Below are 57,285 nucleotides of genomic sequence, written 5' to 3'. Positions count from 1 at the left end.
GATGCGCGCTCCGACATAGCTGTCTATTGCATTCGCTGTCTTGACATTCATCGTCTGTTTTCAGCCTCGATCGCTTTTTTCAATCGGTGCAGCTGTAGTATCCCCTGCATGGCTTTTCCATGGTTGTTTTCACATAGCATACTGGATATGCGATGATCGCGACTGACTGTGATATGAATGCCCGTCTGGAAAGACGCTAAGCTAGGCAGAAATCACTTGTTCGGAGAGCAAATCGAACAAAAGCCGTACCAATACGGATAAAACTGGGCTGTAATTGCGTCCCCGCTTACGCTAAATGCAGTTCAGCGACCGCCGCACGAGAGTCTTCCCAGCCCCGATCGCCCGAAAATCCATCGAATAAAATCGACGTGGCACGGCACCGGCCGTGCCTGTGCAGGAGAAGCATTGATGGCAACCGTTGCCGAGAGCGCGCCCCGTTTCGAAAAAACAACGATGTCCATCCTCATGGCGGTCAGCTTCTGCCACATGCTGAACGACATCATGCAGTCACTGCTCGCCTCGCTCTATCCGCTGTTCAAGGCGAACTACGATCTCGATTTCGTGCAGATCGGCCTCCTTACCATGACCTTCCAGGTCACGGCTTCGCTGCTGCAACCGCTGGTCGGCATCGTCACCGACCGCTGGCCGATGCCCTATTCGCTGCCCGTCGGCATGGCGAGTACCTTTTGCGGCCTCATTCTGCTCGGCAATGCCGGCAGCTTCGAACTACTGCTGGTTGCCGCAAGCCTGATCGGCTTCGGCTCGGCGGTCTTCCACCCGGAATCGTCGCGCGTTGCCCGTCTTGCCTCTGGCGGCCGCCACGGTTTCGCGCAATCCTTCTTCCAGGTCGGTGGCAATGCCGGCCAGGCGATCGGTCCGCTGCTTGCCGCCTTCATCGTGCTGCCGCTCGGTCAGCACAGCGTCTCCTGGTTCGCCGCCATCGCCATGGTCGGCATGGTCGTGCTGAGCTGGGTCGGCAACTGGTACATCAGCCACAGGCGCCAGAATGCCAGCAAGCCGGCGGTAAGCCGGACCCTTCCGCTGCCGCAGAACAGGGTCGTCTGGGCGCTGCTCATCCTCGTGCTGCTGACGGCAACGAAGAATGTCTACATGGCCAGCGTATCGAGCTACTTCACCTTCTATGTCATCGACAAGTTCGAGCTCAGCGTGCAGCAGGCACAGCTGATGCTCTTCCTGTTCCTCGGCTCCGTCGCCGTTGGCACTTTCCTCGGCGGGCCGATCGGTGACCGCTTCGGTGCCCGTTTTGTCATCTGGTTCTCGATCCTCGGCGTCATTCCCTTCGCGCTCCTGCTTCCCTATGCCAACCTTTTCTGGACGGGTGTGCTCAGCGTCGTCATCGGCCTGATCTTCGCTTCGGCCTTCTCTGCAATCGTCGTCTTCGCGCAGGAACTGGTGCCCGGGCGCGTCGGGCTGATTGCCGGGGTCTTCTTCGGCTTCGCATTCGGGGCAGGGGGGCTTGGTGCAGCCCTGCTCGGCAGTTTCGCCGACACCCATGGAATCGATTTCGTCTACCGCATCTGCTCCTACCTGCCGCTGCTCGGTCTCCTCACGGTCTTCCTGCCGCGTATTCCCAAGCAGAAACCAGTCTGAGGCGACATCGCTTACGGACAATCGATCGAGCCGGAATGTCACCGACACTCCGGCTCGATTTCGCACGTCGCCTTCGCCCATAGGCCCGAACGTATTTTTCTCCTGCTATGGGGAAGAGGGATCACCATTCCTTTAATCCACTATTTTTATAGATAATATTCGTCCAATAATGACGTCGGTCTCGGCACGATATTGGAAGGAAATGGCATGTCTGCTCACAAATTGGTCGGCCTTGCGGGTAGCTTCAACCGCCCCTCGAAGACCTTTGCGCTTGTCGAAAACGTTGCCGGTCTCGCCGGTGAGAAATACGGCTTCGACAACACTATCTACGATCTGACCGATGTCGGCCCCTCGCTTGGCCAGGCGCTGCGCCGTGACGATCTCGATAGTCGCGCCAGGGAAGTCATCGACGACATCGTCAATGCCGATGTGCTGGTCATCGGAGCACCGACCTACAAGGGCAGCTATCCTGGTCTCTTCAAGCATCTGATCGACCTGATCGACCCGCATGAGCTGCGCGCCAAGCCGATCATCATCACTGCGACCGGCGGCGGTGACCGCCATGCGCTGATGGTCGAGCACCAGCTCCGCCCGCTCTTCGGTTTTTTCATGTCGCACACGCTGCCGACCGCGGTTTACGCGTCCGACCGCGACTTCACCGATTACCGCGTCTCATCCGATCCGCTGTCCAAGCGGATCAGCGAGGTCATCGGCGAGCTCGAGGCGTTCTTTCCCAGCCGGAATCAGGCGCTGATCGCTGCCGAGTAAAGAGCGTCGGGATAAGCTTGAAACGGCGCCACGAGGGCGCCGTTTTCATTTTTGGAGCATGCTCTCAAGCCGCAATTAATCCATAAATTTGGTGGAAATTTATCCTGCCGATATCGATGGCAGGGCAAGAGTTTTTCTGGGCTTTGCTCCACATCAGACATTCGTGCTTCGCCCGCGATCTGCGCATTTGCCATGATCGGCCTGCTCGGGGCGTTCGGCCTCATTCAGTCAGACGGGATATACAATGACCAAGAACAAAAATCTTCACGGCTTCCACCTTTCGCGCCGGGCGGCTCTTGCCGCCGTCGCCATTTCTGCTGCCGCAGTCTTTTCCTTTGCCGCACCCGCGCCTTCCTTTGCCGAGGACAAGTCGATCAAGGTCGGCATCATGGCCGGCGAGGAGGAGGATATTTGGCGCGTGGTCGCAAGCGAGGCGGGCAAGAAGGGTCTCAAGATCGAGACCGTCATCTTCAACGACTACACCCAGCCGAATGAAGCGCTGGAACGCGGCGAAGTCGATGCCAACGCCTTCCAGCACCAGCCCTATCTCGACAACCAGATCAAGCAGCACGGCTATCACATCGTTCGCGTCGGTTATACCGGGGTCTGGCCGATCGGCCTTTACACCAAGAAATACAAGTCCGTCGCAGAGATCCCGGAAGGTGCCGTCATCGGCGTGCCGAACGACCCCTCGAACGAAGGCCGTGCGCTGCGCGTTCTCCAGAGCGAAGGCCTGATCAAACTGAAGGAGGGCACCGGTATTCTCGCGACCGTCGCCGACGTCACCGACAATCCGAAGAAGATCGAGATCAAGGAACTCGACGCCGGCATCGTCGGCCGTTCGATCGACGATCTGGATGCCGGTATCGTCAACACCGACTGGGCGCTGAAAAGCGGTCTTTCGCCGGCCGAACGCATTGCCCAGGAGCCGATCGCTGATAATCCATACCGCAACTTCATCGCCGTCAAGGACGACAGCAAGGATGCCGAATGGGTCAAGACGCTTGTGTCTTCTTATCAGAACGACACCGTCAAGGCCGAATTCGAGAAGGTCTATAAGGGCACCGGTCTCAGCGCCTATTGATCAGAGGCTGGGCTGGGGTTAAGGCCTGCCGAGAGGCGGTCCGGGCGTTCTTTGCCCGGGCCGCCTTCAGCATTTGCAAGGAAAACCACATGAATTCCTTTGTTTCCACCACGGCGATCGAGGCAGAGCCGCAAACGGCGACCGAAGAGGTGGTGAGGCTTACCGGTGTGAAGCGGCGGTTCGGAACCACTGCCGCACTCGACGGCATTTCGCTGACGGTGAAGAGAGGCGAGATCCTTGGCATCATCGGCCGCAGCGGCGCCGGCAAATCGACGCTGATCCGCTGCCTGAACGGCCTGGAACGCGCCGATAGCGGCGAGATCCTCATCGAAGGCCGAGATATCACCGGACTTTCGGAACAGGAATTACAGCCGCTGCGGCGCCGCATCGGCATGATCTTCCAGCATTTCAATCTGCTTTCTGCCAAAACCGTCGAAGAAAACGTCGCGCTGCCTCTGAAGATCGAGGGTCTTGCAAAGAGCGAGCGCCTGAAACGGGCGCACGAGCTGCTCGAACTCGTCGGCCTTGCCGACAAGGCGAAGGCTTATCCCGTATCGCTATCCGGCGGCCAGAAACAACGCGTCGGCATTGCCCGGGCGCTGGCGGCACGCCCGGCACTGCTGTTGTCCGACGAGGCGACATCGGCGCTCGATCCGGAAACGACCCGGTCGATCCTGGCATTGCTGAAAGACATCAACCGTAAGCTTGGACTGACCATTCTGCTCATCACCCACGAGATGGAAGTGGTACGCGGCATTGCCGATCGCGTCGCGGTCATCGATGCCGGGCGGATCGTCGAGGAAGGGCAGGTCTGGTCGGTCTTTGCCAATCCGCAGGCTGAAATCACCGGGAGCCTGCTTGGCGGTATCCGCCCGCAGCTTCCTGAGCATATCGCCGGCCGGCTGTCGGCGACGGCGGGCAGCGAAGCGATCCTCAGCGTCGATCTCGCCGGGCCACAGGCGCAGGGCGCGCTATTTGCCGAACTCTCGGCAGCATTGCCGCATTCCTTCCGCCTCGTCCATGGCGGCATCGACCATATCCAGAACCAGCCGGTGGCGCGGTTCTTCATCGCCGTTCCCGCGCGCGACCCCGCGCTTGCCGGAAAAGTCGAACAATTCCTGACGGCCCGGTCCGCCCGGGTGGAGGTGCTTGGTTATGACACCGATCATGCTTGAACTGCTTATTCGCTCCCTTTGGGAGACGGTCCTGATGACCCTCGCCTCGGGATTGATCTCGCTCGTCGCCGGCCTGCCGCTCGGCCTTGCTCTGGTCGCGACAGCGCGCGGCGGCATCGCCGAAAACCTCTGGATCAATCGCATGCTCGGGTCAGTCATCAACGGTTTCCGCTCGGTGCCTTTCATCATCCTGCTGGTGGCGCTGATCCCGCTGACGCGGCTGATCGTCGGCACCGCGCTCGGCACCTGGGCGGCCATCGTGCCGCTCGCCATCGCTGCAACGCCCTACTACGCCCGTATCGCCGAAGTATCGCTGCGCGAGGTCGACCGCGGGCTGATCGACGCCGTGCGCGCCATGGGCGGCAACCGCTGGACGATCATCCGCGAGGTGCTGGTGCCTGAAGCGCTGCCGGGCATCGTCGCCGGTTTCACCGTCACGCTGGTAACGCTGATCGGCGCCTCGGCCATGGCGGGCGCGATCGGCGCCGGCGGCCTCGGCGATCTCGCCATCCGCTATGGCTATCAACGTTTTGAAACCAGCGTGATGATCGCGGTGGTGGCCGTCCTCATCGTGCTCGTCTGCGGAATCCAGTGGCTTGGCGACCGGCTGGTCGCCAGGTTGGACCACCGATAGGTCAGCGCCGGAACTGGGCGGCGGGATGAGCGGCGGGCAACCTGCCGTTCCCGCCGCCGAAAAGCTTCTGCCGCAAGGGTCCTGCAGCATAGTCCGCCTTGAAGACGCCGCGCTCCTGCAGCACCGGGACGACCAAGTCGACAAAATCGCGCAGGCTTTCCGGCGCCACTGTCCGCGCCAGATTGAAGCCGTCGATGCCACCCTCGTCGATCCATGTTGCGAGATGATCGGCGATCTGTTCCGGCGAACCCACTATCGGCTTCATCCGGCTGCCGAGCACCATCTGGTCGATGATGTTACGCAGCGTCACGGGCTTTGGCGCCTGTTTCGTGATGGCCGCAAGCGCCGACTGATTGGCGTTGGTCGAGCTCTGGTCGATGACGTCGTCCAATCCATACTTCGAAAAGTCGATGCCTGTCGAAGCGGAGTAATGCGCAAGCGAAGCCTCAACGCTCGCATGGCGGCGATAGTCCTCCAGTCTGTCCCGTGCTTCCTTCTCCGTCCGCCCGACGACGACGGTGATCAGGCTCAGGATCTTCAATGCGTCGGCGCCGCGGCCGAATTCCTTCGCCTTCGCCCGCAGCGCATCGATGGTCGGCTTGGCCGCCTTGGGATTTGGCCCGGCAATGAAGACGCATTCGGCGTGACGTGCGGCGAAATCCTGCCCGCGTGCCGAGGCGCCGGCCTGGAAGAGCAGGGGCGTGCGCTGCGGCGAGGGCTCGGAAAGATGGATGCCTTCCATCCGGTAATATTTGCCGTCGTGACGGACAGAGCGCACTTTGGAGGGGTCGGCATAGACACCGCCTACCTTGTCGCGCACCACCGCATCGTCGTCCCAGCTCCCTTCCCAGAGCTTGTAGAGTATTTCGAGATATTCCTCGGCCGCATCGTAGCGCGCATCATGTTCCGGCAGCTTGTCGAAACCCATGCTGCGGGCGGCACTGTCGAGATAACCGGTGACGATGTTCCAGCCGATCCGTCCCTTGGTCAGATGATCGAGCGTCGACATGCGCCGCGCCAGCAGGAAGGGTGGCTCATAGGTGGTGTTGACGGTGACGCCGAAACCCAGATGTTTCGTGACATAGGCCATCGCCGAAATCGGGATTATCGGATCATTGACCGGGATCTGCGCGCCCGTCTCGATCACCGGCGCCGGGCTACCCTTGTAGACGTCATAGACACCGACGATATCGGCCAGGAAGATGCCGTCCAGCTTGCCGCGTTCGGCGGTCTTGGCAAACTCTGTCCAGTAGTCCAGATCGGTATAATGCGCTGAGCGGTCGCGCGGATGCGTCCACAGGCCGTGGTTGATATGCCCGACGCAGTTCATGTCAAAGGCATAGATCTGCATGGTCTTCATGAGGCGGGTCCCAAAGCCGGCAATAGAAATCAAGGATTTGCCGCATTAATAATCCTAGAGCATGATGCCGAAAAGTGTGAGCGGTTTTCGGACGACATCATGCTCTAACTATATAATATAGAACAGGATTCAGATTTTGGGCCGGCTCGGCCTAAAATCATCCTGTTCGGGCTCTATCGCACGAGGAGCCGGTGAAATGGTAGGGTGGGAATGAAAAAAGCCGGAGGAACCGCATGACGAAGAAGACGCTGTCGGATTGGGCGGAGCTTGCGCAAAAGGAACTGCGCACCTCGCCCGAGAAGCTGACCTGGCAGACGCCGGAAGGCATTGCCGTCAAGCCGCTCTATACGGCCGAGGATCTTGACGGCGCCGGGCATCTTGGTTCGCTTCCCGGCTTCTCGCCTTTCACCCGCGGCCCGCGGGCGACGATGTATGCCGGCCGGCCCTGGACGATCCGCCAATATGCCGGCTTCTCGACGGCAGAGGAATCGAATGCCTTTTATCGCCGCAATCTGGCGGCCGGCCAGAAGGGCCTGTCGGTCGCCTTCGATCTTGCCACCCACCGCGGGTATGACAGCGATCATCCGCGCGTCGAGGGTGATGTCGGCAAGGCGGGTGTGGCAATCGACAGCGTCGAGGACATGAAAATCCTGTTCGACGGCATTCCGCTGGCTGAAATGTCGGTGTCGATGACGATGAACGGCGCCGTCATCCCGATCCTTGCCTCCTTCATCGTGGCCGGCGAGGAGCAGGGTGTTTCGCGAGCCGACCTTTCTGGCACCATTCAGAACGACATCCTGAAGGAGTTCATGGTCCGCAACACCTATATCTATCCGCCCGAATCATCGATGCGGATCGTTGCCGACATCATCGACTATACCGCCCGCGAGATGCCGAAGTTCAACTCCATCTCGATCTCCGGCTACCACATGCAGGAAGCCGGCGCGACACTGGTGCAGGAACTGGCCTTCACGCTGGCCGACGGCCGCGAATATGTCCGCGCCGCCATCGCCAAAGGCCTGAGCGTCGACGAGTTCGCCGGCAGGCTGTCCTTCTTCTTCGCCATCGGCATGAACTTCTTCATGGAAGCGGCCAAGCTGCGCGCCGCCCGCCTGCTCTGGACGCGGATCATGGAAGGGTTTCATCCGAAGAAACAGTCCTCGCTGATGCTGCGCACCCATTGCCAGACCTCCGGCGTCTCCTTGCAGGAGCAGGACCCTTATAACAACATCATCCGCACCGCTTTCGAGGCGATGTCGGCCGTGCTCGGCGGCACGCAGTCGTTGCATACGAATTCCTTCGACGAAGCGATTGCGCTGCCGACTGAGTTCTCCTCTCGTATCGCCCGCAACACCCAGCTCATCCTGCAGCACGAGACCGGCGTCACCAAGGTCGTCGATCCGCTCGCCGGCTCCTACTATGTCGAAAGCCTGACGGCCGAACTGGCAGACAAGGCCTGGGCGTTGATGGAGGAAGTCGAGGCACTCGGCGGCATGACCAAGGCGGTGGCAGACGGCCTGCCGAAACGGCTGATCGAGGAAGCGGCCGCACGCCGCCAGGCGGCCGTCGACAAGGGCGAGGAGGTCATCGTCGGCGTCAACCGCTATCGGCTCGACAACGAGCAGCCGATCGACATTCTGGAGATCGACAACAGCGCAGTACGCAAAGCGCAGATCAGACGTATCGAGGAAACCAAGCGGCGGCGCGATGGCAAAGCCGTGCGCGAGGCCTTGGCGGCCCTGGCCGAGATCGCACAGAGCGGCAAGGGCAACCTGCTTGAAGCCGCCATCGAGGCGGCGCGGGCCCGCGCCACGGTCGGCGAGATATCGGATGCGATGCGCGATACCTTCGGCGATCATGCCGCCACGCCAGTGGTGATTAAGGGCGTCTATGGCCAAGCGTATGAAAACGAGCCGGAACTCGCCGTGCTCAAGACTCGCATGACGGAGGTTACGGAAGCCATGGGGCGCCGGCCGAAGATTATGGTCGCCAAGCTCGGTCAGGACGGACACGACCGAGGCGCAAAGGTGATCGCCTCGGCCTTCGGCGATATCGGCTTCGACGTGCTCGCCGGTCCCCTGTTCCAGACACCGGAGGAAGCCGCCGGTGTCGCACTCAGCGAAAAGGTCAACGTCGTCGGCGTCTCGTCCCTGGCGGCCGGTCACAGGACGCTGCTGCCACAGCTGATCGACAGGCTGAGGGAACAGGGCGGTGGTGATATCATCGTCGTCTGCGGTGGTGTTATCCCGCGGCAGGACTATGAATTCCTGCATGAACACGGCGTTGCAGCCGTGTTCGGCCCGGGAACGAACGTTCTTGAGGCGGCAAACTCCGTTCTCGACCTGCTGCAGGGTAGGCGGAGAAACCAGTAATTCAGCATCTCAAGAAAACGCGAAGCGGTTTTCTGCCCGGAAATGCACAAAAATCAGCACGTCAAAGCAGGCCGCGCTTTGCCAGATTGCTCATCAGCGCCGAAATGCCGAAGGTCCAGGGCGGGCATTCGGTGGAGAGGCGCACGGTGTTGATGAGCGCGCCGAGGCCTGCCGAGGAAATCTCGACGACATCGCCGATCTTGTGGGTAAAGCCTTGCTTCGGCGCGTCGCGGTCCTGAGTCGGCGCAAACAGCGTGCCGAGGAAAAGCATGAAACCGTCGGGATATTGATGATGGGCGCCGACCGTCTGCTTGACGAGATCGGTCGGATCGCGACTGATCTGCGACATCGAACTCTTGCCGTGCATCACGAAGCCATCCTGGCCTGACACCTTCAGGTCGAGTTCGGCCTTGCGTACATCATCGAGGCTGTAGCCGGCATCGAACAGGCGGATGAAAGGACCGATCGAGCAGGAGGCATTGTTATCCTTGGCCTTGCCGAGCAGCAGCGCCGAGCGGCCCTCGACGTCGCGCAGGTTGACGTCGTTGCCGAGAGTCGCGCCCGTGATTTCGCCGCGGCTGTTGACCGCGAGCACGATTTCCGGCTCGGGATTGTTCCAGGTCGAGATCGGATGCAGGCCGACATCCGCACCCCAGCCGACGGAGGAGAGCACCGGCGACTTGGTGAAGACTTCGGCGTCCGGCCCGATACCGACCTCGAGATATTGCGACCACATGCCTTCGTCGATCAGTGCCTGCTTGACCTTGGCAGCCTCCGGCGAACCGGCCTTCAGATTGGTGAGACTGCCACCGATCAGCGTGCTGACGCGCTCGCGGATCGAGGCGGCACGCTCCGGACTGCCGGCCGCCTTCTCCTCGATGACGCGCTCGATCATCGACTGCGCAAAGGTGACGCCGCAGGCTTTCACTGCCTGAAGGTCGACGGGCGCCAGGAGATAGGGACGCGCTTCATCCGGCGTGCCGGTGCTGTTGGCGGCGATATCCTGCAACGAGCCGATCGCCTTGCCGCTTGCAGCGCGCACGAAACCAGCAGCGTCCTGCTGCTCGAGCAGCGCGCTCAGTGTCGGCGCCTCGCGCGAGGTGATGTCGACCAGCTCCCCCTCTCGAAGCGCCACGATGCTCGGCCCGGCAACCTGGGGATTCCAGGCGCGGCCGACAAAAAGACCATCCGAAGCGGCGATATCGAGCAGAGGTTGAGACATGGTGGATCTTCCGTCACAGGCGAGCGGGGAGCGCTCTTCAAAACATTGCGGGGTGTTGCCGCCCTCCAGCCCGGCGGCAGCCGAAATCGATCACATTCACGGAGATGGGGCAAGATGCGCCGGGGAAAAAGACTTCGCCCGATCGGTTCAAGCCGTGGCCCTTTGTCGAAAGACCAAGCGTAAAAACCTGCAAAATAACTATTTAGATACAAATTAATCGTTATATTTCATATGTTTAATTTGCAACCCGGTCGATTTCCCCCTTCATCTCGCCTTGACAGGCGGCGGCTTTCGTTATCTGTTTTGCGCGACATGGAGGAGGCTGGCGTCAGGCGGCCACACGAAAATCCCAGGAGGATATTGCAGCGATGTTGAGATTTGCCGTCGTCGGAATCGACCATGGGCACACGTTCGATCACGTGAAGGGATTGCTGGCCGCAGGCGGCGAGTTCGTCGGCTATTGCCCGCAGACCTCGGTGCCGGCGTTGCGCGAGGCCTTCGAGAAGACCTATCCTGACGCGCCGCAGATCGACAGGCAAAAGCTGTTCGACGATCCGTCGATCGATGTCATCTGCATTTCCGCGATTCCGCGTGATCGTGCCGGGCTTGCCATCCGCGCAATGAGGTCGGGCAAGGACGTGATGACCGACAAGCCGGGCGTGACCACCTTCGCCCAACTCGAGGACGTCAGGCGTACCGTTGCCGAGACCGGCAAGATCTTCTCGATCTGCTTTTCCGAGCGCCACTGCGTCCGCTCCGCCGTCAAGGCCGGCAAGCTCGTCGCCGAAGGCGCGATCGGCAAGGTGATCCAGACGCTCGGTGTCGGTCCACACCGGCTGCAACTGCCGACCCGGCCGGACTGGTTCTTCGATCCCGAAGCCTTCGGCGGCATCATCGTCGATATCGCTTCGCACCAGGTCGACCAGTTCCTGTTCTATACCGGCTCGACCACAGGCGAGGTCATCGCAAGCTCGATCGGCAATTTCGGCATGCCCGACAAGCCCGCCTTCGAGGATTTCGGCGAGGTGCTTCTGCGCTCCGACAAGGCGGCGGGCTATGTCCGTGTCGACTGGTTCACGCCGGAGGCGCTGCCGACCTGGGGTGATGGGCGCCTGACCATCCTCGGCACCGAAGGTTACATCGAACTGCGCAAATATATCGATATCGCCGGCCGGCCGGGCAAGGATCACCTCTTCCTGGTCAACGGCAAGGAAATGACCCATATCGATTGCAGCGGTGAAAAACTCGATTATTTCGACGCTTTCACCGCCGACGTTGGCAACCGCACGCAGACGGCGATGACCCAGGATCACGTTTTTGAAGTCTGCCGTCTTTCGCTCGAAGCCCAGGCGAAAGCCGCGCGCATCGGCGCTCGCTGAGGAGGAAATCATGACCAGAAAATTGCGCGTCGGCGTCATCGGCGCAGGCATCGCTGCGCGGCATCTGGCCGGCTTCGGCTGGAACAAGGAGCTTTTCGAAGTCCCCGTGCTCTGCTCGCTCGATGAGGAGCGCGGCAGAGCGTTGTGCGAGGAGTTCGGCATTGCCGAATACACGCAGGATGCGGATTCGCTGTTTGCCCGAGACGATCTCGACGTCATCGACATTTCGACGCCGCCGAGCTCGCATTTCGAACTCTGCCGCAAGGGTATCGAGTCCGGCAAGCACGTGATCTGCGAGAAGCCGCTCTTCGGCTCGATCGCCGAGGTCGACGAGATGGCGCGCATCCTCGATCGTCACCCCGGCAGGAAGCTGATGCCGATCTTCCAGTACCGCTATGGTTCCGGCCTGCAGAAGCTGAAGCTGCTGATCGAACGCGGCCTGGCCGGCAAGCCGTTCCTGACGACGATCGAAACCCATTGGTGGCGCGGACCGGATTATTATGCCGTGCCGTGGCGCGGCAAGTGGGCGAGCGAACTCGGCGGTGGCCTTCTCGGCCACGCCATCCACGCCCATGACATGCTGAACTATGTGCATGGCCCTTGCGCCGAGGTGTTTTCCTATGGGGCGACGCTGGTCAATCCGATCGAGGTCGAGGATACGGCAGCCCTTTCGGTGAAGATGCAGAATGGCTCGCTGGCGACGCTGTCGATGACGCTGGGCTCGCGCAAGGAGATCTCGCGGCTGCGCTTCTGCTTCAACGACCTCGTCGCCGAAAGCATCATCGAACCCTATACGATGGGCCGTGATCCGTGGACATTCGTCGCCGGGGCAGAGGAACATCAGGCGCGGATCGACGAAGTGCTCGCCGCCTATGTGCCTGGCGAGGATGGCTACACCCGTCAGTTCGAGCTCTTCCATAAGGCGATCGTCGAAGACACCGACCCACCGGTGACGCTGCAGGATGCCCGCAATTCGCTGGAACTGGTAACGGCCGCTTACTTCTCGCAGCGAACCGGACAACCGACGCCGATGCCGATCGCCGCCGATCATCCGCTCTATCGCTCCTGGCTTCCAGCAGGGGAATGGCGGGCTGCGGCCACCGTCTGAACCGGGAAGGGCTCTCCGATGATGAAATCCTTCGAGCATGTCGGCATGACGGTCGGCGACATGGACCACACTGTCGATTTCTACTGTGGCCTGCTCGGCCTCAGCCTCGTGCTGCGCAAGACGATGGCGAATGGCATGCAGGTCGCGTTCCTCGATGCAGGCGGCGGCATGCTGGAGGTCTTTGCGCCGCCCGGCGGCGCGTCGAGAGCGGTCGACGTGCCTGAACATACGGCCGGCGTCCGCCACCTCACCTTTCATTTCGACAATGTCGACGAGACCTTCGCCCGCCTCGAAAAGGCGGGCGTCGAGATCAAGGAGCGGCCGCGCTTCGCTGTCCACTCCGAGATGCTGAACAAGATCGCCTTCGTTCGCGATCCCGACGGCATTATCGTCGAACTTGCCGAACGCTCTCAGAACCGCCAGGGCTGACACAGGTGCTGCCGATCGCTTCGCTTCGGGCGGTCAGACCGTCCCGCAGCAGATCGATCAGGCGCCAGACGAGTCTTGCCGCCATGGAAGGCTCTCCTCAGCTCGCCAGCTTGGCACTGATATAGTTGCGCCAGCCGCCAAGTGCGGTGATTTCCTCGGCACCCTTCACCGCATGCGCCTCGCAGACGAAGCCGGAGACGCTGGAACCGTCTTCGAGCGTCAGCTTACCGATGCCGAGGGGTGCCGGAATCTTCTGGACGAACCTGCCGAAAGCATCGGCCGGCAGTGCCCAGACCTCGACCTCCAGCCCGTTGCCCTTGTGGCCGGGCTCGCGCAGCAGCCCCGGTTTCGGCGGCGTGGTATTGGGTAAGACGAAGAGGCGATAATCGCCGGCCGTGCGGCAGGTCTTGACCAGACGCCCGCCTGCGCCTGCCAGTTCGTGATTGAGCGGCATGCCGGTCAGATGCGCACCGACGACCACAATTTCGATAAAACCGTCATCGCCGGGCACAACACGGCTTGCTTCGGGGATCGCAGCCTGCCGGTCGATGCCCATGCCGGAGCTTGCTGCGCGGTGCAGCGCATCGGCAAGTGGTGCCAGCGCATCGTCGGTGAAGGCAGGTGCGATGACGGTAACGCCGCTCGGCAACCCACCTTTTCCGAAGCCGGCCGGAACGGCAATCGCTGCGCAATCGAGCAGGTTGACGAAATTGGTGTAGCGGCCGAGGCGACCGTTGAGCACGACGGGATTGGCCAGCATATCCGCAACGGTGTAAGTGGTCGGTGCGGTCGGCAGCAGAAGCACGTCGGCCTTTTCCCATTCGGCCTCGGTCTTGCGACGCAATTCTTCCAGCCGGTATCGGCCGTTGAAAGCCTCGACCGCGGTTTTGCCCTTGGCGCCTTCGATAATCCCTCTGACCGTCGGGTCGAAATCAGCCGCGTTCGTGGCGAGGAAATCTTCGACCGCCGCCAGACGTTCGGCGACCCAAGGCCCATCATAGAGAAGGGCGGCGGCCTCGCGGAATGGCGCGTAATCGAAAGGCACGATCGTCGCGCCGAGCGCTCTGGCCCGCTCGATCGCCTGGTCGTAGAGCGCCTCAACCTCCTTGTCGCCGAAGAACTCCCGCTCGGCGTCGGTCAGGACGCCGATGCGCAAGCCCGACACAGGCAGGTTCGCCGGCTTGGCGTGACGCGAGAAAGCATCGGCGGCATCGAAGCCTTCGGCGACCTTGCGGATCGCAACACCGTCGCCGACGGTCGCGGCAAAAATCGTTATGCAGTCGACGCTCTTGCAGGCGGGCACGGCGCCGGTATTCGGCAGAAGGCCCGGCGTTGGCTTGATGCCGACCAGATTGTTGAAGGCAGCCGGCACCCGGCCCGAGCCCGCCGTATCGGTACCGAGTGCGAAGGCCGCGAGGCCGGAAGCAACCGTGACTGATGATCCGGAGCTCGATCCGCCGGAGATATAGGCCGCATCGAAGACCGAACGCGGCGCGCCATAGGGCGAGCGCGTGCCGTTGAGGCCGGTCGCGAACTGGTCGAGATTGGTCTTGCCGATGATGATGGCGCCGGCTGCCTTCAGCCGCGCAACGACGGTAGCGTCCGCTTCCGGCCGATATTCGTATGCCGGGCAGGCGGCCGTCGTCGGCAGGCCGGCGGCATCGATATTGTCCTTGACCGCGAAGGGCACGCCCCAGAGCGGCAGGCTGTTTGCCTCAGGCGCCCGCGCCATCAAGGCTTTGGCGGCGGCCCGCAGCTCCTCGTCGGGCACCGCCGTGATGAAGATCGCCGGATCTTTCGAGGCGGCACGCCGCGCAATCACCTCTTCGATGGCGTCGAGCGGCGTCAGGCCGGATTGATAGGCGGCGCGAAGGCTTGAGAGATCGAGGATGGTCGGCAGCATGTCAGCATTCCTCCAGAACGACGATAATATCGCCGGCTTTGACGTTTCTTCCCGGCCCGGCGCGCAGGTCGCGGACGCGGCCTGCCGCATGGGCGGTGACGTTGATTTCCATCTTCATCGATTCGATGATGGCGAGTGTATCGCCGGCCGCAACCGAGGCACCCGGCTCGACCAGCAATTTCCAGATATTGCCGGGTACGGCGCTGGCAACACCGAAGCAGCCGTCGGGAATATCCCCATCCGGACTTTCGCCTGTGCCTTCATCGGTGACGAAGCTGTCGAGCCCGGCTTCCTTCCAGCGTTGGCGCTCAGTATCGAAGGCGGCCTGCTGGGTTGCCTTGAAACGGCCGATCGACGCCGAATTCGCCTGCAATTCCTTCTCATAGGCAGCATAGGAGAATTCCGTCTCCTCGATCCGAATCGGATAGCCGCCATGCGGGAAGGCGGCGCGCGCCTCCGTCAATTCCTGATTGCTAACAGGGAAGAACCGGATCTGATCGAAGAAGTTCAGCAGCCAGGGCTTGCCCCTGGCGAAGGCCGGTGTCTCCCGCCATGTGTTCCAGACCTGGATGGTGCGGCCGAAGAGCTGGTAGCCGCCCGGTCCTTCCATGCCGTAAATGCACATATAGGCGCCGCCGATGCCGACGGCATTTTCCGGCGTCCAGGTGCGGGCGGGATTATACTTCGTCGTCACGAGGCGGTGGCGCGGATCGGTCGGGGTCGCAACCGGCGCACCGAGATAGACGTCGCCGAGACCGAGCACCAGGTAGCTGGCATCAAAGACGATATCGCGGACGGCCTGTTCGTCGGGAAGGCCGTTGATACGGCGGATGAACTCGATATTCGACGGGCACCAGGGTGCGTTCGGGCGCACGAGTTCCTGATATTTGCGCATCGCAAGCTCCGCATCCGGATCGTTCCAGGAAAGCGGCAGATGCACGATGCGGCTCGGCACCGTGACCTCCTGCGCTGCCGGAAGCGTCGCCTCAATCTCGGAGAGCAGCCCCAGCAGACGCCGACGCGTCAGCTGCGTGCCGTCATAATGGATCTGCAGCGAGCGGATGCCGGGGGTGAGGTCAACGACGCCGGGAAGGTGGGCCTCGATGACCGCCTGCATCAGCAGGTGCACCCGTAGCCGCAGCGCGATATCGAGCGTCATCGGCCCATATTCGACGAGCAGATTGTCGTCGCCCTGGCGGCGATAGACGACAGAAACCGGGCCATCCTCGCTGATGCCGAGGATCGGCGAACCTGCTTCTTCCGAGGGCCGCCGCGCCGCCGGGCCAGCGATCGGGTCTTCCGGCCGTACTACTGCATGAAAACGGATGCGGTCGCCGGGCTTGAACTGGCCCATCTTCCACTGCTCATCGCGGGTAATCACCGCCGGGCAAACGAAGCCGCCAAGGCTCGGACCGTCGGGGCCGAGAATGATCGGCATATCGCCGGTGAAATCGATCGCCCCGATCGCATAGGCATTATCGTGCAGGTTGGAGGGGTGCAGTCCCGCCTCACCGCCGTCGCTACGTGCCCAAACCGGGGCGGGACCGATGAGGCGAACGCCGGTGCGGGCGCTGTTGAAATGCACCTCGTAGGCCGTCGAGAACAGCGTCTCGATATCGCTGTGCTGAAAGAAATCGGGCGCCCCGTGCGGGCCATAGACGACGCCGACATCCCATTCGCGCGTCAAGACGGCCGGCTCCGTGGCTGGTCTCGCCGGTTCGGCCGGCACCTGCCGGGCAAAATGCAGCACATGCCCTGTCTTCAGGGTGCCGGTGGCGTTGCCGCCGAATTGGCCAAGGCCGAAGGTCGCGCGCGAGCCGAGTACAACGGGTGCGGCAAAACCACCGGCGACGGCGAGATAGGCGCGTTGTCCCGGCCCTTCGATCGTACCGATCGACAGAACCTGGCCGGCCCGGATCAATACCGGCGTGTCATGCGGCAATCTTGCGCCGTCGCATGTCATAGGCATCCGCGCGCCGGCAAGCGCGATCGTCTGGTCGGCATAAAACCGCAATGTCGGACCGGAAACGGTCAACTCCAGCGCAGCCGTCACATCGGCATTGCCAACCAGCCGGTTGGCATGGCGGAAGGAGCGCTCGTCCATCGGCCCGCTCGGCGGTACACCGACATGCCAGAGGCCGAGCCGGCCTGGCAGTTCCTGGATACTTGACTGCGCGCCGGGCGCGAGAACCTCGACGACATCCGGAACGAAGGCGAAGTCGCGTAGCGCCGTCGTCTTAACCTTGGCGCTGGCAAGCAATTCGGAAGCGGCGATCGTCCTCAGATAAGCGAGATTGGTCTCGATGCCTGATATCGACGTTTCGGCGAGTGCTGCCTTCAGCTTCTCGATCGCCGCCGGCCGGTCTTCCGCCGCCACGATCAGCTTGGCAAGCATCGGGTCATAGAAGGGCGTGACCTCGGTTCCCGTCTCGATCCAGCCGTCGACACGGGCACTTTCCGGAAAAATGACCTCGGTCAAAAGGCCGGCGCTCGGTCGGAAATCGGCATGCGGCATCTCGGCATAGATACGCATCTCGATCGCCGCACCCTTCGGCGTCAGGGCCTTAGCACCCGAGAGCACGTCCTCGCCGGCCGCCTGCCGGATCATCCATTCGACGAGGTCGATGCCGAAGACGGCTTCCGTGACAGGATGCTCGACCTGAAGGCGGGTATTGACCTCAAGGAAATAGAATTCCTCGCGCTGGGGATCATAGATGAATTCGACGGTGCCAGCCGATTCATAGGAGACCGAGCTTCCCAAATCGACCGCCGCCTTGTGCAGCCGCGCCCGTATCTCCGCGGAAAGGCCAGGCGCAGGCGTCTCCTCCACGACCTTCTGGTTCCGCCGCTGCAGCGAGCAGTCGCGTTCGCCGAGCGCGATCACGCGGCCCTTGCCGTCGCCGAAGATCTGCACCTCGACATGGCGCGCTTCGGCAACGAATCGCTCGATGTAGACGCGCGCATCCCCGAAGCTGGCGCGCGCGGTCCGCTGCACGCTTTCGAAGGAAGCCTTGAGGCCGGCGGCATCGGCGCAGAGCTGCATGCCGATGCCGCCGCCGCCCGCTGTGCTTTTCAGCATGACGGGATAACCGACGGTCTCGGCAGCCGAAAGCGCCTCGTCGATACTCTGCAAGAGATCGGTTCCGGGCAGCAGCGGCACGCCGCTCGCCTTTGCCAGTTCGCGCGCCGTGTGCTTCAGGCCGAAGGCTGACAGATGTTCCGGCCGCGGGCCGATGAAGGCGATGCCGTCGGCGGCGAGCCGCTCGGCAAAACCGATATTCTCCGAGAGGAAGCCGTAGCCTGGATGCACGGCATCAGCGCCCGTCGCCTTGCAGGCAGCAATGACGGCATCGACGTCAAGATAACTTTCGGAAGCAGGTGCCGGGCCGAGGCGGACGGCCTCATCAGCGGTCAGCGCCGGCTTCGAGAACCGGTCGGCATCGGAATAGACGGCAACTGAGGCGATGCCCATCCTCTTCAATGTGCGGATGACGCGGACGGCGATTTCGCCGCGATTGGCGATAAGAACCTTGGTGAACATCGATCAGTCCTCGCCATCCCAGATCAGCACCCGGATCGGCGTCGGATCGAAACCGTTGCAGGGATTGTTGATCTGCGGACAATTGGAGATGACGCAGAGCACGTCCATCTCCGCCACCAGCTCGACATAGTCGCCAGGCGCGGAAATGCCGTCGACGATGGTCATCTCGCCGTTCGGCTTGATCGGCACGTTCATGAAGAAATTGATGTTCGGCACGATGTCGCGCTTGCCCATGCCGTGCTTTGTCACCTCGAGCACGAAATTGTCGCGGCAGGCATGCAGGTATTTGGTGCCGTGGCCAAAGCGCACCGTGTTGCTCTCGCAGGAGCAGGCGCCGGCGGATGTATCGTGGCGGCCGCAGCTGTCGGCCGTCATGACAAGCATGACGTTGCCCTCGTTCGAGATGATCTTCGTGCCGGTGCCGATATAGGCGCCACCTTGCGCCCGCATCGTATCCTGGTTGGAATAACGCTCGGCAAAATCATCGGCGCGATAAAACAGCGTATCGATTGCCTGTTGGCCGTAGCTGTCCTCGATGCGGATGGTCTGACCCTTGCGTACGATGCCGGACCACGGCGCTTCGGCCGGGATGAAATGGTCCTGCACGGCATTTTCCAGGCTGCGCGAAGCTGAAGTCTTGATGAAATCGGTCATCGTCATCCTCCCTCAGGCCAGCATCGAGGCGTTGTTTTCGAAGCCGCGAAGGGCTTCGGCGGTCGCCGTGCGCGAGAGGTCGTCGAACGCGGGGGCGGGGGCGCGAAAGCGCGTGACGATCACCGGCTTCGGCGCATAAACAGGATCGGGATCGAGCGGATGCGGGCAATTGGAGAAGCCGACGATCATGTCCATTTCGGCGCGCAGTTCGGCATAGTCGCCGCTGTTGGAGAGTTTGCCGCGCCAGTGGAAGCCACCGTCATCGTCGACGCGGACGGAAGCGAAGAGATTGAGAATTGCGGGAATATCGCGCCTGGTGAGACCAAGCTTGCCGGCGACGAGCACGAGATTGTCGCGGGTGTTGCGGGTCTTGACGCCGGGATATTTGGCAGCGTTCGAAGCTGCCGTCGAGCCGCCCATCAGGCAGTCGTGGGCGCCGGAGCTATCCTCGATCAGCGAAAACATCACCCGGCCCATGTCTGAGAAGATAACGCGGCCCTTGCCGAGGGCGGTCGTCCACTGCACCTTGACCGTATCGACGAGATTGAGCCGTTCGCTCGTGTCAGCGGCGTTCCAGGCGACGAGCGCCACGGTCGATCCGCCTTCGCCCTGATCAATGCGGAGAGCCTCGCCGCGCTTCAGCGCGCTCGACCAGTGCCAGCCGCCGGGGATAGTTTCCTGATGGATGATTGCAGCCGCATCGATTGCGGAGGCGGGAAGGGGGCTCGGGGCCGGCAAGACCTTCGGCGCAAATTCCAGCCCCTTTTTCTGATGTTCCTCGTAACGCTGCCGGTTGGCAGCGATCTCCTCGGACGAACGTCTGACATGCATCATGGTTTTTCTCCTGACGGACTGGAAGCAGGGTCGTCCCGGCGAAGGCCCAGAGAAATGACCGGGCCGTCCCGGTCGGGGCTGAAGATGGAGGGCGCGCCGGCGAGCCTCGGCGGCCAGATCGAAATATCCTTGGTGATCGTCGCGCCGTAGCGCTCCTTTTCCTCCGGGCGGTCACGCTTGCGCTCGAAGGCGACGACCCGCGTCGCCAGCGTGAAGGCCTCGCGCATGTCGTGCGTCACCATGACCACGGTCATCTGCGTTTCGTGCCAGAGCCGCTTCATCAATGTGTGGATTTCGGCACGGATGCCGGGGTCGAGCGCGCCGAAGGGCTCATCGAGCAGCAGCACCTTCGGTTTCATGATCAGCGCCTGCGCCAGCGCCAGGCGCTGCTGCATGCCGCCTGATAGTTGGGCTGGATATTTGTCCTCGGCGCCGGAAAGGCCGACCTCGGCAATCAGTCGCCGGGCTTCGTCAATGGCGTTGCGACGGGCTGCGCCGAAAAGCTTGGCTTTATAGCGGGACGCCGAGAGTTCCCGCCCGAGCAGCACGTTTCCGAGCACGGTCAGATGCGGGAAGACGGAGTAGCGCTGGAAGACGACGCCGCGATCCGGCCCCGGCTCCTGCGGCAGGGTTTCGCCGTCGAGCAGGATGGTCCCTCGCGTCGGCCGCTCCTGGCCGAGCAGCATGCGCAGGAACGTCGACTTGCCGCAGCCGGACGGGCCGACAAGGGCGACGAAGGCGCGCGAAGCGACGGTCAGCGACACGTCCTCAAGCACGATCTGGTCGCCATACTCTTTCCAGACCTTTTCGATCACCAGTTCGCTCATGCCTGCTTCTCCAGCTCAGACCAGGGGAAGACGGCGATGCGGATGCGATCGAGGATATAATTCATGACCACGGCGAGCAGCGTGATCCAGACGACATAGGGAAAGATGATGTCCATCGAGAGATAGCGGCGGACGAGGAAGATGCGGTAGCCGAGACCGGAATCCGACGAAATCGCCTCGGCAGCGATCAGGAACAGCCAGGCGGGGCCAAGCTGAAGCCTGAGGCAGGTGATCAGCCGCGGCAGGATCTGCGGCAGCACGACACGAAGGCCGATCTGCCAGGAGGAACCACCGAGCGTTTCAGCCTTGACGATCTGTTCGCGCGGCAGCTCCAGCGCCTTCAGCGCAAGATCACGGATCATCGTCGGCGCGACGCCGATGACGATGAGCGCGATCTTGGAAGCTTCGCCGAGACCCATGGCAATGAAGAGGATCGGCAGCAGCGCCAGCGGCGGCACCATCGAGATAACGGCGACGAAGGGCGAGAGCAGGGCTCGGAGATACGGCAGCATGCCAATCAGCATGCCGATGACGAGCGCCGTGACTGTGGAGATGCCGAGGCCGGCAAGCAGGCGGATCAGGCTCGCCCCCGTATCGGACCAGAGCAGGTATTGGCCGGTGCGCGGATCGGCGATGAAGGCGAGGCGGTCGATCGCATCGGCAAAACCGGCAAGTCCGGGCAGCAGCTTGTCGTTGGCGTTTTCCGCCAGCCGTGCTGCCGAGCCGAAGGTATAGGCAACAATCAGCAGCACGAAGGGCAGCAGCGTCAAGGCAAGCTGCGCGCCCCGGCTCGGCCTCGTGTTGATCCAGCGCATAGGGAAAGCTCCGCTGATGAAGGGTGGGCGGTGCGGTCAACGCCGCACCGCTGCTTTGACATGGCTCAGAGCGAACCGTCGGCGGCGGCCTTCATGTACGTCTCGGTGAAGCGCAGCTTGACGTTGCCGCTGTCGCCGAGGATCTTGCCATCAGGCATTTCGATGCCGATGACGTCGGCCGATGGCGCGCCATTGCCGAGCAGGCCTTTTTCGAACAGGAAGTTGCGCACGAGATCCATTGTTTTCGGCAGGCTGCCCGACGAAGTGAAGGCAACGGCATCGGCCGGCTTGGCAAACAGCTTGGTGGCGGCAAGCTGGGATTCGAAGCCCTTGAGATCGGTGCCCGATGCCTGCCCCATCGCCTCGCGTGCAGCCTTGCCGTCGGCACTGTCGGCAGTCAGCAATGCTGCGGTTTCATACCAGATGCCGGCGAGCGCCTTGCCGAAATTCGGATTGTCCTTCAGCACGCCTGAATTGGCGACCATCAGGTCGATGATTTCGCCCGGCACTTGCGAGCTGTCGAAGACCTTCTTGGCCGTGGGATCCTCGAGAATGGTCGAGACCAGCGGGTTCCAGGTTACGACCGCAGTCACGTCAGCCGTCTTGTAGGCGGCGACCATATCGGCGTCGGAGGTGTTGACCACTTTCACGTCGCGCTCGGTCAGCTTGATGCTTTCGAGCGCGCGGGCGAGCAGGTAGTGCGAGACGGAAAATTCGACGAGATTGACGTTCTGTCCCTTGATGTCGGCCAGGCTCGCCTTGTCCTTGAGGATTACGGCATCATTGCCGTTCGAAAAGTCGCCAACAATCACGGCCGTGGTATCGACGCCGCCGGCAGCCGGGATCGACAGACCGTCCATATTGGTCAGCGTCACGGCGTCGAAGGCGCCTGCGGTATACTGGTTCATCGATTCGACGTAGTCGTTGAACTGGGTGACCTCGATCTTGATGCCGTATTTGTCGGCCCATTTCTTGACGATGCCGTGATCAGCGGCATAACCCCAGGGCATCCAGCCGACATAGATCGACCAGGCGACCTTGAAATCGGTCTTCTGTTCGGCCCTGGCGATGGAGCCCAGTCCCAGCGCCAGGGACGCCGTCAGCGCGGTGATCGATAGAATTTTCGAAAAAGTCTGCATTGAAATTCCCCTTTTGCTTTTCTTCAAAAGGGATCGGCAATGACCATCGTGCCGCCAATCCCTTGGCTTACGAGGTCTCCCGGGCTTTTGTCCCGCCGTGCACCCGGCGGGATGTCTCCCCTGCCGGTGGCAGCTCTCGGACCAGCCACGCCTTGCGACGCCGGAACCCTAGCCACCAACTCTGCAACTATCGAAGCAAACTGTGTGCCAAATTATAAAGCATTGATTTTATTGAGAGTGCGATGGCATCAATTCCCTAACAAATGCAATAGTGCATGCACTTGCACAAAAACTGTGCGCATTCTGCCGCCGCCTTAGGCGCTGGCTCTTTTTTGCCCAGCGAGAACTATCGCAGGCAGATGCATAGAACGCCGAAGTGCGGCTGGCCCCGAGCTAGTTTCGAAATGCGCCGGCCGGGATCGTCGTCACCAGCCGGATATCGCGGCGGAAGTCCGACGGCGACATGCCAGCGATGTGGCGGAAGGATTTGTTGAAGGCGCTGATCGAGCCGAAGCCGCTGTCCATCGCCACCTGCAGCACGTTGGCGCCCTCGCTCATCAGCATCGCCTGGGCGCGCGACAGCCGCAGCAGTGTCACGTATTTGCTGAGCGTCATGCCGGTCGATCGCTTGAACAGGTTCATCGCATATTTCGGATGCAGGTCGGCGGCGCGGGCGATATCGACCGAATCGATGTCGTGCAGGAAGTTGGCGGCGATGAAATCACACATGCGCGCGACGCTGCGCGAAGAATGCGGGTGCGGGTGATCGCCTTCGAGACTGATGACGGCCTGCGACGTCATCGAATAAGGTTCGAGCGCGATCCGCTCGATGCGCAGCAGCAGCTCGTCGACAGCATGCTGGGCCTTGGCGGCATCGCCTGAATTGGCATAGCGGAACCAGCGGGTGAAGTTTTCGTTGTCGGCGGCATCCGTTGCCGAGGTCAGCAGCGTCTCACCCTTCATCAGCCGGCTGGAAACGCTGATCGGCAGGCGCAGCCGGAAGAAATAGACGAGCGGCAGATGGGCTCCGGCATAGAGCGAATCGTCTGAGGATTCGTCCATCTGATGCGGCTGACCACCCCAGAAGAGGCACATTTCGCCGGCGTTCAGCCGGAATTCGTGATCGCTCATCCGGTAGTGCACGGTGCCGCGCATCACGTAGTTGACCTCGACCTGCGCGTGCCAGTGCGGCATGGCCATAACAGGCGGATGGGCATGGAACATCTGCAGCGCTGTCGGCAAACCCTCGATGCTGCTCGCGCCGGGCTGATAGATTGCACGTGTCCCGACCTTACTTTCCGCCAAATTCATGTTCCCTTTTTAGGAGACACCCGCTCCCTTACAGATAGTCTAACCGCGTTCGTGAAAGATCGGCAATTGAAAAGGGAGGATTTTCAATGCGCTTCAAACTTCTCGCTGCGACCGCAGCTGTCGCAGTGCTTGCTTCCGGCTCCGCATACGCGCAGTCGGCCAATCTCACCATCTGGAGCTGGAATGTCGCCGCGTCGGCATTGAAGTCCACGCTTCCAGGCTTCAACAAACAGTTTCCCGATATCAAGATCACCGTCGAGGACCTCGGCAACAGCCAGGTCTTCGATAAGACGCTGGCTGCCTGCGCCGCCGGCGGCGACGGTTTGCCCGACATCGTCAGCATCGAGAATTTCGAGGCTGAAATCTTCTGGAGCCGTTTCCCGGATTGCTTCGCCAATCTGAAGGAGCTCGGCTACACAGCCGATATCCAGGCGAAATTCCCTGATTTCAAGCGCACCGAGCTTGAAGTCGGCGATGTCGCCTATGCCATGCCGTGGGATTCCGGTCCTGTCGCCGTCTTCTACCGCCGCGATCTCTACGAAAAGGCCGGCGTCGATCCGAGCACGATCAGCACCTGGGACGATTTCATCGCTGCCGGCAAAAAGATTTCCGCCGCCAATCCCGGTGTCGTCATGGCGCAGGCCGACTTCAACGGCGACAGCGAATGGTTTCGCATGCTCGCCAACGAACAGGGCTGCGGCTACTACTCGACCGACGGCCAGAATATCACCATCAACCAGCCGGCCTGCGTCGCCTCACTGCAAAAGGTGAAGGAGATGAAGGATGCCGGGACGCTGACGTCGGCCAACTGGGACGAAAAGATCCAGGCCAATACCGCCGGCAAGGCCGCAAGCCAGCTTTATGGCGGCTGGTATGAGGGCACCGTGCGCTCGACCTCTCCCGATCTCAAGGGCAAGTGGGGCGTCTACAAAATGCCGAGCCTGACGGCCGATGGCCCGCATGCGGCCAATCTCGGCGGTTCGTCGCTCGCCATTTCGGCGACATCCGCGAATAAGGAAGCCGCCTGGAAATTCGTCAACTACGCCCTCGGCACGGATGAGGGCCAGATCACCATGCTGAAGGAATTCGGTCTGGTCCCGTCGCTGCTTTCGGCTGAGAAGGATCCCTTCGTCAATGAGCCGCAGCCCTATTGGGGCGGCCAGAAGGTCTGGGCGGATATTCTGGCGACACTGCCGAAGATCGTACCGAGCCGCGGCACCGCCTTCCAGAGCGATGCGGAAGCCATCTTCAAGGCGACGCAGACGAAGTTCTTCGCTGGCGGCTATCCCGATGCGAAGGCGGCTCTCGACGATGCCGCCAACCAGATCGCTTCGGCGACCGGCCTTCCGATCGCGCAATGAATGACGATGCCGGGCGCTTCAGGCGCCCGGCTTTCCCCCGGTTGCAAAGCGGCCGGTCATTCGTTCGTGAGGAGGAGGCTTGATGCCGTTCAGAACCCGGAGCGCCTATGCGTTCCTCGCCCCCTATCTGCTGGTCTTTGCCACCTTCTGGGTCTGGCCGATCATCAATTCGTTCCTGATTTCGTTTCAGAACACGCGAATCAATCCGTGGAAATTCAGTTTCCAGGCCAATTGGGGCCGGCTCTTCTATGACCCGGCTTTCTACAACGCTCTCTACAATACGCTGATCATCCTGGTGATCCAGGTGCCTGTGATGATTGCGCTTGCGACGGTCATGGCCGTAATGCTCAATTCGCCGCTGCTAAAAGCGCGGCCGCTCTTCCGCTTCGCCTTCTTTGCGCCTGTCGTCGTCGGCGAGGTCGCCTATGCTGCCGTCTTCCGGCTCATGTTCAGCCTCGATTTCGGCATCATCAACAAGCTGATCTCGGCCGTCGGTCTCAGCCCGGTCTCCTGGTTCGACAACGCCAATGCCGCCATGGCGCTGATCATCCTTGCCGTCACATGGCGCTGGGCGGGCTACAACGCGATCATCATCCTCGCCGGTCTGCAGTCGATTCCCGACGATGTCTACGAGGCAGCGACACTCGACCGGGTGAGCAAGATCCAACAATTCTTTCATATCACCCTGCCGCTTCTGAAACCGATCATCCTCTTTTGCGTGGTTCTTTCGGTGATCGGCACCATGCAGCTGTTCACCGAGCCCTTCCTGATCACCAATCGTGGCGGTCCCGGCGGCGGCACCGAGACGCTCGGCCTGCTGCTTTATCGCCAGGGCTTCACCTCGCTGAACTTCGGCTATGCCTCGGCGATCGCCTATACGATGGCTGCCCTTGCCGTGGCGATCTCGCTTCTCAATCTCTGGGTCGGGAGGGATCCGAAATGAAATCCAGATCGCAATCCCTTCTGCTGCGCCAGATCGCGTTGCATGCCGCACTGGCGCCGCTTGCAATAATCTGGCTGTTTCCGCTCTGGATGATGTTCGTCTTCTCGACCATGCCCGACAACGGCATCTTCAGCCCTGACATCGTGCTCTGGCCATCGACGAATTTCGTCGAGAATTTCAAGAACCTGCAGGCCGATACCGATTTCATCGGTGCGATGGTGATCTCCATCGGCGTCGCGCTCATCTATACGGTCCTGTCGGTCCTGCTGACTTCGATGGCGGGCTGGGCCCTGGCGCGTTACCGTTTCGTCGGCCGCTCCATCGTCATCGCCATCATCCTCGGCACCATCACGCTGCCGTTTTCGGTGGTCGTCATCCCGCAATTCATCATGGTGGCCCGAGAATTCAAGCTGGCAAACACCTGGGTGGCACTGATCGTGCCACCGTTGTTCAATTCGCTCGGCGTTCTGTTCATGCGGCAGTCCTTCTCGATGATGCCGGGCGAGCTTTTCGATGCCGCCCGCGTCGAGGGCGTCAAGGAATGGCAGATCTTCCTGCGCATCGCCCTGCCGCTGGCGCGCCCGACCATGGCCGCACTGGCGATCATCCTCTTCCTCGCCTCCTGGAACAACTACCTCTGGCCGCTGCTGATCAATTCCAAACCGGGAATGATGACGGCGCCTGTGGCGCTCGGAACGCTGATCGGCCTCACCAAGGTCTCCTGGGGCGGCATCATGGCTGGCGCGGTGCTCCTGACGGCGCCGATCCTCGTCATCTTCGTGGCTCTTCAACGCCATTTCATCGCCGGCATCGCGGCCGGCGCAATCAAATAATCGGGCAAATAATCGGGAGGCTGCATGGCAGAGCTTTCACTCAGCAACATCGTCAAGCGCTTCGGCGGCTTTGAGATCATCCACGGCGCCAATCTGGAGGTGAAGGACGGCGAATTCGTCGTCTTCGTCGGCCCGTCCGGCTGCGGCAAGTCCACGCTGCTCAGGATGATCGCCGGCCTCGAGGACATTACGTCAGGCGAGCTTCAGATCGGCGGCAGGGTCGTCAACGACGTCGAGCCCGCCGATCGCGGCATCGCCATGGTCTTCCAGTCCTACGCGCTCTATCCGCACCTGACCGTCGAGGAAAATTTGAGCTTCGGCCTGCGCATGAATGGCAATCCGAAGGGCGACACCGAGCGGCGCGTGCGCCATGTCGCAGAGATACTGCAGATCACCGAGTTGATGAAGCGTCGGCCGAAGCAGCTTTCCGGCGGTCAGCGCCAGCGCGTCGCGATCGGCCGCGCCATCGTCCGCGAACCACAGGTCTTCCTGTTCGACGAACCTTTGTCGAACCTCGACGCCGAACTGCGCGTACAGATGCGCGTCGAGATATCAAGACTGCACAAGAAGCTCGGTACGACGATGATCTACGTCACCCACGACCAGACGGAAGCGATGACGCTCGCCGACAGGATCGTCGTGCTGCGCGCCGGCAATATCGAGCAGATCGGCGCGCCGCTCGACCTATACGATGATCCCGCCAATCAGTTCGTCGCCGGCTTCGTCGGCTCGCCGAAGATGAATTTCCTTAAGGCCGTGGTGGTTGAGACGCAGCCGGGCAGGGCGGTGATCGCGCTGGAAAGCGACGCCAATACCCGCCTGACGCTGCCGGTCGCCGATACCATCGAAGCCGGCGCAAAAGTGACGCTCGGCATCCGTCCCGAACATTTCGTCGATGCGGGCACGGGCGATGCCGACCTCACCGTCACCATCGACGTCGCCGAACACCTCGGCAATACCAGTTACATCTACGCCACCATCGGCCCCGAGCAACTGATCATCGAGCGGCCGGAATCGCGCGTCGTCGGCAATCGCGACACGCTGACAGTCGGCCTTCCCGCCAACCGCTCATTCCTTTTCGACGGCGCCGGCAAGCGGCTTCGCTGAACTAAAATCCCAGGACACAAAGACGAAAGAGGATTTTCCATGACTTCAGATCAACCGATCCGCTGGGGCATCATCGGCCCCGGCACCATCGCCCGCACCTTTGCCGATGGCGTCGCTCATTCGCGCACCGGCAGACTGGTGGCGATCGCCACCCGCAATCCTGCAAAGCCGGGTCTTGCCGAAGGTTTCCCCGGCGCCCGCATCGTCGATGGTTACGAGGCGTTGCTCTCCGACAAGGAGATCGATGCGATCTATATCGCCGTCCCTCACACCGGCCACGCCGAATGGGCGATCAAAGCGGCACGCGCCGGCAAGCACATCCTGGTGGAAAAACCGATCGCACTCTCGGCCTACGATGCCGAAGCGGTTTATTACGAGGCGAAAAAAGCCGGCGTCTTCGCCGGGGAAGCCTTCATGTACCGCGTGCATCCGCAGACGGAGAAGCTGGTCGAACTCGTCAAAACCGGCGTCATCGGCACCGTTCGCATCATCCGCTCGAGCTTCGGCTTCAACATGGGCAGCTATAAGCCCGAACACCGGCTTTTCGCCAACGACACCGCCGGTGGCGGCATTCTCGATGTCGGCGGTTATCCGGTCTCGATGGCCAGACTGATATCAGGCGCCGCTGAGGGCAAGGCCTTCCTCGAACCGGAGAAGGTCTCGGGCGTCGCCCATCTCGGAGAGAGCGGTGTCGATGAATGGGCATCGGCCGTCCTCAAGTTCCCGAACGAGATCATCGCCGAAGTCTCCTGCTCGATCATGGCGCAGCAGGACAATGTGCTGCGCATCATCGGCTCGGAAGGCCGGATCGAGGTCCAGGACTTCTGGTTTGCCTCCGGCCACAAGGGCGGCGTCGGCAAGATCGAGATCTTCAAGGGCAGCAGCCGAGAAACCGTCGAACTCAGGGAAGACCGCTGGCTCTATTCCTTCGAGGCGGATGCGGCCGGCGATGCCATCCGCGCCGGCAAGACCGAATTCAGCTCTCCCGGCATGAGCTGGGCGGATTCGATCGGAAACCTGCGTGTACTCGACCAGTGGCGTGCCTCGGTCGGCCTCGAATACGGCGTGGAAAAAGCCAGCAAACGTACGACAAACATTGCCGGCGGCGCGATCGCGCGCGGCAACAGCGTTCCGCAGCGTCAAATTCCCGGCATTTCCAAGCCGGCTTCGGTCGTGACGCTCGGCTTCGAGTTCTTCCCGAACTTCGCCGCCGCCTCGCTGACGCTCGACGCCTTTTATGAGGCTGGCGGCAATGCCTTCGACACGGCCTATGTGTATGGCGGCGGCAAGACGGAAGCGATCTTCGGCGACTGGCACACGAGCCGCAAGGTGCCGCGCGAGGAGATCGTGCTGATCGGCAAGGGCGCGCATTCGCCGCTCTGCTATCCTGATATGATCGCAAAGCAGCTCGACCAGTCGCTTTCGAGGCTGAAGACCGACTATGTCGACATCTATTTCATGCATCGCGACAATACCGACGTGCCCGTCGGTGAATTCGTCGATGCCATGGATGCCGAGGTCAAGCGCGGACGCATCCGCGGCATATTCGGTGGCTCGAACTGGACGCGGGCGCGCTTCGACGAGGCGATCGCCTATGCCGAAAAGACCGGCAAGACGGCGCTGGCAGCACTTTCCAACAACTTCTCGCTTGCCGAGATGCTCGATCCGATCTGGGCCGGCTGCGTTGCTGCTTCCGACGACGACTGGAAGAAATGGCTGAACGAGAAGCAGATCCCGAACTTTGCCTGGTCGAGCCAGGGCCGCGGCTTCTTTACCGACCGCGCCGGCCGCGACAAACGGGACGATGAGGAGATCGTCCGGGTCTGGTATTCCGAGCGTAATTTCGGACGCAGGGACCGCGCCATCGAGCTTGCCAACAAGCTCGGCCGCAATCCGATCCACATCGCACTTGCCTATGTGATCGCCCAGCCTTTCCCGGTCATTCCGCTGATCGGGCCGCGCACCGTCGCCGAATTGGAAGACAGCCTCTCGGCGCTCGACATCAAGCTGACGCCCGAGCAGGTGAAGTGGCTGGAAGGCTGAAGCAATAGAGAGGGCGCGGTTTGAACCGCGCCCTTTGCTTTTCTACTTAAGTGGCTCGGAAGCTTTTTTCCTGGCTGCGTCGTCCATCAGCTCATACCACATGGCGTTGAGGACGGCGAAGGCTGCGGCCAGCGGCAGGCCGAGGATCCATGCAAAATACCACATCGTTTCGTCTCCCTCAGTAAGCGTGACTGTTCTTGTCGGTGATGGACTTCTCATCGACCTTGCCCCACAGAACCTTGTAGACCCAGGCTGTGTAGGCGAAGATGATCGGCAGGAAGATCGCCGTCACGACTAGCATGATGAACAGCGTCATGTGGCTGGAGGATGCATCCCAGACCGTCAGGCTCGATCGCGGATCGAGCGAGGAGGGCAGGATGAACGGGAACATCGACAGGCCGACCGTCGAAATGATACCGAAGATCGCCACCTTGCTGAAGAGCAGCGTCATGACCTCGCTCCTTGCCCGCACGGCAATGAAGGCCAGTGCCGCGCCGACGAAGCCGAGGACCGGCGCGATGATCATCCACGAATGGGTGGTGTAGTTGGTCAGCCATGCGCCTTTCTCCAGCGCCACGGTCTTCAGCAGCGGATTGGAGGGGCCGATCGGGCTGATATCGCTGGTGATGCGATAACCACCGACGCCGATCCACAGGAAGAGGCCACCGAGTGCGAAAAGCACGATCACGGCAAGGGCGGCGATGCTGCCATAGCTTCTGGCGCGCTCGGCGACCGGGCCACTCGACTTCAACACCAGCCAAGCCGCACCATGCATCGTCAGCATCGATAGGGAAAGCAAGCCACAGAGCAGCGCATAGGGGTTGAGCAGGGCAAAGAACGAGCCCTCGTAGAAGATCCGCATATCGTCGGCAAAGCGGAAGGGTACGCCCTGCAGCACATTGCCGACGGCCACGCCGAAGATCAGCGACGGCACGAAACCGCCGACGAAGAGCGCCCAGTCCCAGCCGCTCCGCCAGGTGGCGCTTTCCCGCTTCGAACGATATTTGAAGCCGACTGGGCGCAGGATGAGCGCGAAGAGGATCGCGAACATCGCCAGATAGAAGCCCGAGAAGGAGACCGCATAAAGCGGCGGCCAGGCGGCGAAGATGGCGCCGCCGCCGAGGATCAGCCAGACCTGGTTGCCCTCCCAGGTGGCGCCGATGGTGTTGATCGCCACGCGCCGTTCCGCATCGGTCCGGGCAACGAAAGGCAGAAGCGTGCCGACGCCGAGATCGAAGCCGCCGGTCGTCGCAAAAGCGATCAGCAGGATGCCGAGCAGCAGCCACCAGATGAGACGCAGGGTTTCATAGTCGATGAGTTCGTGAAGGATCATGGCAGGTCACTCCGCGGCCGGGACGAGGGTTTCGGAAATCAGAATCGCTTCCGGCTCGTCATCCGGCTCCGGTCCTTGCTTGATCGCCTTGATCATCAGGCCCATCTCGATGACGATCAACACGGTATAAAGTGCGCCAAAACCGATGATGGTCAGAAGCACGGTGCCGGCGCCGAGGCTGGAGACGGCTGCTGCCGTCGGCAGCACGCCTTCGATCACCCAGGGCTGGCGGCCGAACTCGGCGACGACCCAGCCGAGCTCGATGGCGACCCAAGGCAGGGGGATCGCCAGCACGGCAATCCTGAGAAGCAGCGGATATTTGTCGAGATGGCGGCGCGCCGACAGCCAGAAGAAGGTGGCGGTCAGCAGGATGAAGAAGATGCCGAGGCCCACCATGATGCGGAAAGACCAGAAGAGCGTCGGCACGTGCGGGATCGTATCACGCGCAGCCTGAACGATCTGCTCGTCGGTCGCCTGGCGCGGATCGTCGACGTAGCGCTTCAGCAGAAGAGCGTAGCCCAGATCATGGCCGAGATCCTCGAAGGAAGTACGCACTTCCTGCGCAACCTGACCCTGTGCCGGTGCCGAACGGATCTGCATCAGCGCGTCGTAAGCCTTGATGCCGTCGCGGATCCGGGTTTCGGCCTGCTGTTCGAGCTTGTCGATGCCGGGGATTTCGGTGGTCAGCGAGCGCGTGCCGATCAGGCCCATGACCCAGGGAATGTGCACGGCAAAATGCGTCTCGCGCGCCTCCTGGTCGGGGAAGCCGAAGGCGGTGAAGGCTGCCGGCGCCGGTTCCGTCTTCCACATACCCTCGATCGCGGCGAGCTTCATCTTCTGGTTCTCGGTGGCGAGATAGCCGCTCTCGTCGCCAAGCACGACGACTGATAGAGCCGAAGCGAGACCGAAGGAGGCGGCGACCGTCATCGAACGCTTGGCAAGCTCGATATGTCGACCCTTGAGGATATACCAGGCAGAAACACCGAGCACGAAGATCGAGGCGCAGACATAGCCCGCCGACACGGTGTGGACGAATTTCGCCTGGGCAACGGGGTTGAAGACCACGTCGAAGAAGCTTGTGATCTCCATGCGCATCGTCTGCGGATTGAGCGCCGATCCCACAGGGTTCTGCATCCAGCCATTGGCAATCAGGATCCAGAGGGCAGAAAAGTTCGAGCCCAGCGCCACCGCCCAGGTGGCGACCAGATGGCCGACCTTTGACAGCTTGTCCCAGCCGAAGAAGAACAGCCCGACGAAGGTCGCCTCGAGAAAGAAGGCCATCAGGCCTTCGATCGCCAGCGGCGCACCGAAGATGTCGCCGACATAATAACTGTAATAGCTCCAGTTCATGCCGAACTGGAATTCCATGACGATGCCGGTGGCGACGCCGAGCACGAAATTGATGCCGAACAGCCCGCCCCAGAATTTGGTCATCTGCCGCCAGATCTGGCGGCCGGTCATGACATAGACGGTTTCCATGATCGCCAGCAGCACGGACAGGCCGAGCGTCAAGGGCACGAACAGGAAGTGGTAAAGCGCCGTCAGCGCGAATTGGAAGCGCGATAACGCGACGATATCTAGTTCCATTGTTTTTCTCCCACGGTCCCACGGGGTACAAGGCGTTCCTCAGCACCGGCCGGCGCGTGAGGGTATGCAGTCTAGCTCTAGTCCGGCCGAAGCCGGTCGAGCGCCTTTTCGAACGCCGCCTCTCCACGGCCCGAAACTTCTATGATGCGGCCGCCTTCAATGACGGCGATGCGGTCGGCGATTGATGCCTCCCGGCGGATATGCGTGGCGATCACCAACGAGCGGTCCGTCGCCATGGCCGACAGACGGCTGAGCACGTCTCGGGCGGCGACTCCATCGAGGCCCTCCGTCGGCTCGTCGAGCAGCCAGAACGGCGTGTCGCGCAGGAAAATCCGGGCAAGCGCCAGCCGGCGCGACTGGCCACCAGAAAGACCGAGCCCGCCTTCGCCGAGCCGGGTATCGATCCCCTGCGGCATGGCCTCGATATCGGCAAGCAGGCCGGCGGTGGCAAGCGCTTCACGAAGCCGGGCCTCGCTCGCATCCGTGTTCGCAAGGAGCAGGTTGCCGCGCAGGCTGTCCTCAAAAAGTTCCGTCCGTTGCGTGAGCAGCGTCGCCGTCATCGCGGCAACATCTCCCGTCCTTGCCGGCAATTCACCCGAAAGGAGAGCAAGCAGGCTCGACTTACCGGCACCGCTGCTGCCGATGACGGCGAGGCGTTCGCCCCGTTGAAGCGCAAGTTCGATATCCTCGAGCGCCGGCACGGCGGAGTTTTCATGGAAGGCTGACACCTTCACCAGCGAAAAAGCGCATCCCGGCAACGGCGCCGGCAATGGTTCGGGTGCCGCCGCGACGGCAAGCCGCGGCGCGATGCGCCGTGCCGCAAGCAGCGTCCTGCCGAGCTCCAGTGCGCCACGGCGCAGCGCCGCAAAGGGTTCGACTGCCGCAAACGCGACGAGCAGGCCGAGTGCCGCGACAGGAGCGGTAATCACCTTCGTTTCCGCAAGGACCGCGACGGCAAGCAGCGCTGCTGTCAGCAGCACGGTGGAGACAAGGCCGAAGCCGAATGTCAGGCGGGTCTCGACGCGGTTCAACCGGTCGTCGGCGCGGCCGGCGTAACGATCGGCTGCGGCAATCGCCTCCCTTTGCGCGGCAACCCGGCCGGCCATCAGCAGATCGGTCTGGCCGGCAATGAGATCGATCGTTCGCGACCGTAGCGCCTCGATGCCATGGGCGCGTCTGCGGGCATGTTTGCGCGCCGCCCGGCCAGCGATCAGCGGCAGGCCGAGGCCGGCACCGGCGAGAAAAAGGCCGAAGCACAGGCCGAACAGGGGATGCATCAGCCCCAGCACCACGCTTGCCGCCAGGGCTGCAGCGATCGCGACCGCAGCCGGCACGAGAATGCGCAGGTAGAGGGAATCGAGCGCATCGATATCGGCCGTCAGCCGGAAAAGCAGCCGTGCGGGACGATGCAACAGCGCGCGAGCCGCACCCGGCTCGGCAAAGCCACGAAACAGCCTTTCGCGCAGGGCGGCGAGCACACCGAGCGTTGCATCGTGGGTCGCAAGCCTTTCGCCGTAGCGCGCGGCCGTACGGACAATGGCAAGCAGGCGGATGCCGGCTGAGGGCGCAAAGACGTCGAAGGTGATGACGGCAGCGGCTGAAAAGCCGGCGAGCGAGGTGGCGGTGATGAACCAGCCGGACAGTCCGAGCAGGGCGATGCCAGCCGTCACCGTCGCCGCCGAAAGTGCTGCGCCGAGCAGCAGCGCACGCCGGCGCTCGGCAAGGAACAGATGCAGAATCGGCTTGAGGTCTGCAGCAGATCCGCTCATTCGGCGGCCTCCCTCATAACGATGTCGGCATCGACGCGCATGGCGCGATGCATGCGGGCGGCAAGCAACGGATCGTGAGTCGCAACAATAAGGGTGCGGCCCCTGGCGAGCAAAAGCAGGCTCTCGGCCACCTCGGCGGCGGTAGTAGCGTCGAGATGTGCGGTCGGCTCGTCGGCCAGGATAATCCGGAGATGCGGATTGCAGGCCGCCCGCGCAATCGCAAGCCGCAGCGCCTCGCCGCCGGAAAGCCCGATCCCGCCTTCGCCGAGCGGCCGGTTGCCATAGGCGGCGGCAACTTTTCCGAGCCTGGCGGCGTCGAGCGCATCCGTCACGTCGTCGCGCAGGATACCAGGCCTGCCGAGTGCGACATTGCCGGCGATGGTGCCGGCAAAAATATGCGGTCGCTGGCCGATCCATGCCATGCTGGCCCGCAAGGCATGGGCGCTGTCATCCACAAGTTCGACGCCGCCGATGATGATGCATCCACCGGTGCAGGGCACTAGTCCTGAAATCAGCGAAAGAAGCGTCGACTTGCCGGAACCGCTGGCGCCGAGAAGCGCCAGATGTTCGCCGGCGGTGATATCGAGGTTGAAACCGTCAAGGATCAACGGTTCGCCGGCGTCGTAGCGAAAATCGACATTCTCAAGACGAATGGCCGGCGCCTCGGCGACGGCAGATACCGCCGGCGCGACGTCGGCTGCACCTCGAATGGACAGGCGGCCGGCAGCGAGGGCGTCCAGGGCCTTCAGCGCCGCCTCGCCGGCCGCCCGATCGTGCCAGACAGCGGAGAGTTCGCGCAGGGGCTCGAAGAAGGCCGGCGCGAGCAGCAGGATGAACAGTCCCTCGGTCAGGTCGAGCCGGCCCACCCAAGTGCCGAAGCGAATTTCGCCGAGCAGGCTGAAACCGACATAGACGGCAATCATCGCCACGCCGAGTGCGGCGAAAAGCTCGAGCACCGCCGAGGAGAGAAAGGCGATCTTCAGCACCGCCATGGTGCGCGTACGCAGCGACTCCGCCTCCCGACGCAGCCGTAGCGCGGTTGCATCGACTGCGTCGAGCGCACGGATGGTCGCCAGTCCGCGTAGCCGATCGAGCAGGAAGCCGTTGAGGCTGCCGGTCGCGACGAGTTGCCTTTCGCTGGCCGCCTGGGCGCGCCAGCCAATCAGCGACATGAAGATCGGGATCAGCGGCGCGGCGAACAGCAGAACCAGCACAGCGATCCAGGAGACCGGAAGGATGAAGGCAAGGATGACAAGCGGCACGAGGCTCGCCTTCATCCGTGCCGGCTGGAAACGGGCGAGATAAGGCACGATCAGTTCGGCCTGCTCGCCAATGACACTTGCGGCTTTGCCCGAGGCAGGCCGGCCGCGATCGACCGGCGACGACACGGAAAGTGCCGCGACGGCGATCTGGCGCCTGCGGCTGAGTTCGGCGCGGGCGGCTTGAAAAGCTAGGCGACCGCCGGCCGCGTCGAGACAGCTTCTTGCAAATCCGAGGGAGAGGATGCCGAGGGCTGGCCAGAGAACGTCATGCAATCCGCCGCCATCGGCGATGCGGCCGACCGAGACGGCGAGCAATGCCGCCTGCGGGATCCAGACGGCGGCGGCCAGCGCCTGCAGCATTGCCGCCCTGCGCAGCCCGCCTTTGACATTATCGGGGCGGGTGACAGGCGAGACTGTATCGCCGTCCGGCACCGGCTCGGCGCCCCGTCCGTCCTTCGCGTCGAAGAAAGCAGTGCCCATGGCGCTAACTCTTGTTCGCAGGATTTGGCCGGCGGCTGCGGCCGAGCGAAACGACCCGGTCCTTGGCCTCCAGAAGCTTGGTCACTTTCGCGCCCAGCGAGAGTAGCGTTGCGAGCCTTTCTGTTTCAAGTTGTTTTACGTCTTCATACCAATGCGTCAGTTGCTCGATCAGCGTGTGCATCTCGCTCATCCGTTGCTGCGCATGCCGCTCGGCGTCGCTGGCCGGCCGCTGCATCAGGATCTCTCGCAGAACCGACAGCGTCGGATCGACTTCGCGCTTCTTTCGCTCCTCGGCAAGCGTCCTCAATATCTGCCAGACATCATCAGGCGTGGTGAAGAAATCGCGACGGTCGTCCGGCTTGTGTTTCAGGATGACAAGGTTCCAGGCCTGCAGTTCGCGCAGGCTCATCGAAACATTGGAGCGCGAGATGCCGAGCGACTCGGCGATCTCTTCGGCGCAGACCGGCGCGGGCGAGACGAAGAGCAGGGCATAGATCTGGCCGACCGTGCGGTTGATTCCCCAGCGGGACCCCATTTCGCCGAAGTGGAGAACGAAGGACTGGACGAGAGGCGGAAGGTTCATGGTCGTTTCCGTTGCGTCTGTGATTTCAGAAATTTCTGAAATCACTATACTGACTTTCGCGTCTCGCCGGCAATCGGCAAGGCAGGCCTGCGTCAATTTGGATGTCCGTTCGTTGATGGTGGGCTAAAGCGCGTCGCGTTCAATCGGATTCATGCGACGCGATTTAGTCTTTGTTTTAATGCATGTTGTTATCCCAAAACCGCTGCACATTTTTGGGCGACATGCAGTAGATATAGCCGGGTGCGGCGCAGGCCGATTTGACTTGGATCAAGTCTACAGCACTTGCAGCGATGGCGCAGAAACGCTCGGCAATGCGCGGTGCATGCCGAGCGTTCTGGTTGGATCGTAATGTCTTGGTGGCTTTACTTCCTGATTTCAATTGAAGCCGTAAGCCCGAAGTGGTTATCGAGGCGCACCGCCTTGAGATTGTTTCCACAATGTTTCCGTGATGTACTTTACATATTGCTAAAGTAGTGTTCAGCTAACCTCGGGGATCAATCCCGCCGGGATGGCCACGCAAACAGACTTACATATACATTTCTGTTTCGAATAGCTTCGCTCAGGGCTCGGCAATACACCCTCAGCCATCGGGCCGCAGGTGCAACAGAATACGCAGCTGTTGATTTCAATGGAGGGTATTCGCAATGACCGCTAATCTTAAATCCGTAACCGGGGCCGCTGCAGTTGTAGCCGGCGTCTTGGCAGTCGGCTTGTGTCACCCAGTCTGGTCGCAGGAGGCCGAACACACTGATATCGGGGATCGCGACAAAGAAAAAGCCGCGCAGCTTTTCCCGAAACAGCGGCCTTATTCGCCTTACGCCGACAGAAATTTTCCAACGCGCCCCTTCTTTGGGGACACGCACCTTCACACCTCATTTTCGATGGATGCCGGAGCCTTCGGCGCGAGGATAGGTCCCCGGGACGCATATCGGTTTGCCAGGGGCGAACAGATCACAGCTTCCTCGGGACAGCCTGCGAAGCTTTCGCGTCCTCTGGACTTCCTGGTGGTCGCGGACCACTCCGACAACATGGGATTCTTCCCCGATCTGTTTGCCGGCAAACCAAACTTGCTCGCCGATCCGACGGGGCGCAAATGGTACGACATGTTGCAATCGGGCAAGGGCGCGGACGCCGCGATCGAAATTATTGTCGCGTTCTCCCACGGCAAGTTCCCGAAAGACCTCATGTATTTTCCGGGAACCGACTCCTATCGAAGCGCCTGGCAGGACACGGTCGCTGCCGCAGAAGAATTCAACGAGCCGAACCGCTTCACGGCCTTCATCGGTTATGAATGGACCTCGAATACCAACGGCAACAACCTGCATCGCAATGTTATTTTCCGTGACAATGCTGACAAGGCAAGCCAGGTCGAGCCGTTCACTGTGTATCAGCCATTTGGCAGCGACAATCCTGCCGATCTTTGGAAATGGATGGCGGGCTACGAGCAGAAGACGGGAGGTCGGGTGCTGGCAATCGCGCATAACGGCAATCTCAGCAATGGCCTGATGTTTCCCATCGTCGAGCAGTTCGGCAAGAAGATCGACGTGGATTATCTCCAGACCCGCGCCAAGTGGGAACGACTCTACGAAGTGGCGCAAACCAAGGGATCAGGTGAGGCACACCCCTTCCTGTCGCCGAACGACGAGTTCGCGGACTTCGAAATCTGGGACAAGGGCAATCTGGACGGTAGTGTGGCCAAGACGAACGAGATGCTCGAATTCGAGTACGCGCGTTCCGCTTACAAGAACGGGATGAAGCTCGAACAGCAGCTCGGCACCAATCCCTACAAGTTCGGGCTGATCAGCAGCAGCGACGCCCATACCGGGCTCGCCGCAATGGAGGAAGACAACTTTTTCGGCAAGACGACGCCGCAAGAGCCTAGTCCACATCGCATGACGGCGACTTTCGTCGACAACAAACAGACCGGCGTCAAGATCATGGACTGGGAGGTGTCTGCGGCGGGCTACGCGGCCGTGTGGGCCACAGAAAACACCCGGGCCGCTGTGTGGGATGCTATGCAGCGCAAGGAAACCTATGCGACGACTGGCCCGCGTATGGTGGTTCGCTTCTTCGGAGGATGGGATTTCGAGGCAAAGGACGCGCAGAACCGTATGCCGGCAGAGATCGGCTATACAAAGGGCGTGCCGATGGGCGGTGATCTCACCGCGGCACCGACCGGCAAGGTGCCGACATTCCTGGTTGCCGCCCTCAAGGACCCGATCGGAGCAAACCTAGATCGCTACCAGATCGTCAAGGGATGGTTGGACAAGGACGGCAATGCGCAAGAAAAGGTATACGACGTCGTCTGGTCCGATGACCGGAAACCTGCTGGAGATGGGAAATTGCCTCCTGTCGGCAATACGGTGGATTTATCGACCGCCACGTGGACAAATACGATTGGTGATCCCGAACTTATGGCTGTTTGGAAGGACCCGGAATTCGATCCGACGCAGCGGGCGTTCTATTACGGCCGGGTGATCGAAATCCCCACACCCCGATGGACTGCCTACGACGCATACCGCTTCGGCGTAAAGCCTCTGCCCGGCACCGCAATGACGCTGCAGGAGCGCGCCCTTACGTCACCGATCTGGTACAACCCGTCATGACGACGTGAACGTGGTAGGATGGCTTGAAAGAGGTGGCGGCGTTCGATTGCCACCTCGTCAATCTGGGGGTCACCCGCGTTTTCGTACCAGGTCTAAAGCGCGTCGCGATCTTTCAGATTCGCTCATCGCGCTTTAGGCCTTGGTTTTTACGCATGTCGTGAGCGCAAAACCGCTGCACACTTTTGCGCGACATGCATTAGCGATCATTGGCCGGAGGGCCTGCCTCATGCTCATCCGTAAAGTCCTGGTTGAACCCCTGTTCCACTTCCTGATTCTTGGCGTCGTCGTCTTCAGCCTCTATACGCTGACACGTCAGCCTATGACTGTTGGAGAGGATCTGGCCATCGTTGTCGACGAGGGCCAACTCGCACGCATGTTCGACACCTATTCCCGCACCTGGCAACGTCCACCGACGGAGGACGAATTGAAGGGACTCGTCGAGGGTTACATCAAGGAGGAAATCTTCTACCGCGAGGGTCAGAAGATGGGTCTCGCCCAGGACGATACCGTCTTCCGGCGGCGCATGCAGCAGAAGATGGAATTTCTGCTCGAGCCAAGCGTCGAGGAGCTGACGCCAAAATCGGGGGAACTCGAAGCCTATTTCACGGCGCATGCGCAAGACTACCGGCTGCCTGAAAAGCTCGCCTTCCGGCAGATATTTTTCAGGAGCGAACGCACGGGTGACAAAGGCGATCTGAGCGCAACCGCGGTGCTTTCGAAACTCAAATCCGACGCCGCGTCGATTGATATGACCTCTCTCGGCGACTCCTCGCTCCTGCCGGAGAGGACGGTGCTCAGCGACGCCGAACTGATCGCGACCAGCTTCGGTCAAGACTTCGTGTCCGAACTGGCGTCCGCGCCTGAAAACCGATGGTACGGGCCGATCCGGTCGGCATACGGCGTTCATCTTGTCTTCGTTTCAGAACGGCTCATGAGCCATCCGCCCGCACTTTCCGACGCTGGGACCGCAGTGCTTGCAGATTGGGAAAGTGCCCGACGCAAAGACATCGCTGACGCACGCTATGCGGCGATGAAGAAGCAATACGACATCGAGATCAACTGGCCGCGAGACATCGACACATCGCCGATCAAGACGTCGAGTCTGCCATGAGCCGCTTCCTCGGTCTGTTTTTTGGGTGTTTGCTTTGGGTCACTTGTACTGCCAACGCCCATGAACTTCGCCCGGCCTTTCTCGAAATCAACGAGATCGCGCCGGAAAGCTATGCGATCACCTGGAAGGTGCCGGCGCGCGGTGAATACAAAATGGCATTGTCCGTTCACTTGCCGGACGCTTGCCAGCAGATGACCGACCCGGTCGGAGGCCATATCGACACTGCCTATGTCAGCCGATGGCAAGTAAAATGCCCAGGCGGGCTCAGTGGCAAAACTGTATTCATCGGCGGACTATCATCGACATTTACCGATGCGCTGGCAAAGCTAACCAACCTAGACGGCACGACCCAAACAAGCCGTATCGCCCCTTCCGATCCGAACCTGACGATCGCCAAAAGCCTGACGCCCTGGGGCACGGCAAAGACCTATTTCTTCCTCGGCGTCCAGCATATCCTGGAAGGCGTCGATCATCTGCTGTTTGTCTTTGCTCTGCTGCTGCTGATCCGCAACCCGCGAATGCTGCTGCTTACCATCACCTCATTTACCGTGGCGCATTCGATCACGCTTGCAATCGCATCGCTGGACGTCGCCCGACTCCCACAGTCGCCCGTCGAGGCGCTGATCGCATTGAGCATCATGTTCGTCGCTGCCGAGATCATCCGAAGCGGTCGCGGCAGGCGCGATCTTTCCAGCCGTTATCCCTGGATTATCAGTTTCGTGTTTGGCCTCTTGCATGGCTTCGGCTTTGCCGGCGCGCTACGGGAAATCGGCCTTCCACAGAAAGATGTGCCTTTGGCCCTGTTCACGTTCAATCTGGGGGTGGAAGCCGGTCAACTGGCTTTCGTCGCGATTGCACTGCTCGCCGTGGCCAGCTTTAGGCTTGTACGTTTATTTGATTTTTCGCGCATGCACTTCTGGCTTGCCTACCTGATCGGCACCGTCTCGGCCTTCTGGTTCGTGCAGCGTGTGGCTGGTTTTTAGCCGACAAATCGCCACTAGCGCATCGGCCTGAAAATCAGAATCGGTTTTCAGGCCGATGCGTCGATTCAAAATGTTACAGCGTCCTTTTCGCATCTGAAAAGACACGCGGCAGCTGTAATGGCGCTTTTGACCAAGTGCCTGGGCATCATCTGTCTTGCCGGCGGCTCAGATCACGCCCGTCAGGATGCCGACACCGGCAACAGCGGCGAGGCCGCCGGCCGTCCGCACGACGAAGGGACCCTGACGCTCACCGATGCTGGCGATCAGTAAGCCGAGACCGAGGCCGGCGGCATGGAGAAGCGCGGTCGCGAACATGAAGCCGGCGGCATAGGCGGCACCACCGGCGTCTTCCGGCATTTCCGCGCCGTGCGCATGCCCGTGGAAGATCGCGAAGAGACCGACGATACCCATCGCTACCGCAGTCGGAGCCTTGACGTTGAGCGCCACGATTGCGCCGAGGACGATGACGGAAAGCGCAATGCCAACTTCAACGAAGGGAAGGTTCACGCCTGCTATACCGAGCCCGCCGCCGACAGCCATGACAAGGACGAAGGTCGCCGGCACGAGCCAGACCGCACGGCCGCCGAGCTGGAATGCGAAAACACCGACCATCACCATGGCAAGGATATGGTCGAGACCGGAAATAGGATGGCTGAAGCCGTGCATGAAGCCAGAGGTCTGACCGACACCGGTATGAGCATAGGCAACGGCCGGAAGTGCTGCGGCGGCAAGGGCGAACAAACCGGTCTTTAATGCTGATTTCATTGTTCGATTCCCTTGAGTTTTGAAGATCCTGCGGCCGCCGAACACCGGGCATGGTTCTAAAGTCGCGGGACTAGGCTAATTCAAAGAATTTATACCGTCAAATAAAAATGCCAAGAAATACCAAGCCAATTCAACTGCTTATCTGATAGGCAAATGCCACTTTCGATAGCTTCTCCCGGCGCGACGCGCCTCAAGATCGAACTGGAAACAACTCCGCACAGAGGCTATCAATCGTCCGGCAGAGACGGCGCAGACTGCCGCGATGGAGGAGACGCCCATGACGAATACCGAACGGCCGCTGGCGATCAGCGCGCCCGAGCCGCGCACGCTCGATCTGATCTTCAGCGACAAGGCGCGCGCCGAACTGCAGGAGAAATATGAGATCGTCGAGGCCGACCCCGAGAACATCGCCGGGCTCGGCGACGACATCCTCGGCAGGGCACGCTACATCATCGGCCAGCCGCCACTTTCGGCCGAAACGCTAGCCAGAATGCCGGCCTTGCGCTCGATCCTCAACGTCGAAAGCAATCTGCTCAACAACATGCCCTATGAGGTGCTCTTCCAACGCGGCATCCATGTCGTGACGACAGGGCAGGTCTTTGCCGAGCCGGTCGCCGAAATCGGCCTCGGTTTCGCGCTGGCCTTAGCGCGCGGCATCGTCGATGCGGATGTCGCTTTCCGCCAGGGCACGGAACTCTGGGGCGGCGAGGGAAATGCAAGCGCGCGGCTGATCGCCGGCTCCGAGATCGGCATCGTCGGCTTCGGCGATCTCGGCAAAGCGCTGCGCCGGGTCCTGTCCGGCTTCAGAGCCAAGATCCGGGTGTTCGATCCCTGGCTGCCACAATCGATCCTCGAGGAGAACGGCGTCGAGCCTGCAAGCCTCGATGACGTCCTGACAAAGAGCGATTTTGTCTTCGTCGCCGCTGCCGTGACCAGCGAGAACAGGGGATTTCTCAGCGCTGAGGCCTTCGCCAGCATGCGCAAGGGCGCGGCCTTCATCCTGCTCAGCCGCGCTGATGTCATCGATTTCGATGCGTTGATGGCAGCTGTCTCTTCAGGCCATATCGTCGCGGCGAGCGACGTCTACCCTGAGGAACCGTTGCCACCCGATCATCCGGTGCGGAGCCTAAAGGGTTTCATCCGCTCGGCGCATAGGGCCGGCGCCCTCGACAGTGCCTTCAAGAAGATGGGCGACATGGTGCTCGAAGACATGGACCTGATGGATCGCGGCCTGCCGCCGATGCGCTGCAAGCGGGCGGAACGCGAGACGGTCTCCCGCATGCGTTCAAAACCGGTCGCGGTGAATTAGAGCATGTCGCGCAAAAGTGTGGAGCGGTTTTGCGATACCGCCTACGCAAAAGCAAAGATCTAAAGCGCGAGGCGAATCTGAAAGATCGCCACGCGCTTTAGAGCAAAATACCGATTTCGCGCGTCGCTTTAGGCGGCGCGCTGCTCGGCACCCTGGATCGCCGCAAGCTTCCAGTCAGCGCCGGACTTGCGCACGAAAGTCCAAACCTCGGTGCTCTCGCTTGGACGGCGATCGTCGCCGGAAACGACGCGGCCGCTGTCGCGCTCGACAATGGCGTCGATCGAGGAATAACGCATGGCGAGCGTCGCATATTCCTGGCCGTCCTCGCGCCAGGCCTCGGCAATATCGCCCTGCAGCAGCTTGACATCGGAGACGCGGTTGCGCACGCCGTTGGTGGCATTTTCGCCGAGTTCCTCAGCGAGATAGGACATCGCCTCGGGCGTCGTCAGCCGGCGCAAGGTACCGTAATCCTCGGCGCCGTAAGCGGTCTGCACTTGGGTCAGCAGTTCCTCGAACTGATCGAGATCGGCTTGCGCCAGCCCGATCTCGTCGCTCGGCCGATTGCCGCGCGACTGCCCGCCGAAACCGCCCCCCGAACCGATCGTCGGGATCTGGAACGACGACTTATTCGTGGGCGACATGTTATAGGACCGGCTCTGGCCTCCGACGCCGTAGGAAGGCTGGCGGCGGTTGGCGAAATAACGCATGGCGAGCATGACGGCGCCGCCGATCAGCGCGATCTGCAACAGCATGCCGAGCAAGCCGAAGCCGCCGCCGAAACCGTGACCGAGCAGCATGCCGAGAAGGCCGCCGGCAATCAGGCCGCCGATCATCGAACGGCCGAAACCGCCGAACAAGCCAGGGCGCTGGGCGCCAAGAGGCTGCTGCGCGGTGGCAGGTGCCGTGGTCTGCGAACGCGGCGTCATCGACCGTTCGATCGGTGCTATGGCCCCAGGTGCGGTGCTGGTGACCGGCGGAGCCTGGAAGGTGCGCGTGCCGCGGCTTCCGAAACCGCCGCTGCCGGCGCGGCGCGCTTCTGCATCGTCAAGGGAAGCAAAAACGGTAGCGCTCGTCAGTGCGGCAATGGCCGCGATCTTGGCAAAACGCGAAACGGCACTCGGCATTCCTGATCTCCTGTCATGCACAATCACGGCATATCGAGAGCTAATATAGGTACTCTTTCCCGAGTGTGAAGCTCCCCGGATGCGTTACTGGCAGACATCGACCCAGTTGGCGCCAGTCAGCTCAGCCAGCCGTCCGGTTTCGATGCGTACGGCCGAGTTGGTCGAGCCGGCGGCCGGCACGACTTCATCGAAGCGTTTCAGCGAGATATCGCAATAGATGGGCAGCGGCGAGGGCAGGCCGAAGGGGCAGACGCCGCCGACCGGATGGCTGGTGACTGCCACAACCTCTTCGGCATCGAGCATGCGCCCCTTGGCTCCAAACGTGTCCTTGAACTTGCGATTGTCGAGCCGCGCCGTGCCGCCGGCTACGACCAGCATCATCTGCTCGCCGACGCGCAGGCAAATCGTCTTGGCGATCTGGGCCGGCTCGACGCCATGGGCTTCGGCGGCAAGCGCAACCGTCGAGGAGCTCTCGGCGGTTTCGATGATTTCGATATCGGGTGCGTGGGCGCTGAGGAAGGCGCGGACAGATTCAAGGCTCATGACGTGATGCTAGCCCAGGAAATACGCAATTTGAAGCGTAAAAGACGCCTGCCGAAAACCGCCGCTTGCAAGTCGCGCGGACATCGTCATAATAATTTTGCACACGTGCTCAATTTTGTCATTCGGCCGTTACGTTCAACCCCTAGAGCGGGATACGCCACGTTTTCGTGGGGTTTCGGAACGGTCATCATCAGCAGTGCTGACCCGTCAAGAGGCCTCACACTGCTCTTCTAGGGAGACGAAGAAGATGACTATTTTGCCGACACTGAAATCCCTTGCCGTCGCAGCCGCCATCCTGGCGTCGACGTCTGCAATTGCACTCGCTAAGGACGTTCACATCAGCGTCTGGGCCGGCGGCACCGGCCCGAACGACGTCTATCGCCTCGACGCCATCGAGATCGCAGCCCAGCAGCTGCAGCGTGAAGCCGCTCTTAAGGGCGAAGACCTGAAGATCACCGTCGAGAAGAAGCCTTATTCGGCCTGGGAGGACTTCAAGCAGGCGCTGACCCTTGCCGCCGAAGCCAAGACCGCTCCGAATATCGTCGTAAGCGGCCATGAAGACATAGCACCCTGGTCGCAGGCCGGGCTGATCGTACCGATCGAGGATTATGTCGATCTCGACTCTTGGCCGCTCAGCGACATCTATGAAAACCTGTTGCAGATCGCGTCCTATAACGGCACCGTCTACGGTATCCCGCAGGACGCCGAATCCCGTCCGATGTTCTTCTGGAAGCCTTACATGAAGGCGATCGGCTACAGCGACGCCGATCTGGATGCGCTGCCGCAGAGCGTGCAGGACGGCAAGTACACCATGAAGAACCTGCTCGAAGACGCCAAGAAGATGCAGGATAAGGGCCTCGTCCAGCCCGGCTATGGTTTCTATCCGCGCACCAGCAACGGCCCTGATTACTGGCAGTTTTACACCAGCTTCGGCGGCACGATGGAAGAAGGCGGCAAGCTCGTTTTCGACAAGGCCGCGATGACCCGCACCTATCAGTTCTTCGCCGATGCCGTGAAGAGCGGTGTTACCAAGAAGAACCACATCGGCATGCCGGGCGACCAGTGGTGGAAGGAAGTCGCCACAGGCAAGGCCGGCATCTGGGACGGCGGCACCTGGCACTATGCTCGCCTTGTCAACCAGGAAGGCCTGAAGGACTTCTTCGGCAACGTGATCTTCACGCTGATCCCCGCCGGCGAAGGCGGCAAGGCCAACACGCTGACCCATCCGCTCGTCTACCTGCTGACCGCAGGTCACGACCAGGAAGACACTGAGATCGCCGCCCAGTTGGTTAAGATCGCCTCCGAGCCACGCATCAACGCGCTGCATGCAGTCAAATCGGCCCATCTCGGCATCTCCAAGTCGGAATCCACCGTCGAATTCTATTCGGCCGACCGCTGGACCCGCGAAGCCACCGAGCGCCTGCTGCCACATGCCAATGCGATGCCGAACAATTCCGATTTCGGCAAATATTGGAACATCATGTGGAAGAACCTCGAAGCATCCTGGACCGGCGCCAAGACCGTAGACGCCGCGGTCGGTGATGCAGAGAGCGAGCTGAAGAGCACGCTCGGCGACAAGATCGTCATCCGCTAAGGTCGAAGCACTCTTCCGGGCGGCGGTAACCCGCTGCCCGGTCGGTCCGCGATGAGGGGCTTCCATGAAATCGTCCAGAACGCTCGGACTGGTGATGATCGCGCCTGCGGCGATCATGATCGTTCTTTTCTTCCTGATGCCGGTCGTTCTGACAGCGGTCTTTTCGATGACCAGCATGACGACGGCGACCGGTATTTCCGGCGGCGTCTATCAGATCGCACCCAACTCCATGATTGCGCTAAAATCGGCAATACCGGACATTGCCGCCGAGATGGCCGAACCGCGCTACACGATCGACGAGGCGGGCCTCAAGGCCGTCGAAGGACTCGGGCTTGCGCCGGGGATTGCTGGGGAATTGCGCGCCAAACATGCAGGTGAGGTGTTCACGGCACGCCGCGACGTCGAGCGCATGCTCAAGGATCTCGCCGACCGGCCTTCGACGCGCGACGTCAAGCAGATTTCCGAACAGTTCAACCGCTCCGTCCTCAACACCCGCTTCGACAGCAAGGAGCAGCTCTTTTCGGCGCTGGATAGTCTGGGTTTCAAACTGACACCGGAGCAGAAGGAAACGGTCGCCAAGGCCACTTATACCGGCTGGGTTTGGACGACCGACAATTTCTCGCGCATGACCACCTCACCCGATATGGCGCGTGTACTCTTGAATACCGTGCTCTACGTCGCGCTGGTGCTGATGCTGTTCAATGTCGGTTATGCGCTGCTACTTGCCATTTGGACGCATTACATGCCGCCGACGCCGGCCTCGATCTTCCGCGGCATCTGGCTCCTGCCGCGCATTACCCCTGTCGTCATCTATGTCATGCTATGGAAGTGGCTTGCCTGGGATACCGGCTTCATTTCGATCCTGATGGGCAAGTTCGGCTATCCGCCAAAGAACTACCTTCTCGACAACGCTTACAACGCCTGGTTCTTCGTCGTGTTGATCAACGGCTTCATCGGCGCCTCGATGGGCATGCTGGTGTTCTCCTCGGCGATGAAGGCCATTCCGAAGAGCCAGTTCTATGCGAGCGAGGTCGACGGCGCCTCGCGCTGGCAGCAGATTCGCTACATCATTCTGCCACAGATGCGCTGGCCAATCCTCTTTGTTACCTGCTACCAGACCTTGTCGCTGCTTGCCTCCTTCAATGAAATCCTGCTCGCCACCAATGGCGGACCGGGCAATGCGACCGAGGTCTGGGCGCTCTCGGCCTATCACACTGCGCTGAGGAACTATGCCGGCAACCTCGAATACGGGTTGGGTGCCGCCATGGCCTTGGTGCTCGTCGTCATCGGCGTGACGCTGTCGCTCCTCTATCTGCGCGTCTTCAACTACGGCACGCTTGTCGCCAAGCCCTTGATCGAGGATTGACCATGGCCGAACGATCGCAGCCCTCGGCAAACTACCGCAGCTGGCCTGTCATAACGGCGCTGACCATCGTCAGCCTGCCGCTGCTCCTGATGTATGTCTATCTCTTCCTCGACACGGTGACCGTGAAGCAGGCGGACGCACTGCTGCCCTCCGGCTTGACGCTCGACCACTGGCGCTTCCTCTGGCAGACGACGGAGGGCAAGGCGAACATCTGGCAGGTGACCGTGAATACGCTGCTGTTTGCGGCCTGCACCACCAGCCTCGTGCTCATCGTCTCGTCGATGGCGGGCTACGTGCTATCGCGACTGAACGTCCCGGCACGCGGCTTCTTCCTCGCCGGCGTCATGGTCCTGCATGCCTTCCCGTCGGTGACGCTGATCATCGCCATCTTCATCGTGCTGCAGATGATCGGTCTCTACAATTCGCTGATCGGCGTCATCCTGGTAAAGGCGGCGATCGACCTGCCGCTCGGCATCTGGTTGATGAAGGGCTTTTACGACACCGTGCCCTGGGAAATCGAAATGGCCGGCGTCGTCGACGGCGCCTCGCGCTTCCGGGTCTGGCGCAGCCTCGTGCTGCCGCAGGTCAAGCCCGGCATCATGGCGCTTGGCCTCTTCTCTTTCCTCTCCGGCTGGGGCGAGTTCATCCTGCCGCAGGTGCTGGCACCTGGTAATCAGGTGCAGGTGCTTTCGGTCTATCTCGCGGCCTTCCTCGCCGACGACAACAACTATGATTTCAACATGTTCAAAGCCGTCGGCGTCTTCTACCTCGTTCCGGTGCTGATCGTTTACGCGCTCTTCAACAAATACCTCATGAACATCTATGGCGGCGGGAGCAAAGGCTGATGCGAATCCTCCTCGACAATTTTTCGAAGAGCTTCGGCTCCACCAAGGTCATCGAGAACATGACCCTCGAAGTCGGCAACGGCGAGATGCTGGCGCTGCTCGGTCCTTCCGGCTGCGGCAAATCGACGACGCTGTTTTCCGTCTGCGGCATCCATCGGCCAAGCGGCGGACGCATCCTCTTCGGCGACCGCGACGTCACCGACCTGCCGAGCCAGGCTCGCAATGTCGGCGTCGTTTTCCAGTCCTATGCGCTCTATCCGCACATGACGGTTACCGAGAACATCGGCTTTCCGCTGAAGGTGAAGGGCATGCCGGCTGGCGAGATCCGCAAGGAGGTCGACCGTATCGCGGCTCTCGTTCAGATCGGTAACTTGATGGGCCGCAGGCCGGCCGAGCTTTCCGGCGGCCAGCAGCAGCGCGTCGCCCTGGCGCGCGCGCTGATCCGCAAGCCCGATGTGCTGCTGCTCGACGAGCCGCTCGCCAATCTCGACGCCAAGCTGCGCCTCGAAATGCGATCGGAAATCCGCCGCCTGCAGCGCGAAACCGGCATTACCGCCATTCTCGTCACCCACGACCAGGTGGAGGCGATGAGCATGTGCGACCGCATCGCCATCATGAAGGAGGGCGAGATCGTCCAGATCGCCACGCCGGCCGAAATGTACAATGATCCGAAGACCGCCTTCGTCGCCGGCTTTCTCGGCAATCCGCCTATCACCTTCCTGCGCGGCATCGTGGACAAGGGCGCATTCACAATCCCGCAAAGCGAGATCCGCGTGCCGCTGCCCGATACCGTCGGTGCCGCCGAAGGTACCAAGCTGATGCTCGGCGTCCGGCCCGAGCATTTCACGCCGGCAGGCGACATCGCCGTCCCGGGCAAGGTCACCTTCGCCGAAACGCAGGGCCGCGAGAACCTCTACGACGTGGCTCTTGCCGGCGGACCGCTGTTGCGTTCGATCCAGCCGGTGCGTAGCGATGTTCACGTCGGCGACGACGTCCGCTGGGCGATCGACAGCCGCGGCATATTCGTTTTCGACGAAAATGGCAGGAGGCTCTGATGACCCGCGATTTCTCGGTATTCTTCCAGCGTTACGGTTGGCCAACGGCCAAGGGCCGGCTTCCCTTCTGCATCGGCCATCGCGGCGCCAGTGGCCATGAACGCGAGAATACAATAGCCGCTTTCCGCCGTGCCGCCGAACTCGGCGCGGAAATGTGGGAGCTCGACACGCAGCTGACCAAGGACGGCGTAGTCGTCGTCTCGCATGACGACCATCTCGAGCGTGTCTTCGGCATCGACCGCCGCATTTCCGAAATGACGGCGGCAGAGCTCGCCCGCCTCGACGGCGTCGACGTGCCGAGTTTTTCGGAGGTGGCCGCACTCGGCCGCGAGACCGGAACCGGTCTCTATGTCGAGCTGAAGGCGCCTGGAACCGGCCTGCGCTGCTGGCAGCACCTTGTCGAGATGAACCAGCGTTTCGCCTGTCTCGGCTCCTTCGACACGGCACAGGTGCGCGAACTTCGCGACGCGGCCTGCGATTTTCCGCTTTCGGTGCTGATCCGGGTCGGCCACGATCCGCACGCGCTCGGCGACGAGGCCGGCGCCGATATCCTGCATCTGTGCTGGGAGAGGGCAGGCGAACGTCCGCAGGATCTGGTGAGCGAGGTGTTGATGCGCCGCGCCTTCGAGGCTGGCCGCGAGATCGTGCTCTGGCACGAGGAACGGCCGGCCATCCTCGATGACCTCATGAAGCTTCCGGTTCTCGGCATCTGCACGGATCTACCCGATCTGATGCGGCCGCCTGCGGCTAAGGAAAAAGCAATTGGCAGACAGGGATAAGGGACCGCGCAAGGTAACCTCCTTCGACGTGGCGCGTGTGGCCGGCGTCTCGCGCGCTGCCGTGTCGCGCGCCTTCACGCCGGATGCCAGCGTCTCGCCGAAGACGCGCGAGAAGGTCTATCAGGCCGCCAAGGAACTTGGCTACCGGGTCAACTATCTTGCCCGAAGCCTCACCAACAAACGCTCCGATCTCGTCGGCCTTGTCGCTGCCGGCCTCGACAATCCGTTCCGCACGCTGCAAATCGAAAACCTGGCAAGAGTGCTGCTCGCCCGCAATTTCCGCCCCATCCTACTGCCGACCTCGCCGGAGGCTGATACTTCGACGGTCATTGGCCAGCTGCTGCATTACGCCGTATCAGGCGTCATCGTCACCTCGGACGCACCGCCGACCGAGATCTGCGAGCAGTGCGCGGCCGAGGGTGTGCCGATCGTGCTGATCAACAAGGGCAACGACATTCCCTTCGTCGACCGCATCATCTCCGACGACCGCATGGCCGGCCATCTCGCCGCCACCCACCTGATCGACAGCGGCGTGCGAAAGCCCGCCGTGATGGCTGCCCCTGCCATATCCTATACGGCGCGGCGGCGCAGCGAGGCCTTCATCGCACGCTGCAAGCAGCTCGGCGTCGAGGCGCAGTTTCTGCAGGTCAGGATCAACGACTACCGGAGCGGGTACGATGCTGCAACCGAACTTGCCGCATCCGGCATCGACGGGCTGTTCTGCGCCAACGACTACATGGCCTGCGGCGTGGTCGATCGCATCATGCAGGGCCGCGGCCGCGAGGATGCGCCGCCGCTCTCCATCATCGGCCATGACGACATTCCTCAGGCGAGCTGGGCGGCCTATGATCTCACGACCATCCGCCAACCCTGCGACGTCCAGGCCGAAAAGACGGTCGACCTGCTGATGAGCCGCATCGTCGAGCCGGACCTGACGGCGCGTGTCGAATTCACGCCGGTGACACTGATCAGAAGAAGGACTGCCTGATGAACTCCGTATTCGACGCCGCCGCCATCCGCGCACGGGCGGAGGTCGCCATCACCGTTGCCCTCGATGTCGGACGGGAGACGGCCCGGTTTCGGCACGATTCCGACCCCGGCGCGCTTGCCGTCGAGAACAAGGGATTGCAGGATTTCGTCACCGTTGCCGACAGGAGGGCCGAGCAGGCGATCCGCGAAGGGCTGCTCTCGCGCTTTCCGGATGACACTTTCATGGGCGAAGAGAGTGGCGGACGATCGGGTAAGGGCGGCACCTGGGTCGTCGATCCGATCGACGGCACGACCAACTATATCAGAGGCTTCCGGCACTGGGGCGTTTCGATCGCCTTTGTCGTCGGCGGACAGGTCGAGATCGGCGTGGTCTACGACGCCGCCGGCGACAAGGTCTTTCACGCCGTCCGCGGCGGCGGCGCCTTTAAGGACGGTTTGCCGGTGCATGCGGCTGCGACCGCCGATCCGGCAAATGCGCTTGTCATTCTCGGCCATTCCCGCAAGACGAGCTTCGACGACTATCTTGCGCTCTCCAAACGGCTTCACGAACGCGGCATGGATTATCGCCGCACGGGTGCGGCCGCGATCGACCTCGTTCGTGTCGCCGAGGGTGCTGCCGATCTCTATTACGAACGCCACCTCAATGCTTGGGACATGCTCGCCGGCGCGTTGATCGCCGAAGAGGCCGGCGCTGCGGTGGCGATGCCGCCGGTCGAGAGGCTGCTTGCGCAGGGCGGACCTGTCATCGCCTACTCGCCGGGGCTTGCTGGCGAGTTCGCGTTCATCCTCGACATCGAGGGGCTATAGATAGACCACTCCCGGCGACGGGATCCGCCCGATTTCTGAGACTGCGAACTTTGCCCGGAACGCCCGTTACGCAACAACGCGATTGCGACCGGTCTTTTTCGCCGCATAGAGATTCTGATCAGCGATCGCCAAAATCTCGTTCGGAGACTTGGCAGACAGGGTACCGGCGACACCTATGCTGATCGTGACGTGCAGCCCGTTGCAGATCTCAGACCAATCCCATCGTTCAATGGCTGAACGCAGCCTCTCGCAGAGATCTGCGGCCCCTCGGGGAGCGCCGGCGAACAGGACGACGAATTCCTCGCCGCCAAACCGAATTGCCTGATCGGTAACGCGCAACTGGCTGCGCAATATGGTTCCAACGGCACTCAGGACCCGGTCACCGATCATGTGAGAGAAGTCGTCGTTGATCGACTTGAAGTGATCGACATCCAGCATCGCGATCGAATATGGACGCTTCTCAGATGTCAGCGCTTTAAAGCGGCTGTCGAGATATTTGCGATTATAGAGCCCGGTCAGTGCGTCCAGATAGACGGCATTTGCAAGGAGATCGGTTTGCTCCTGCAATTTCTGATAGGATGCCTCCAGCGTTTCTGCGCGCTTCGACTCCGTTTCGGCAACTTCCTTGAACCGTTTGGTTTCATAGTAGATTTCAGCGAGACGTGCGCGTCGCTGCGTACTCTCGGCGCTATTGCGCAAATAGGCTTGGTGGTATTTTTTATGGGCCGCCAGCGCCGGATCGAACTGTCCCAGCCCCTCATAGGCCTGCGACAGATAAAGATAGATCTGGACATAGGAATCGAAACTGCCGCCGGCGTCGATCAGCTCCACCGCCTCGAGCAGCGGCGACAGGGCTTCGGTGAATTTTCCGGAATTGTTGTAGATCTGGCCCAAAGTGTAGAGATATTGCTGCCTGTCCCTGACATAGCTGTTCTCTTGAAACAGCCGATAGCGGGCCATGCACTGGAGCGCCTTCTCATGCTCGCCCAGGTGGCTGTAGAATTCGGCTTGGTTGCCGAGACAGAGGCGAGCGGCCCAGCTGTCGCCGATCTCGATTGCGATGTCGAGCGCCTGTTCGGTCAGTGCCAGCGCCCTGACCAGCATCTGGTGTTCTTCCTCCGGCTGGCCGAGCGCCCGCGCGATATATCCACCTTCCGAATGAGCGCCGCCGAGATTGATAAGCCACCAGCATTCATAGTTCTTATTGCCAATCGATCTGGCGAGTTCGACAGATCTCTCGCTCATCAAGATGGCCCGGTCGGGCTGTTTGTTGCACCAGAAGATAATCCCTATGACGTTGGTGGCCAGGCTTTGTGCTTTCGGATCCGCGGCCTTGTCGGCCAGATCCAACGCGCGGGTCGCTTCTTCGATCGCTTCCTCCGGCAAGCCCAGTTCCAAGAGCAACCATCCGAAATAGGCCCGGGCACAGGCTTCCTCTTTGCGCTCCCCGTGCAATTTCCAGAAGTCTATCGCCCGCCGGACATGCGTCAGCCCAAGTTCGGCCTTGCCGATTTGAAAACAGTACCAGGCAATATCGGTGTCGCATTGCGCGGCGAGCCGATCGTCGCCCCGCGCCTTGGCATCAACAAGAATTTTGCCGGCCAGCGTGAGGGCCTCAACCGAACGGCCTGTACATCCAAGATGCCACGCTTCCTGTAAGCTGGAATTTGCTTGTCGAGTATTTGCTTCGGCATCAACAATTTGCATATCGGACACCAACATTTGTCTGCTGGCTATGGATAGCATCAGAAGTTTAAAATGATGCAAACTGCAAAAAGCAGGCGACAAACCTAGAAACAGGGTAGCGAAAGCCTCTCACACCTTTTTCGGCATCATGCTCCAACGCCCACCGGTTAATTCGCCATGCGGCGGCCCCAGCCGCGTTCAGTCGCCGGCGCCTCGTCGGTGGTGATCTGATCCGGCTTCAGGGCCATCAGCGCTGAAAAGCCTCGCCATTCCTCTTCGCTGAAACCGGCCTCCGGATCCTTCAGGGTGAAGGTCCAGGCATCAACGCGTTTGCCTTCGTCCCGGCAGAGCGCGATCAAGTCGAGACCTTGATTGGCGGCATCAAGGATCAGCGGCCAGTGCAGATAGATCGTGTCCGGTTCAGTCGGGCCGCGCAGGTCAGCGCGCAGTTCCGTCTCGACCGCCTTCCAGCCGTTGGCCATCCTGATATCGTAGAGCTTGTTGGTCGGATCGATGCCGCGCAGGAGATGGGGAAGCTTCTCCTTGACCGCGATGATGAGGTCGAGACTGTCGCCGCTGACAATCACCGAGGCGGCGATATCCCTAAAATGCGCGGCCAGATGCGCGACGCCCTTGGCGCCGATCGCTTCAAAGTCATCCTTCATGTCGAATTGCAGCAGTGCGGCTGGATGCGTCGATTGCATCATGGCGGCAAGATCCTCGCTGAGGATCAGCGGCCGGTCGCCCTCTTGCATCCTGATATCGCTGAGGTCACCGATACTCTTTTCGGCGACCGGTCCATGTCCTGTCGTCTCGCCTTCGAGATCCTTGTCGTGCAGCACGACGAAACCGCCGTCGGCACGTACGCGCAGATCGAGCTCCATCGAAGCGCCTGCTGCAAATCCCTCCGCCATCACTTCGGCTGAGAACAACGGATCGGCAAACCGTTTGCGCAACCGGTGCCATTTCAGGCGGGTCCGGTGCCCCTCATGTGAAATCTCCAGGCCCTGCGCATCCAGCAATCTTGTCATCTGCACCAAGTCTCCGCGATACTACTCTCCTGCCTTGATGAACCATGATTATCAAGGGCCGAATACGGCTTTCATCGACTGTAGGCTGCGGATATTGCCTCCGAGGCGGCTGATATATCCGAGGGATGGCCTGCCTGCCTGAGAGCGGCGCCATACGCCACGACATTCGACAGCACCGTCTGGAATGCGGCGCGCGAACCCGTGTGGTTCAGCCGCACGAGACGGGCCGGCGCTGTTCCAACGCCTTCGCTCAGCTCGACCCCGAGCTGCCCGGCAGCTGCGATCAGCGCGGCAGGCGCGAGCGCCTCCGGCACCGGCACTGCCGTGACCAGGTTCGACGCCTTTACTGCCGGCACCCATCCCGGGGCACCGAGCGCGGCAAGCCCCGCTCGCGTCGCCGATGCCGCCAGCGCATGGCGAGCGACCACATTCTCCAGACCCTCGGCCTCGATGCGGTCGAGCGCTGTCTCCAGCGCGAAGAATTCCAGCGACGCCGGTGTTCCCGGCAGGCCACGCCGGCCGCCGTCGATCCAGCTCTTCAGATCGGCCAAAGACAAGATCGAATCGCGCGGTGCGCCGTCACTGAGGATCAAATCCCAGGCCCTGCCGCTGACCGAAAGCGCGGACACGCCAGCCGGACCGCCGAGCGCCTTCTGTGGCCCGATCACGGCGATGTCGATGCCGAGACCGTCGACATCGAGCTGATGGCCGCCGACCGATGCGACCGCGTCGACAACCGTGACGACGCCGCGAGCCCGGGCAAGCGCCAAGATCTCGGGCAGGGGGTTGAGAATGCCGCTTGCGGATTCCGCGTGCACCAGCGCGAGAACATCGATCTTCGGACCTGTCTGGAGCGCTTTGGCGACTGTTTCGATCTCGATCGGCAGGCCCGGTTCGGCGACGATATCAGCGACCGACGCGCCACCCCGCCGCAGCCATTGACCGAACCAGCCGCCATAGGGACTGGTGATGATGTTGAGTGCTGAAAGGCCGGGGCGCGCAAGGCTGAGCGCCGCCGCCTCCAGCGCCACCACCGCCTCGGCCTGCACCAGTAATATATCGTTGCGGCTGCACAATATGTCGCCGATCCTGTCGGCAAGGACGGCGTAGCGCTCCGCGGGATAGGAGGGCACGGCATGCAGGGGATTCCAACCAAGATCGGACATGGATACTTCCTTCAGCAAAGATCGGTCACGAGACGGGGGACGGCGCCCACGAGCGCGC

The 57,285-nt window shown here is 61.5% G+C and carries 50 protein-coding genes and 1 riboswitch (2 of these 51 running past the window's edge); of the genes, 25 read left to right on the top strand and 25 right to left on the bottom strand.

Annotated features, from left to right (window positions below; translation table 11 throughout):
• Positions 1-51: the beginning of a helix-turn-helix domain-containing protein gene (locus tag AC245Y_RS32815; protein ID WP_017997246.1), read on the bottom strand. The gene continues 408 nt to the left of window position 1, outside the view; the window shows 51 of its 459 coding nt (coding positions 1-51); its start codon is at positions 49-51; the stop codon falls past the left edge of the window.
• Between the two features lie 357 nt (positions 52-408).
• On the opposite strand from AC245Y_RS32815, the gene AC245Y_RS32810 reads away from it, so the two are divergent.
• Both AC245Y_RS32810 and msuE read left to right on the top strand, forming a co-directional pair.
• Complete coding sequence (locus AC245Y_RS32810; RefSeq protein ID WP_026157701.1) at positions 409-1,611, top strand: MFS transporter; 1,203 nt, start codon at positions 409-411, stop codon at positions 1,609-1,611.
• A gap of 207 nt (positions 1,612-1,818) precedes the next feature.
• On the top strand, positions 1,819-2,379 hold the full coding sequence (gene msuE, locus AC245Y_RS32805) for an FMN reductase (protein ID WP_017997244.1): 561 nt from the start codon (positions 1,819-1,821) through the stop codon (positions 2,377-2,379).
• Here msuE and AC245Y_RS32800 read toward each other — a convergent pair.
• Positions 2,355-2,573, bottom strand: coding sequence for a hypothetical protein (locus AC245Y_RS32800; protein WP_157628389.1), 219 nt, complete (start codon positions 2,571-2,573; stop codon positions 2,355-2,357). The genes msuE and AC245Y_RS32800 overlap by 25 nt on opposite strands.
• 50 nt (positions 2,574-2,623) lie before the next feature.
• Here AC245Y_RS32800 and AC245Y_RS32795 point away from each other — a divergent pair, with 50 nt between their 5' ends.
• The 3 genes from AC245Y_RS32795 to AC245Y_RS32785 all read left to right on the top strand — a co-directional run bounded on the left by AC245Y_RS32795 (position 2,624) and on the right by AC245Y_RS32785 (position 5,272).
• Positions 2,624-3,463: a MetQ/NlpA family lipoprotein gene (locus AC245Y_RS32795; RefSeq protein WP_017997243.1), complete on the top strand. Its 840-nt coding sequence runs from the start codon at positions 2,624-2,626 to the stop codon at positions 3,461-3,463.
• Positions 3,464-3,552: 89 nt separating this feature from the next.
• The gene (locus tag AC245Y_RS32790; RefSeq protein ID WP_026157700.1) at positions 3,553-4,638 is read left to right on the top strand and encodes a methionine ABC transporter ATP-binding protein; all 1,086 of its coding nucleotides are present in this window, start codon (positions 3,553-3,555) and stop codon (positions 4,636-4,638) included.
• On the top strand, positions 4,619-5,272 hold the full coding sequence (locus tag AC245Y_RS32785) for a methionine ABC transporter permease (protein ID WP_029874964.1): 654 nt from the start codon (positions 4,619-4,621) through the stop codon (positions 5,270-5,272). The genes AC245Y_RS32790 and AC245Y_RS32785 overlap by 20 nt, the downstream gene beginning before the upstream one ends.
• 1 nt (position 5,273) lies before the next feature.
• On the opposite strand, the gene AC245Y_RS32780 is transcribed toward AC245Y_RS32785, so the two are convergent.
• Entirely contained in the window at positions 5,274-6,632 is a 1,359-nt protein-coding gene (locus AC245Y_RS32780; RefSeq protein ID WP_020487153.1) for an LLM class flavin-dependent oxidoreductase, read from the bottom strand.
• Between the two features lie 233 nt (positions 6,633-6,865).
• Here AC245Y_RS32780 and scpA point away from each other — a divergent pair, with 233 nt between their 5' ends.
• The gene (scpA, locus tag AC245Y_RS32775; RefSeq protein WP_017997239.1) at positions 6,866-9,004 is read left to right on the top strand and encodes a methylmalonyl-CoA mutase; all 2,139 of its coding nucleotides are present in this window, start codon (positions 6,866-6,868) and stop codon (positions 9,002-9,004) included.
• Between the two features lie 61 nt (positions 9,005-9,065).
• Here scpA and AC245Y_RS32770 read toward each other — a convergent pair whose 3' ends face one another.
• A complete protein-coding gene (locus tag AC245Y_RS32770) occupies positions 9,066-10,226 on the bottom strand; it encodes a fumarylacetoacetate hydrolase family protein (protein WP_017997238.1) in 1,161 nt (386 codons plus the stop codon).
• A gap of 368 nt (positions 10,227-10,594) precedes the next feature.
• Here AC245Y_RS32770 and AC245Y_RS32765 point away from each other — a divergent pair, with 368 nt between their 5' ends.
• Genes AC245Y_RS32765 through AC245Y_RS32755 form a run of 3 tightly spaced genes read left to right on the top strand, consistent with a single transcriptional unit; the run spans position 10,595 to position 13,142 of the window.
• Positions 10,595-11,605: a Gfo/Idh/MocA family protein gene (locus tag AC245Y_RS32765; RefSeq protein ID WP_003549180.1), complete on the top strand. Its 1,011-nt coding sequence runs from the start codon at positions 10,595-10,597 to the stop codon at positions 11,603-11,605.
• Between the two features lie 10 nt (positions 11,606-11,615).
• Positions 11,616-12,713, top strand: coding sequence for a Gfo/Idh/MocA family protein (locus AC245Y_RS32760; RefSeq protein ID WP_017997237.1), 1,098 nt, complete (start codon positions 11,616-11,618; stop codon positions 12,711-12,713).
• 18 nt (positions 12,714-12,731) lie between these two features.
• The gene (locus tag AC245Y_RS32755) at positions 12,732-13,142 is read left to right on the top strand and encodes a VOC family protein (RefSeq protein WP_017997236.1); all 411 of its coding nucleotides are present in this window, start codon (positions 12,732-12,734) and stop codon (positions 13,140-13,142) included.
• A gap of 97 nt (positions 13,143-13,239) precedes the next feature.
• Here the strand turns inward: AC245Y_RS32755 and atzF are convergent, their stop codons facing one another.
• The 8 genes from atzF to AC245Y_RS32715 all read right to left on the bottom strand — a co-directional run bounded on the left by atzF (position 13,240) and on the right by AC245Y_RS32715 (position 24,166).
• The gene (gene atzF, locus AC245Y_RS32750; protein ID WP_017997235.1) at positions 13,240-15,045 is read right to left on the bottom strand and encodes an allophanate hydrolase; all 1,806 of its coding nucleotides are present in this window, start codon (positions 15,043-15,045) and stop codon (positions 13,240-13,242) included.
• 1 nt (position 15,046) lies between these two features.
• Entirely contained in the window at positions 15,047-18,586 is a 3,540-nt protein-coding gene (gene uca, locus AC245Y_RS32745; protein ID WP_017997234.1) for an urea carboxylase, read from the bottom strand.
• A gap of 3 nt (positions 18,587-18,589) precedes the next feature.
• Positions 18,590-19,240: an urea amidolyase associated protein UAAP2 gene (locus tag AC245Y_RS32740; protein WP_017997233.1), complete on the bottom strand. Its 651-nt coding sequence runs from the start codon at positions 19,238-19,240 to the stop codon at positions 18,590-18,592.
• A 12-nt stretch (positions 19,241-19,252) separates the two neighbouring features.
• Complete coding sequence (locus tag AC245Y_RS32735) at positions 19,253-20,074, bottom strand: urea amidolyase associated protein UAAP1 (protein ID WP_017997232.1); 822 nt, start codon at positions 20,072-20,074, stop codon at positions 19,253-19,255.
• Positions 20,071-20,901: an ABC transporter ATP-binding protein gene (locus AC245Y_RS32730; RefSeq protein ID WP_017997231.1), complete on the bottom strand. Its 831-nt coding sequence runs from the start codon at positions 20,899-20,901 to the stop codon at positions 20,071-20,073. Before AC245Y_RS32730 ends, AC245Y_RS32735 begins: the two co-directional genes overlap by 4 nt.
• On the bottom strand, positions 20,898-21,716 hold the full coding sequence (locus AC245Y_RS32725; protein ID WP_017997230.1) for an ABC transporter permease: 819 nt from the start codon (positions 21,714-21,716) through the stop codon (positions 20,898-20,900). The genes AC245Y_RS32730 and AC245Y_RS32725 overlap by 4 nt, the downstream gene beginning before the upstream one ends.
• Positions 21,717-21,781: 65 nt before the next feature.
• On the bottom strand, positions 21,782-22,855 hold the full coding sequence (locus tag AC245Y_RS32720; protein WP_017997229.1) for a putative urea ABC transporter substrate-binding protein: 1,074 nt from the start codon (positions 22,853-22,855) through the stop codon (positions 21,782-21,784).
• Positions 22,856-22,929: 74 nt separating this feature from the next.
• Positions 22,930-23,038: riboswitch (guanidine-I (ykkC/yxkD leader) on the bottom strand.
• Positions 23,039-23,248: 210 nt separating this feature from the next.
• Positions 23,249-24,166: a helix-turn-helix domain-containing protein gene (locus tag AC245Y_RS32715; protein WP_020487151.1), complete on the bottom strand. Its 918-nt coding sequence runs from the start codon at positions 24,164-24,166 to the stop codon at positions 23,249-23,251.
• 86 nt (positions 24,167-24,252) lie between these two features.
• On the opposite strand from AC245Y_RS32715, the gene AC245Y_RS32710 reads away from it, so the two are divergent.
• From AC245Y_RS32710 to AC245Y_RS32690, 5 genes are all read left to right on the top strand, one after another.
• The gene (locus AC245Y_RS32710; protein WP_017997227.1) at positions 24,253-25,527 is read left to right on the top strand and encodes an extracellular solute-binding protein; all 1,275 of its coding nucleotides are present in this window, start codon (positions 24,253-24,255) and stop codon (positions 25,525-25,527) included.
• Between the two features lie 82 nt (positions 25,528-25,609).
• A complete protein-coding gene (locus AC245Y_RS32705) occupies positions 25,610-26,470 on the top strand; it encodes a carbohydrate ABC transporter permease (RefSeq protein WP_012760014.1) in 861 nt (286 codons plus the stop codon).
• Complete coding sequence (locus tag AC245Y_RS32700; protein ID WP_012760015.1) at positions 26,467-27,303, top strand: carbohydrate ABC transporter permease; 837 nt, start codon at positions 26,467-26,469, stop codon at positions 27,301-27,303. The genes AC245Y_RS32705 and AC245Y_RS32700 overlap by 4 nt, the downstream gene beginning before the upstream one ends.
• A gap of 24 nt (positions 27,304-27,327) precedes the next feature.
• Complete coding sequence (locus AC245Y_RS32695; protein WP_012760016.1) at positions 27,328-28,410, top strand: ABC transporter ATP-binding protein; 1,083 nt, start codon at positions 27,328-27,330, stop codon at positions 28,408-28,410.
• Between the two features lie 39 nt (positions 28,411-28,449).
• Positions 28,450-30,453: an aldo/keto reductase gene (locus AC245Y_RS32690; RefSeq protein WP_017997226.1), complete on the top strand. Its 2,004-nt coding sequence runs from the start codon at positions 28,450-28,452 to the stop codon at positions 30,451-30,453.
• Between the two features lie 42 nt (positions 30,454-30,495).
• Here the strand turns inward: AC245Y_RS32690 and cydX are convergent, their stop codons facing one another.
• From cydX to AC245Y_RS32660, 6 genes are all read right to left on the bottom strand, one after another.
• Positions 30,496-30,618 (bottom strand): cytochrome bd-I oxidase subunit CydX, encoded by a 123-nt coding sequence (cydX, locus tag AC245Y_RS32685; protein WP_012760018.1) that lies wholly within the window; start codon positions 30,616-30,618, stop codon positions 30,496-30,498.
• Between the two features lie 13 nt (positions 30,619-30,631).
• A complete protein-coding gene (gene cydB / locus AC245Y_RS32680; RefSeq protein WP_017997225.1) occupies positions 30,632-31,786 on the bottom strand; it encodes a cytochrome d ubiquinol oxidase subunit II in 1,155 nt (384 codons plus the stop codon).
• Positions 31,787-31,792: 6 nt separating this feature from the next.
• Positions 31,793-33,373 (bottom strand): cytochrome ubiquinol oxidase subunit I, encoded by a 1,581-nt coding sequence (locus tag AC245Y_RS32675; RefSeq protein WP_017997224.1) that lies wholly within the window; start codon positions 33,371-33,373, stop codon positions 31,793-31,795.
• Positions 33,374-33,450: 77 nt separating this feature from the next.
• Entirely contained in the window at positions 33,451-35,142 is a 1,692-nt protein-coding gene (locus AC245Y_RS32670; RefSeq protein ID WP_017997223.1) for an amino acid ABC transporter ATP-binding/permease protein, read from the bottom strand.
• Complete coding sequence (gene cydD / locus AC245Y_RS32665) at positions 35,139-36,884, bottom strand: thiol reductant ABC exporter subunit CydD (RefSeq protein ID WP_017997222.1); 1,746 nt, start codon at positions 36,882-36,884, stop codon at positions 35,139-35,141. Before cydD ends, AC245Y_RS32670 begins: the two co-directional genes overlap by 4 nt.
• A 4-nt stretch (positions 36,885-36,888) precedes the next feature.
• Positions 36,889-37,467 (bottom strand): GbsR/MarR family transcriptional regulator, encoded by a 579-nt coding sequence (locus AC245Y_RS32660; RefSeq protein WP_026157699.1) that lies wholly within the window; start codon positions 37,465-37,467, stop codon positions 36,889-36,891.
• Positions 37,468-38,111: 644 nt separating this feature from the next.
• Between AC245Y_RS32660 and AC245Y_RS32655 the strand changes: the two genes are divergently transcribed.
• The 3 genes from AC245Y_RS32655 (at position 38,112) to AC245Y_RS32645 (ending at position 42,167) form a co-directional block, all read left to right on the top strand.
• The gene (locus AC245Y_RS32655; protein WP_026157698.1) at positions 38,112-40,073 is read left to right on the top strand and encodes a DUF3604 domain-containing protein; all 1,962 of its coding nucleotides are present in this window, start codon (positions 38,112-38,114) and stop codon (positions 40,071-40,073) included.
• 226 nt (positions 40,074-40,299) lie between these two features.
• Complete coding sequence (locus AC245Y_RS32650) at positions 40,300-41,184, top strand: peptidyl-prolyl cis-trans isomerase (RefSeq protein ID WP_017997219.1); 885 nt, start codon at positions 40,300-40,302, stop codon at positions 41,182-41,184.
• A complete protein-coding gene (locus AC245Y_RS32645; RefSeq protein WP_017997218.1) occupies positions 41,181-42,167 on the top strand; it encodes a HupE/UreJ family protein in 987 nt (328 codons plus the stop codon). The genes AC245Y_RS32650 and AC245Y_RS32645 overlap by 4 nt, the downstream gene beginning before the upstream one ends.
• Before the next feature lie 165 nt (positions 42,168-42,332).
• Here the strand turns inward: AC245Y_RS32645 and AC245Y_RS32640 are convergent, their stop codons facing one another.
• A complete protein-coding gene (locus tag AC245Y_RS32640) occupies positions 42,333-42,932 on the bottom strand; it encodes a HupE/UreJ family protein (RefSeq protein WP_017997217.1) in 600 nt (199 codons plus the stop codon).
• A gap of 277 nt (positions 42,933-43,209) precedes the next feature.
• Here AC245Y_RS32640 and AC245Y_RS32635 point away from each other — a divergent pair, with 277 nt between their 5' ends.
• On the top strand, positions 43,210-44,241 hold the full coding sequence (locus tag AC245Y_RS32635) for a hydroxyacid dehydrogenase (RefSeq protein WP_026157697.1): 1,032 nt from the start codon (positions 43,210-43,212) through the stop codon (positions 44,239-44,241).
• Positions 44,242-44,369: 128 nt separating this feature from the next.
• Here AC245Y_RS32635 and AC245Y_RS32630 read toward each other — a convergent pair whose 3' ends face one another.
• Both AC245Y_RS32630 and AC245Y_RS32625 read right to left on the bottom strand, forming a co-directional pair.
• Complete coding sequence (locus AC245Y_RS32630) at positions 44,370-45,365, bottom strand: Tim44 domain-containing protein (protein WP_017997215.1); 996 nt, start codon at positions 45,363-45,365, stop codon at positions 44,370-44,372.
• Between the two features lie 84 nt (positions 45,366-45,449).
• Complete coding sequence (locus tag AC245Y_RS32625; protein ID WP_017997214.1) at positions 45,450-45,908, bottom strand: YbaK/EbsC family protein; 459 nt, start codon at positions 45,906-45,908, stop codon at positions 45,450-45,452.
• 247 nt (positions 45,909-46,155) lie between these two features.
• On the opposite strand from AC245Y_RS32625, the gene AC245Y_RS32620 reads away from it, so the two are divergent.
• From AC245Y_RS32620 to AC245Y_RS32590, 7 genes are all read left to right on the top strand, one after another.
• On the top strand, positions 46,156-47,502 hold the full coding sequence (locus tag AC245Y_RS32620) for an extracellular solute-binding protein (RefSeq protein WP_003552053.1): 1,347 nt from the start codon (positions 46,156-46,158) through the stop codon (positions 47,500-47,502).
• A gap of 64 nt (positions 47,503-47,566) precedes the next feature.
• Complete coding sequence (locus tag AC245Y_RS32615) at positions 47,567-48,868, top strand: carbohydrate ABC transporter permease (RefSeq protein WP_012760031.1); 1,302 nt, start codon at positions 47,567-47,569, stop codon at positions 48,866-48,868.
• 2 nt (positions 48,869-48,870) lie between these two features.
• On the top strand, positions 48,871-49,713 hold the full coding sequence (locus AC245Y_RS32610; RefSeq protein ID WP_026154681.1) for a carbohydrate ABC transporter permease: 843 nt from the start codon (positions 48,871-48,873) through the stop codon (positions 49,711-49,713).
• Entirely contained in the window at positions 49,713-50,768 is a 1,056-nt protein-coding gene (locus AC245Y_RS32605; RefSeq protein ID WP_017997213.1) for an ABC transporter ATP-binding protein, read from the top strand. Before AC245Y_RS32610 ends, AC245Y_RS32605 begins: the two co-directional genes overlap by 1 nt.
• Positions 50,768-51,547 carry a glycerophosphodiester phosphodiesterase gene (locus tag AC245Y_RS32600; RefSeq protein WP_017997212.1) on the top strand — a complete coding sequence of 260 codons (780 nt, stop codon included), beginning with the start codon at positions 50,768-50,770 and terminating at the stop codon, positions 51,545-51,547. Before AC245Y_RS32605 ends, AC245Y_RS32600 begins: the two co-directional genes overlap by 1 nt.
• Positions 51,531-52,535: a LacI family DNA-binding transcriptional regulator gene (locus tag AC245Y_RS32595; RefSeq protein WP_012760035.1), complete on the top strand. Its 1,005-nt coding sequence runs from the start codon at positions 51,531-51,533 to the stop codon at positions 52,533-52,535. The genes AC245Y_RS32600 and AC245Y_RS32595 overlap by 17 nt, the downstream gene beginning before the upstream one ends.
• Positions 52,535-53,344 carry an inositol monophosphatase family protein gene (locus AC245Y_RS32590; RefSeq protein ID WP_017997211.1) on the top strand — a complete coding sequence of 270 codons (810 nt, stop codon included), beginning with the start codon at positions 52,535-52,537 and terminating at the stop codon, positions 53,342-53,344. The genes AC245Y_RS32595 and AC245Y_RS32590 overlap by 1 nt, the downstream gene beginning before the upstream one ends.
• 66 nt (positions 53,345-53,410) lie before the next feature.
• Here the strand turns inward: AC245Y_RS32590 and AC245Y_RS32585 are convergent, their stop codons facing one another.
• The 4 genes from AC245Y_RS32585 to AC245Y_RS32570 all read right to left on the bottom strand — a co-directional run.
• Positions 53,411-55,066, bottom strand: a complete 1,656-nt coding sequence (locus AC245Y_RS32585) for a GGDEF domain-containing protein (RefSeq protein ID WP_017997210.1) — start codon at positions 55,064-55,066, stop codon at positions 53,411-53,413.
• 131 nt (positions 55,067-55,197) lie between these two features.
• Positions 55,198-56,061, bottom strand: coding sequence for a glycerophosphodiester phosphodiesterase (locus AC245Y_RS32580; RefSeq protein ID WP_172643745.1), 864 nt, complete (start codon positions 56,059-56,061; stop codon positions 55,198-55,200).
• A gap of 71 nt (positions 56,062-56,132) precedes the next feature.
• Positions 56,133-57,227 (bottom strand): pyridoxal-phosphate-dependent aminotransferase family protein, encoded by a 1,095-nt coding sequence (locus AC245Y_RS32575; RefSeq protein ID WP_012760039.1) that lies wholly within the window; start codon positions 57,225-57,227, stop codon positions 56,133-56,135.
• A gap of 11 nt (positions 57,228-57,238) precedes the next feature.
• A protein-coding gene (locus tag AC245Y_RS32570) for an ABC transporter ATP-binding protein (protein ID WP_017997208.1) crosses the window boundary here: on the bottom strand, positions 57,239-57,285 show its final stretch. Its footprint extends 733 nt past the window's final position; 47 of the gene's 780 nt are visible here — the last part of the coding sequence; its start codon lies off the right edge, out of view — the gene reads right to left on this strand; it ends in the stop codon at positions 57,239-57,241.

Source organism: Rhizobium sp. SRDI943 (genome assembly GCF_057653695.1).
Note: the sequence above shows the minus strand (reverse complement) of the source record. Positions and strands in the feature narration are given on the sequence as shown.

Bases quoted from the DNA above. Each gene is read 5' to 3' on its own strand.
- AC245Y_RS32610 (WP_026154681.1), top strand. From the start codon at position 48,871: ATGGCCGAACGATCGCAGCCCTCGGCAAACTACCGCAGCTGGCCTGTC.
- AC245Y_RS32575 (WP_012760039.1), bottom strand. From the start codon at position 57,227: ATGTCCGATCTTGGTTGGAATCCCCTGCATGCCGTGCCCTCCTATCCC.
- AC245Y_RS32715 (WP_020487151.1), bottom strand. From the start codon at position 24,166: ATGAATTTGGCGGAAAGTAAGGTCGGGACACGTGCAATCTATCAGCCC.
- AC245Y_RS32760 (WP_017997237.1), top strand. From the start codon at position 11,616: ATGACCAGAAAATTGCGCGTCGGCGTCATCGGCGCAGGCATCGCTGCG.
- AC245Y_RS32790 (WP_026157700.1), top strand. From the start codon at position 3,553: ATGAATTCCTTTGTTTCCACCACGGCGATCGAGGCAGAGCCGCAAACG.
- cydD (WP_017997222.1), bottom strand. From the start codon at position 36,884: ATGGGCACTGCTTTCTTCGACGCGAAGGACGGACGGGGCGCCGAGCCG.
- AC245Y_RS32630 (WP_017997215.1), bottom strand. From the start codon at position 45,365: ATGCCGAGTGCCGTTTCGCGTTTTGCCAAGATCGCGGCCATTGCCGCA.
- AC245Y_RS32605 (WP_017997213.1), top strand. From the start codon at position 49,713: ATGCGAATCCTCCTCGACAATTTTTCGAAGAGCTTCGGCTCCACCAAG.
- AC245Y_RS32590 (WP_017997211.1), top strand. From the start codon at position 52,535: ATGAACTCCGTATTCGACGCCGCCGCCATCCGCGCACGGGCGGAGGTC.
- AC245Y_RS32660 (WP_026157699.1), bottom strand. From the start codon at position 37,467: ATGAACCTTCCGCCTCTCGTCCAGTCCTTCGTTCTCCACTTCGGCGAA.
- AC245Y_RS32650 (WP_017997219.1), top strand. From the start codon at position 40,300: ATGCTCATCCGTAAAGTCCTGGTTGAACCCCTGTTCCACTTCCTGATT.
- AC245Y_RS32710 (WP_017997227.1), top strand. From the start codon at position 24,253: ATGCGCTTCAAACTTCTCGCTGCGACCGCAGCTGTCGCAGTGCTTGCT.
- AC245Y_RS32580 (WP_172643745.1), bottom strand. From the start codon at position 56,061: ATGACAAGATTGCTGGATGCGCAGGGCCTGGAGATTTCACATGAGGGG.
- AC245Y_RS32765 (WP_003549180.1), top strand. From the start codon at position 10,595: ATGTTGAGATTTGCCGTCGTCGGAATCGACCATGGGCACACGTTCGAT.
- AC245Y_RS32675 (WP_017997224.1), bottom strand. From the start codon at position 33,373: ATGGAACTAGATATCGTCGCGTTATCGCGCTTCCAATTCGCGCTGACG.
- AC245Y_RS32600 (WP_017997212.1), top strand. From the start codon at position 50,768: ATGACCCGCGATTTCTCGGTATTCTTCCAGCGTTACGGTTGGCCAACG.
- AC245Y_RS32770 (WP_017997238.1), bottom strand. From the start codon at position 10,226: ATGTCTCAACCTCTGCTCGATATCGCCGCTTCGGATGGTCTTTTTGTC.
- scpA (WP_017997239.1), top strand. From the start codon at position 6,866: ATGACGAAGAAGACGCTGTCGGATTGGGCGGAGCTTGCGCAAAAGGAA.
- AC245Y_RS32735 (WP_017997232.1), bottom strand. From the start codon at position 20,074: ATGATGCATGTCAGACGTTCGTCCGAGGAGATCGCTGCCAACCGGCAG.
- AC245Y_RS32730 (WP_017997231.1), bottom strand. From the start codon at position 20,901: ATGAGCGAACTGGTGATCGAAAAGGTCTGGAAAGAGTATGGCGACCAG.
- AC245Y_RS32620 (WP_003552053.1), top strand. From the start codon at position 46,156: ATGACTATTTTGCCGACACTGAAATCCCTTGCCGTCGCAGCCGCCATC.
- AC245Y_RS32695 (WP_012760016.1), top strand. From the start codon at position 27,328: ATGGCAGAGCTTTCACTCAGCAACATCGTCAAGCGCTTCGGCGGCTTT.
- uca (WP_017997234.1), bottom strand. From the start codon at position 18,586: ATGTTCACCAAGGTTCTTATCGCCAATCGCGGCGAAATCGCCGTCCGC.
- AC245Y_RS32635 (WP_026157697.1), top strand. From the start codon at position 43,210: ATGACGAATACCGAACGGCCGCTGGCGATCAGCGCGCCCGAGCCGCGC.
- AC245Y_RS32800 (WP_157628389.1), bottom strand. From the start codon at position 2,573: ATGGCAAATGCGCAGATCGCGGGCGAAGCACGAATGTCTGATGTGGAG.
- AC245Y_RS32585 (WP_017997210.1), bottom strand. From the start codon at position 55,066: ATGTTGGTGTCCGATATGCAAATTGTTGATGCCGAAGCAAATACTCGA.
- atzF (WP_017997235.1), bottom strand. From the start codon at position 15,045: ATGCTGCCGACCATCCTCGATCTCTCAAGCCTTCGCGCCGCCTATCAA.
- AC245Y_RS32810 (WP_026157701.1), top strand. From the start codon at position 409: ATGGCAACCGTTGCCGAGAGCGCGCCCCGTTTCGAAAAAACAACGATG.
- AC245Y_RS32795 (WP_017997243.1), top strand. From the start codon at position 2,624: ATGACCAAGAACAAAAATCTTCACGGCTTCCACCTTTCGCGCCGGGCG.
- AC245Y_RS32625 (WP_017997214.1), bottom strand. From the start codon at position 45,908: ATGAGCCTTGAATCTGTCCGCGCCTTCCTCAGCGCCCACGCACCCGAT.
- cydX (WP_012760018.1), bottom strand. From the start codon at position 30,618: ATGTGGTATTTTGCATGGATCCTCGGCCTGCCGCTGGCCGCAGCCTTC.
- AC245Y_RS32785 (WP_029874964.1), top strand. From the start codon at position 4,619: ATGACACCGATCATGCTTGAACTGCTTATTCGCTCCCTTTGGGAGACG.
- AC245Y_RS32725 (WP_017997230.1), bottom strand. From the start codon at position 21,716: ATGCGCTGGATCAACACGAGGCCGAGCCGGGGCGCGCAGCTTGCCTTG.
- AC245Y_RS32755 (WP_017997236.1), top strand. From the start codon at position 12,732: ATGATGAAATCCTTCGAGCATGTCGGCATGACGGTCGGCGACATGGAC.
- AC245Y_RS32655 (WP_026157698.1), top strand. From the start codon at position 38,112: ATGACCGCTAATCTTAAATCCGTAACCGGGGCCGCTGCAGTTGTAGCC.
- AC245Y_RS32740 (WP_017997233.1), bottom strand. From the start codon at position 19,240: ATGACCGATTTCATCAAGACTTCAGCTTCGCGCAGCCTGGAAAATGCC.
- AC245Y_RS32645 (WP_017997218.1), top strand. From the start codon at position 41,181: ATGAGCCGCTTCCTCGGTCTGTTTTTTGGGTGTTTGCTTTGGGTCACT.
- cydB (WP_017997225.1), bottom strand. From the start codon at position 31,786: ATGATCCTTCACGAACTCATCGACTATGAAACCCTGCGTCTCATCTGG.
- AC245Y_RS32720 (WP_017997229.1), bottom strand. From the start codon at position 22,855: ATGCAGACTTTTTCGAAAATTCTATCGATCACCGCGCTGACGGCGTCC.
- AC245Y_RS32670 (WP_017997223.1), bottom strand. From the start codon at position 35,142: ATGAGCGGATCTGCTGCAGACCTCAAGCCGATTCTGCATCTGTTCCTT.
- AC245Y_RS32780 (WP_020487153.1), bottom strand. From the start codon at position 6,632: ATGAAGACCATGCAGATCTATGCCTTTGACATGAACTGCGTCGGGCAT.
- msuE (WP_017997244.1), top strand. From the start codon at position 1,819: ATGTCTGCTCACAAATTGGTCGGCCTTGCGGGTAGCTTCAACCGCCCC.
- AC245Y_RS32700 (WP_012760015.1), top strand. From the start codon at position 26,467: ATGAAATCCAGATCGCAATCCCTTCTGCTGCGCCAGATCGCGTTGCAT.
- AC245Y_RS32615 (WP_012760031.1), top strand. From the start codon at position 47,567: ATGAAATCGTCCAGAACGCTCGGACTGGTGATGATCGCGCCTGCGGCG.
- AC245Y_RS32705 (WP_012760014.1), top strand. From the start codon at position 25,610: ATGCCGTTCAGAACCCGGAGCGCCTATGCGTTCCTCGCCCCCTATCTG.
- AC245Y_RS32690 (WP_017997226.1), top strand. From the start codon at position 28,450: ATGACTTCAGATCAACCGATCCGCTGGGGCATCATCGGCCCCGGCACC.
- AC245Y_RS32640 (WP_017997217.1), bottom strand. From the start codon at position 42,932: ATGAAATCAGCATTAAAGACCGGTTTGTTCGCCCTTGCCGCCGCAGCA.